Below are 49,921 nucleotides of genomic sequence, written 5' to 3' on the forward strand. Positions count from 1 at the left end.
AAGTACCGAGGCATCCATTAAACAAGGGTGTCTCTATTTTGCTTCCTTAGTTAAGCGTTCCAAAGAATTAGGTTGTGATCAGGACAGTATTATTCAGGCTTATAACTATGGTGGCGGATATCTGGATCATGTCGCGAAAAACGGGAAGAGGCATAGTTTTGCTTTAGCCGAATCTTTTTCAAAGGAAAAATCAGGCGGTCAAAAAGTTGATTACCCTAATCCCATCGCGATTAAGAAAAATGGTGGGTGGCGGTATAACTATGGCAATATGTTTTATTGCTTATTAGTGAAGCAATACCTAGCTACAACACAATTTGATGATAAAACCGTCCAAGGGATTTTTGATGAGGCGTTTAAGTATGAAGGAACGGCCTATGTATTTGGTGGTTCAAGCCCCGAAACTGGGTTTGATTGTAGTGGCTTAACCCAATGGTGTTATGCCAAAGTTGGTCTGAAACTTCCTCGGGTGGCTCAGGATCAGTATGATGCCATGACTCATATTGATTTAAAGGATGCCAAACCAGGTGATTTGGTTTTCTTTCATTCAACCTATGATGCCGGTACTTATGTGACTCATGTCGGTATTTATGCAGGGGAGAATCGTATGTATCATGCAGGAAATCCAGTGGGATGGACGAATCTAACAGAAAACTATTGGCAGCAGCATCTTATCGGTGCTGGACGATACAAATAAGAGAAAAGAGGAAAAAGAATGAAGATAAAAATTGAACGGAATCAGAAGGAAAAGACCCCAAAAAAGAAGAAAGAACGAGTCGTATCCGTGGGCAAACATCGAAAAATGGTGCTTGTCCTTTGGTTTTTATTGTCTGGTAGTCTTGTTTTTGGCATCTACAAAAATTTCACGGCCATTGATCAACATACAACTCATGAAAAAGTGGTGGTAAAAGAGAAGGTAGTGAATACTTCTGGCGTTGAAAGTTTTACGAAAGATTTTGCGAAAGAATATTTTTCATGGAAGAATAATAAAGAAGTAATTGAAAAGAGAATGACAACCCTTGAACAGTACCTTACAGAAGAAGGTCTCACTTTGAGCCAAGATATGGTTCGAGCAGATATTCCTACTAGTTCCGAAGTTCAATCGGTAAAAATTCTAGATGTTGAGAAGAGCTCGGAGGAATTTATCGTCTCATTTTTAGTGGACCAAAAGATAGTCGAGGGGAAAAAGGCGCAATCAATTTCTTCTGCATACCGAGTGATGATTGTTGAAGATGAAAATAGGAATCATATTGTGACGAGTTTGCCAACTATGATTGCAAAACCAGATAAGGCAAAATACGAGGCGAAGCAAGTAGAAAGTGATTCGGAAATTGATGCCAAAACAACGGAAGAAATCACTGATTTTTTAGAGACATTTTTCAAGCTTTATCCAACTGCTTCCGAAAAAGAACTTGAGTACTATGTTGAAAATGATGTGATGCGGCCAATCAATACGAATTTGAAATTTGTGGAATTAGTGAATTCAATTTATCAGAAAAAAGGGAAAGATTTTCAAGTGAGTGTTGGAGTAAAGTATTTAAGTAGCACAGAAAAAATAACAACTATCTATCAATATCAAATGAAGTTAACCAAGGACGGAAATTGGAAAATTATTACTTCATAATGAACATTTTTTTAATAGACGCATCCTTATTGATAGTGCCGGAACTTCAATAATACATGAAATTTTGCGATGACGTTTTTTTATTTTATGAAGCGGCTAAGTTCATTTTAAAATTCGCCAATAATCAATCTTGATTACTTGATTTAAACAAATCCCAATGTTAAACTATTAATAGTTAAGTTGTTAACAGTTAAGTTATAAATATAAAGGGAAGTTTGTTAGAACAAATAATATGACCGGAGATGACGGGATGAAAAAAAGTCTTGAAAATGAATTAGTTCAATCAATTTTTCGATTCAAAAAACTTGCTTCAAAAGGTTTTGGAATGGATTTGATAAACAATAATAACCAACTTAATATTACAGAGCTTATGTTAATAAATGAAATATCAGATAACACTCTTAACTCAGAGGAAAATGTGGGAATATCAGATGTTAAAGAATTTCTTTCAGTTTCCAAACCAGCTGTTTCACAAATGCTTAGTTCATTAGAAAAAAGAGGATTTTTGGTAAGAGATGTCGATAAGAATAATCGACGTAATGTGATTGTAACTTTGACAGACACTGGACGAGAAGTGTTAAGTGTTGAGTTAGAAAACTTCAATATTAAGTTGAAAAAAATTATTAGCCATCTAGGTGAAGATGATGTGAAGCAAATGATTGAGATTGTAAATCGTATGATTTTGATTACTAATGAATTGAATAGTGAAGAAAATTAGTATAGTCACTGTATCTTAGTAACAAGGGTATGAGAAAGGAGAACCTTATGGATCATAAAATTATGCAGTTACAAAGATTGCTCAATGAGAGTAATCACACTGTTGTTGTGACAGGCGCTGGAGTCTCCATGTCATCGGGAATTATGGATATGGAACACATGAATGTTTTTCAAACAATGCAAACAAGTTTAGAAGTACTCGTCAAAGCTCGACCAGAACATAGTTATAAACTTTTAGAAAAATCTTTTTTAAAGGGAATGTTCGAGATTGGGCCAACTATAACTCATAAGAAACTTACCGAATTGGAAACAAAGGGAAAGGTGCAGGGGATTATCACGACTAATATTGATTGTCTTCATAAAATTTCCGGCTCTAATAATGTTGCAGAAATTCAAGGCAGTTATGGTATCAACCGATGTATGAAATGTGGTAAACAGTATGATGATGTGAAGATTTGGAATACTGGTAAAGCGCCACGGTGTCAGTCATGTAATGGTGTTATTCTTTCACACCCAGTCTATTCCCATGTAGGTATTTATGAAAGTGACTATCAAAAAGCGAATGATTGGATGTCCAGAACTGAGTTAGTACTGATAGTTGGTTCAAAGGGAATGTATGGTACTTATTTTAACCGAAGAAAACAAGGAACAAGGTTGGTGCAAATCAACCCGCAAAGCACTCAGTTTGATGATGTAGTAGACCTAAATATCGTAAAAGAATCAGATGAGGTTTTTGAACTGCTATCCTGACTTGCTTTTTCAAACTAAGGAGGAACAGAAGATGAAGATAATGCTAATTGGTGCTACTGGAAGAAGTGGCCAGGAAGTGATGAAGCAAGCACTTGAAGTAGGATATGAAATTGTAGCTTATGTACGTAGGCCAGAAGCTATCGAGAAGAAAAAGAATGTTACTGTTGTTGGTGGTCAATTGGACAATCTAGAATTAATGATACAAACGGCGAAAGATTGTGATGCAATTATTGTAACACTAGGTCCTAAAATCTCTGACAGGAATTCCAATTTAATGGAATTGGCAATTCCTAACGTAATTGCTGTCGCAAAAGCAGCGCAAGTATCTCGGGTAATTGTGTTATCTGCACTCGGTGTAGGAGAAACATATAAGAATACGCAATTTCCTTATCGTTTAGGAGCTAAAACATTTTTAAGAGGTAACTTTAAAGATCATCAAAGCGGAGAAATTCAGCTAGCAACAAGCGGATTAAATTGGACCACGATTCATCCTGGACCGTTATTTGATGGTGAAAAGACTAGTAATCCAATTATTGAGGATGCTGCGTCAGGTTTCAAAATGCCTGGAGCACCACGTACCTTTCGTGGAGATGTTGCTTATGCGATTCTTAAGATTCTAAGTGACTCTGAAACTTATGGAAAACAAATTTTGGTTACCTCTACTCACCCCAAAAATGGAAAATAAGAGTTTGGATCAAAAGTTTTTTGAATAATTAAGTAGAAAATAAAAGGCGAATGACTAACTATCAATTTTGATAGTTAGTCATTCGCCTTTTTTAATAAAGAAGTCCTTTTGTTCGTTGAAAACAGTTCGGCACGTCATTCATACGGGTGTTTTACTAGTATCTATATGTTTTTAATCCAGTAGTTGCACCTAATTGTACTTTCATGAAAAATTGAGAAATTTGAAGTGATGAAACGGTTGGATGTAAAATCCAAAAACGAATTATTCCAAGAAATGATGAAATTGAATAATTTGCAAATAATTCTCTTTCAAATTGGTTTACTTCTAATAGTAAAAAAGGATGGGATTTTTTCTCACGGTCAATCATAAATTCAAAAAAGCGGTAACTAAAACCAAAATCATTTCTATTTCCCATTAATATAGAGAGCAAGGGCAAATTTTCTTTAATAACATCTAAAAAATCAATTAGTTCCACAGGAATATTTTTCTCGTTATTTAGCTCAGCTAGCCTTGAAATCATTTTTTCGTGTGGTTTCTTTAATTTTGAAAAAAAATCATCCTCTATTTCTTCAATTACCTCCCATTTATTGTCGAAATGGCGATAAAAAGTTACTCGATTTATATTTGCTTTATCGGCAATAGAACCGACAGTTATTTTATCAAAAGAAATTGATGAAGTTAATTTCAAAATAGAATCTTTAATTTTTTGCTTAGTAAGTTCATTCTTTTTTTGATATTCTCCCAAAATGCAACACCTCGTTTGTTTTTGTAGTTTTATTATAACAAAATTCGCATTATACTCAACTTATTAAAGATTTAGGAGATGGATTCAATTGAAAATATTTAAAAATAAATTTTTATACTTACCAATGTTAGTTGTATTGCTCTTATCAGCTGTTTTTGCTTCGTTTGCAATACCTTCAACACATGTAAAAATTAAAGATTTACCAATAGCAATGGTGAATGAAGATACAGGTGAAATGGGAAAAACTTTTTTTGATAATATTACAAATACTAAGACTCAGAAAAACAGTTCGATGAGTATTAAATGGAGTGCAGTTTCATCAGAAAAAGAAGCTGTTAACAAAATGAATGATGAGAAATATTACGCAACTGTCGTAATTCCTAAAGATTTTAGTGAAGATATAGGGAGTTTAGCTACTCAGAATCCTCAGAAAACTAAAGTTAAGATAATTATCAACGAAGGAATGAACAAAAACGTAGCTGGGCAACTAGAAAATGCCCTAAGCACTATGTTTCAAACCGTCGGAGATGAATTAGGCGAGCAAGTTCTACAGCAAGTTGGATCGAAATCACCTGCTATTCCAATTGAGATGGCAAGTTCTCTTAATAATCCTATCGAAGTATCGACAGAGAAAATAAATAAAACGGGTGATTTAGCTAATGGTGGTGTTCACTTTTTCCAATCTGTTTGGTTAGGGAGCATTATGGCAGCAATGATTTTAAGCTTTGCCTTTGCTAAGTCTAAATTCAAAAATAAAAATGAAAAATTTATATCTAAATTAATTATTATTATTATGGGTGGAATAACTTCATTTGTAGTTGGATATGGAACAGTATATTTACAATCTGCTATATTACAAGCTGATATTCCAAATATCAACTCATTAGGACTGTTCCTAAGTTTTGCAGGCTTTGCCTTTCTTATGCTAATTGCTGGTGTCGAGAGTTGGATAGGAATTGCTTCAGTTCCAATATTTATGATATTCTTATTCTTTGCCGCTCCAGTACTGACAGCAATTCCGGAGTCACTGAATAGTTTCTATGGCGGTTTAGCAGACTGGCTACCAATGAGTTACATGTATCGAGGTGTAAAATCGATTATGTACTTTAAAGGAACACCAGCAAATGCCGATGTTATTGGTTTGACAATTACAAGTGTAATAGGAATGGTCCTGATTCTTTTATCAGTCTTCAAGAAAGACAAAAAGGAAATTGCTAATGGGTAAAAATATTTTTTAGTTATTAGATTTAGCAATCAAACGAGTTTCCAAATTGTTGATTAAGCTAGGGAACAGAAAATATCACTTCAGTATACGTTAGAAATTCTGCACATTTAAAAATGTATTGAAGACGTACGATATTCAGGAGAGACAATTACATTAGTACTAAAAGAATAAGGAGATACTTCATGAAGCTTGGAGGTCTTTTGAAAATGGGAATCAAAACTTATTCAACAATTATAAATACATCTAGGCTTCTATTTATAACTAATATTCTAACTGAATTACCTCACTTTAACCTCAACGAAAATCAAAGTTGAGGTTAAAGTGAGGTTCAGTTTATTTTCACTTTGTAAACTGAAGGCAATTACAGGAAAGGAGTGTCATCTTATGCTGCAAATTGAAAAAATAAGTAAAAAGTATCAAACAGGAGATCTTGTTCAGCAGGCGTTAGATCAAGTTAGTTTGAATTTTCGAAAAAGTGAGTTTGTTGCGATTCTGGGACCAAGTGGCTCTGGTAAAACAACTTTATTGAATATTATTGGTGGTCTTGATCAATATGATAGCGGTGATTTGATTATTAATAATATTTCTACAAAGAAATACAAAGATAGGGATTGGGATTCATATCGAAATCATACGATTGGCTTTGTCTTTCAAAGTTACAACCTAATTGGTCATCAAACGATTCTGGCTAACGTTGAGTTGGCTTTGACCATTTCAGGTGTCTCTCGTAGTGAACGGAAACAACGAGCAATCGATGCATTGAAACAGGTAGGGCTGGGAGATCACATTCATAAAAAACCCAACCAATTGTCTGGAGGGCAAATGCAGAGAGTAGCAATTGCCCGAGCATTGATTAATGATCCAAATATTTTACTTGCTGATGAACCCACAGGGGCACTTGATACTGAAACTAGTGAACAAGTAATGGATTTACTTGCCGAGGTAGCCAAAGATCGTTTGGTAATTATGGTGACACATAATCCTGAGCTTGCAGAAGATTACGCTACACGAATCGTTCAGTTAAAAGATGGTGTAATTTTATCCGACTCCAATCCTTATGAGGTGAAGCAAGAAACGCAAACAGCTCCCGAGCATAAAAATCTCGGCAAAGCTTCGATTTCTTTTTTAACTTCATTACAACTGAGTTTTAACAATTTGCGCACCAAGAAAGGTAGAACGCTTTTAACCGCTTTTGCCGGATCAATCGGAATCATCGGTATCGCTTTGATTTTGTCATTATCAACAGGGGTAAATAATTACATTGCGAATATTCAAAAAGATACCATGGCGACCTATCCAATTACTATTGATGCTGAAACTGTCGACTTAACCAGCCAAATGGCTGCAGGTGGTATGCGTGGAGGAGGAAGTAGTGATGACAGCGATGATAATAATCATAAGCTAGACGGTGTTTATTCAAATGGAAAGCAATTAGAAGCCAGCAGTTCAGTCGACATTACGGAAAACAATTTAACCGCATTTAAAAAGTACCTAGACAGTGATGACAACAAAATTTCTCAGTATGTAGGTGAAAACGGGATTGCGTACACTTATGACGTGGCTTTTGATATTTATACTTACGATCCCGATGAGACCCTAGTGAATACGGACGGTTCTACATTGACTGAAGAGCAAGAATCATCCACCCCAGTGATGAGTGGACCCGGAGGTGCAGGCGGTGCAGCCGGAATGAGTAGTGGTGGCATGTCAACCATGATGACTGGTGGAAATACTACTAGTGCTAGTACGTCAGAAACACTGTCAGAACTTTTGCCAGGGACTAGTGGTGATTTGGTAAGTGATGTGGAAAAAGGAAGCTATGATGTAGTATCGGGAAATTGGCCGGAAAACTATGATGAAGTCATGATCGTTCTTGATGAGAATAATGAAATTTCGCTGCAGACGCTTTATTACTTAGGTTTACTACCTGCAGATGAATACTCCCAATTGATGGAAGACGTTGAGAATGAGGAGAATTTTACTGCCGAGACTTATGATTGGTCCTATGAAGATGTTCAAGCCCAAACTTTCAAATTGGTATCTGCTTCTGATTATTATGAAAAAAATGACAACGGCACTTTTTCAAGTATAGAAGAAGACGCTTATTCTCTTGAAAATTTGGTTTCAAAAGCACAAACATTGAAAGTAGCAGGAATTATTCGACCAAAAGAGGATGCTGATAACGCAACTCTTACGGGAACGATTGCCTATAGCTCGGCACTTACAGATTATTTAATCGATTATGCAGCAGACAGCGAAGTGGTCAAAGCTCAGTTGGCTAACCCCGATGTGAATGTCATGAATGAGATGACATTTGAGCCAGCAGATGATAATCAAAAAGCAGAGGACGCAAAGAAATATTACAGTGATTTAGGGGTGACTGATAAAGCAACTCTTTGGAAAGGAATGGCTGAAACTGTTTATGCAGATCAACCACAAATGCTCCAAGGACTCAAAAATATGGATGAAGCCCAACTGGCCGAACAAGCAGATCAATATATCGATCAGGCTTCAAACGAAACACTCTTGTCCATTTATGATAACTATGTTTCTTCTGGAACTTATGAAGATAATATGGCTGCTTTTGGTTACGTTAATAAGAACGCGCCATCTTCAATTAGTATTTACTCCGATAGTTTCGAAGATAAAGATGCGATTGCAAGTGCAATCGAGGACTACAACGACTCAGTAGAAGATGCAAATAAAATTACTTATACAGACTTTGTAGAAGTTATGATGTCGTCTGTGACAACGATTATTAACGTGATTTCCTATGTACTAGTAGCTTTTGTAGCAGTTTCGTTGATTGTTTCATCCATTATGATTGGGATTATTACCTATATCTCAGTGCTTGAGCGAACCAAGGAAATCGGTATTTTACGTGCGATTGGTGCTTCTAAGGGAAATATCTCTAAAATCTTTAATGCTGAAACCTTTATTGTTGGCTTATGTGCAGGATTACTGGGAGTTGGTATCTCTTATTTAGCGTTAATACCAGGGAATGCTTTGATTCATCGGTTGATTGGCTCAGGGGATGTTAGTGCTTCACTTCCGATTTCTTACGCAGTCATTTTAATAGTCATTAGTATTTTGTTGACTTTGATTGGTGGTTTTGTTCCAGCCAAGAAAGCTGCGAAGAAAGACCCAGTCGAAGCGTTGCGTACAGAATAATATAGTAAGTAGACATTTTCAACTTTCAGAGGGGGAAATAACAGATGATTAAAATAATGGGTTACCTCACAAAAAAAGATTGGGGCTATATTTTTCTTAGCATTTTCTTGATTGTGATGCAGGTCTGGTTAGATTTGAAGCTTCCTGACAATATGTCTGACATTACAATGCTCGTTCAGACAGAAGGGAGCGAAATGCAAGATGTCCTAATGGCGGGTGGTTATATGTTAGCCTGCACCTTGGGAAGTTTAGTATTGACTTTCACAGTAGGATATTTTGTAGCCCGGATTGCTATAGGAGTAACAAAGCGATTGCGAGAAATAATCCATGATAAGCTTATGGATCTATCTATGGAAAACAGTGGAAAGCTTTCGTTATCCGGTTTAATTACTCGTTCCACCAATGGATGCTACCCAATTTCAAAATTTTGTAGCAATGGGGTTACAGCTATCTGTAAAAGCGCTAATTTTGGCTGTTTGGGTAGTTGTGAAAATTGCTAAAAAAATAAACAAAGTAATTTCATTTATCAATGAGAGGTTTAAAGATATGAGTGAAAAAACTGCTAAAACAAAATACTTTATTGAGAATGCTGTGATTGAACTAATGGAAGACAAAACATTTGAAAAACTAACAATTAATGACATTTGTAAAACTGCTGAAATTAGTCGAAATACCTTTTATAACTACTATCATGATAAGTATTCTTTCGTGGACGAACTGGTTGACTATGTAGAGAAGATTTGTGAAGATTTCTGTTTTCTAGAGGAAGGTCACAAATCTTGGCACTTTTTATTGAACGAACTACTAAAAAAATATCGATTATTGCATTCTTTTCTTCAAAATGAGCGGGAGCCAGAGTTTTCGAAAATTTTTAAAGCGCTAATTGTAGAAAGTATTTATTTTTTACTGTATCACAAGAGTCCATCCACAAACTTATATTTAACAATTGGTTTGTCGGAAGGAGTATACGGGATCATTGCTTATTGGTTGGGTATGGAGAATCACGAGATGGTAAATAAGTTAGCATTAGTGGAAGAATCTATTGAAACACTATTAGATGGTACACCAATTAATGATTGAATTCATAATGAGCAAATATTGATGAACAAGTTACATTTTAAGTGTCATATCTATGTAGAACGTTTGTGAGGCGTACAGACAATTTTTGTCTGTATGCCTTTTTTATTTTGAAAAAATTTTAGTTTTTTCGAAAAATGCTCACTCCCAGATTGTAGTAATAATGGAAAGGGATAGAAGTAAAACGAGTTGAATGAATTTTTTGAGGAGGAGAATTTTATGGGCGTCTCAGAGGAAACCCACATTCGACACGCGTTTGACAGTTTTTGTAAGAAAGTAGTCCGCAACGAGGCATTAAATATTCAAAAAAAATACGCTAGATTTCGCCAACGCCAGATCTCAATGGAAATATTAGAACAAAAAGGGTTAGGTACAGAGTTCTATTATTTGGAACCAAACTTGAATAGTAGTGGTAGTTTTACTGTCCTAGGTATGAAAATCTTTATTTCTAATGAGGAGTTGGAAAATGCGATTGCAGCATTACCTAGTCTAAGACAAGAAATTATTCTGATGTCCTTCTTCATCGGTCTCAATGATCGGGAAATTGGCGATATTATTGGGAAAAGTCTCGGCAGTGTTTGGTACCAACGACAAGTGGCATTGGAAGAGTTAGGGAAGTATTTGGGTGGCATTTATGAAGCAAAATAAACGATATATACCATTCATACCACTAGCGACGATTAAAGCAGCAACTTCAGGTGATTCAATTGCCATGTCCATCGTTCTGTCAAAATATCAAAATTATATTTCACGATTAGCCATGAAACCTGTCTATGAAGAAGAAAAAGGAATGGTTATGTACGTAGATGAATATATGCGTAGACAACTGGAAACGAAATTGATTGAGAAGATACTTGAATTTGACACAACTCGTTAAAGTATTTTTTCCCTTTCCTTTTCATTCTATGGAAGTTTTTTATTGGTTAACAATAAAGGATTTCCATAGGCTGAAAAATAGCCTAACGCTCTTTGACAAGTGAATAGTAAATCTATCAGTACAAGTAGATTACGATTTTTTAGTTACGCCATGACCGGGTTATCATTTGAGCGACAAATTTAATATGAAAATCATGACTACAATAATGAGACTTCCGTAACCAAATTGGCCCGCCATTACTGGGGGGAGGTGAAATTCCTATGTGCTTTGGCAAAGCAGCTGGTAGATAAAAAGGAGCCATCAAAATTACTTTTTTAGCTAATGTAACGAGGAGCATAAGACAATTCGAGAGGAAGGCGGTATAATGAAGACAGCTACTCGAAAAGATATAATTGATTTAGGCTTTTCTCAATACTACGCTGACAAAATCTTCAAGGAGTGTAAGAGACTTCTAGTGAAAAAAGGTTATACGTTTTATAGAAATTCAAAGATAAAGCGGATACCTATCTCTATTTTAGAAGAGGTCTTGCATATTTCTTGGGAGGAATAGTGCAATGAGAAGAGTTGCAAATGTGTACAAGGATGAAAAACGAGGTACTTGGTATTTTTCGTTGTCTCTAGGGTATGATCGTTTTGGTAAGAGAATTCAGCCCACCAGAAGAGGTTTTAAAACTCAGACAGAGGCCAAGCAAGCCATGGAGGAATTGAAAAAGAATTATACTGATTCTCAAAATATCTATCTGCAAGGAATTACGTTTCGAGATTTTTATAAGAAGTACTTCTTTCCTTGGTATAAGCTGGGTACAGTCGAAAAAACCTATGTAAAAACAGATAAGACGTTAAAACGTGCGTTAGCTTATTTTGGAAAAATGCAGATGGAAAAGATCAGACCGATTCATATTCAAGAGTTTCAACAGTATCTCGTTGAGAAGTGTTCAGTTAGAAACAGAGATGGTTCAACACGTCCTTTATCAAACAATTACATTAAACAGATTTTTAACAAGTTACGGATTATTTTTAAGCGTGCTGTAATCTTGGAAGTGATTGAAGAAAATCCAGTAGATACGATTGGAAAGATTCGAACTGTGCGTTCAGTGGTAGAGTTTTGGACAGTTGATGAGTTTAAAAAAGTATACAATTGTTCTTATCTCTGCGATTTTCAGGAGACGTTCTACAAAAGGATGATGCGTTTTTTGTTTGTTACGGGTCTCAGGAGTGAAGAGCTTTTTGCCCTACAATGGCCGGATATTGATTTTAAAAAAAGGACTTGCAGTGTGAATAAATCGCTTTATATTCGGACAAGGACGGATTATGAGTTTTCCGATACGAAAAACACTTCGAGTATCCGAACTATCACACTAGATCAACAAACCATTGAAGACCTAAAAGAATGGCAAGAGGTTCAAAAGTCAATTGGAGATGATTTAGGTTTTGTTTTTACCTTTGATGGTTTACCACCATCACCAAAAACATTTTTAGGTCGTGTTAAAAAATTGGCAGAAATAGCCGGGGTCAAGCCGATTCACTTACATGGATTGCGTCACTCACATGTTGCCTTTTTGATTGAACACAATAAGAATATCTATGCTGTTTCTAAGCGTTTAGGACATTCATCGATTAAGACAACTTTAGATAAATACGGACATCTTTATCCTGAAACAAATCAATCTTTGGCAGATGAATTTACAAAATTTGAAGTGTAATTTTTTTTACAATTTACTGCTGTCAAATTACTGTCACGAGCTATTTTTAACCGTTTTTTGAATTTTCGATGTTGATATACCAGGCTTTAGAGGCTAGTTGTCGGAATCGAAGATGGACCTTTTAATGCCAGGTTTGGATTGAGATGGGATTTAACCTTTCGTAATGTAAGCGCAACGGCGGTGAAACATGGTTTGATGGAGTTTCAGTGTAAACGTATGTTCTGGGGCTTTACTTTATATTTTAATCCAATTGAAAAAGAATTGTTTGTTCTCATGAAGGAGCCTAATCCGGATCGTGTTTCTAAAAAGTATAAACACTATCTGAATTGCTTGCTTTTGCCAAATCCTTCTTATAATGAACCTCTTTTTCCGGATGAAGAATACGATGCACTAAGAAAAGAGGAAGCATTTAGTATGTTAGGCGACTTTTCTATGGAAGTGGAACGCGTTTATGTACTTTCAAAAAATGTTGTAAAAGGTGCTACAATCAATACCTATCTCAAGTTTTATTCAAGAGAAGGAGATTTACTAGATGAAGAAGTTATTCCAAATCGAATTTCTTCTACAACGCTAGGTAAAATCAGTTCCAAGATGCCTATACTTAATGGAATTAAACTCAAAGATAAAAAAAGCACTATAGAAAATATTAAAGAAAAACTGGAATAATTAATAATTGAGTAGAAAGGAGAAGTGAAAGCATATGCGAGCGTTTAATGGTGAACGTTTAAAAGAAGCTCGTTATTATAATTCACTTTCCATTAGTGATTTAGCGGATAAATTAGGAGTCAGCAAACAAATGGTGTCAAAGTACGAGAATGGAAAATCGACGCCTGGAGCTGAAATACTCTTTGAAGTTATCCAAACTCTAAAATTCCCTAGCGAATTTTATTTTCAAATGGATGAGTTTGACGAGGGAACAAGTGGTACTTTCTATCGATCTCGTCTTACGTCAACCCAGAAACAAAAAGCACCTTCGGAATCGATAAAGAAAGCTTTAGTCATTTACAGGGATTACCTAGAGGAGCATGTAGAATTTCCGATTCTAGTAAAACCACATTTCGAAAACATTGAACAACTAATAGAGGAAAAAAATTTTGATGAAATAGCAGGAAAGTTAAGAGAATTTTGGAATATAGGAGATGATCCGATTCCAAATATTATGTATTTACTGGAAGAACATGGCTTTGTAATTGGTTTGCTTCCCACAGATATGGAGAAAGTGGATGCGTTTAGTAGTCATGAACAAATTAATGGAAATGATTACTATGTTATTCTTTCAAAAAAAGTAAAAACTTCGTTTTTTAGGCAACAGTTTTCGTTAGCGCATGAATTAGGTCACTGGATCATGCACTCAGATCTGATTGATCCTCAACATTTGGATACGGTAGAATATCGAGAAAAGGAATCAGATGCCAACGATTTTGCTTCAAGTTTTCTTCTCCCGAAACGCTCTTTTTTGAAAGATTTAGCTCAAGGACCGATTAACCTTAGTTTGTTGGCTAGTTTAAAAGGAAAATGGCATGTAGCAATTGGTGCTTTGTTAATGAGAGCATATAAGTTGGATGCAATAACAGAAGAACAGTATGTAAAGATGCAAAAACAGATTAGTTACTATGGGTGGCGAAAAGTTGAACCATTAGATGACATTACCGAAAAGGCGATTCCCCTTTCTTTAAGACAAGCGACGGAACTCCTAGTCGATAATAATGTAGTAACAGCTGCTCAAATACCTGAACAAATACAGAAAAAATACAACCGCGCTTATCCAATATCGATGCTGGAAGAAGTAGCTAGCTTAGCTCCTGGCTATTTAAGTTATAAAGATGGAGAAGTTGTCAGGTTAAAATAATTTATTTAAGAAGGGAGGGAAAATGATGGCGAAACATACAGGAGGTAAAGTAGGAAAAGCTGGAAAAACTCTTGCTTCCAAAAGAAGCAGTAAATCGGCAAAATCCAAAGCTGGAAAAGATTTAAAAAAACACCAAGATGATAAGCATTAATTTATTTAAGTAATCCATTTAGCAACAGAATAAGTTTACTAAAAATCGTAACACGAGGAATATCTAATCGTGCTATGATTTTTTTATTTGTACTTCTCTCTCCATAGAGAAATTTAGAGGAGAAAATTCTAAGGAGAAATACGCATATCATGATTTTACTCGGCTGAATACCCGACCTTATTCCTTTTCTGGGTAAGAGAGAGTATCCAGCATTAATAAACTCTTAGCCACTTTATCGTCTCTAAGATAAAGTGGTATCATTTCGAGAGATCAATTTAATTTTGAGAAAGAGACAGGGTAAATAAAATGGACAGAATCTTTTATTTGAATTTCTGTGATAAACTACCTGTATATTTAAGGTGTACTCATATTAGACATATGATTTGTTCTACTTTTTATGTTGATTATAAATGTCATCAAATAGTGTTAAGATTATATAGATAAAAAATTAAAATGAGGTGGATAATGTGGTAGATTTCAAAAAGCTAAAATCTCAAACTAAGAGTTCTAAGTCTAATGATCCAATAGAGATATTCAGGAGACTGCCTAAACCAGAGGGTATCAATGATTTGTACACTAGTCAAACTGATATTCTTCAACAATGGTATACTCGTCGAAATGAAAAAGATATAGTCCTTAAATTGCATACTGGAGGAGGGAAAACCTTGGTAGGATTACTTATGGCACAATCTACTCAGTATGAAACTGGAGATCCTGTTCTTTATTTAGCACCAACTAAACAATTAGTACAGCAAACTCTTGAAAAGGCTGACAGTTTAGGAATAAAAGCTGTTCCATATGAAACTGGCAAACCTCTTAATAATGATTTTGTTAATGGAAAAGCTATTATGGTTGGTACATACAATGCATTGTTTAACGGAAAAAGTAAATTCGGGATCCGAGGTGGAACAATTCCACAGAAAGTAGGATCAATTATCCTAGATGATGCACATACAGCTTTTTCAGTAGTTCGAGATTCTTTTACTCTTGAAGTAAGATCAGATGATAATAATCAACGATATTTATCGCTAGTTGATCTATTTCGTAAATCTTTTAAAGAACTAGATAAGCTTGGGACATTAGAAGATATAATAAGTGGAGCTGATTATTCAATTCTAGAGATTCCATACTGGGCATGGCACGAACAGCTAGATGCTGTTAGGGAACAATTAAAGTCTGATAGCGAAAAATATGCTCTTGTGTGGCCTTTACTGAGAGATAAGCTTCATCTTTGTCATGCACTAATTAGTAAAAATGGAATTACCATTACACCAATACTTCCTTTGGTAAGTACATTCCCCACATTTGATGAGGCACCGAGAAGAATTTATATGTCAGCGACTATTGCTGACGATAGTGAAATTATTCGTACTTTTGATGCTGACCCAAAATCTGTCAATAGTGCTCTTAAGTCTCGTTCATTAGCAGGAATTAGTGAAAGGATGATCCTTATTCCTGAGTTAATGCCTTTTGAATATAAGCATGAGTATAGTGAAACAATTGTTAACTGGGTAGCTGAAAAAAAAAACGTTGGAAGTGTTGTGCTTGTGTCATCAGACAAGTTAGCAGATGACTGGAAAGATAAAGCAACTGTTGCAAAAGGATCAAAAGAAGTTGAGAAATTAGTTACTCAACTACAAGAAGAAAGTATTAGGGGACCAATTGTTTTTTCTAATCGATACGATGGAATTGATCTTCCTGGTGATTCTTGTCGATTATTACTTATGAACGGTTTACCATCAGGTACTTCAAATTATGAGTTGTTCAGAGCCAGTTCTTTATATGGAGGAACCACAATTACCCGCATATTAGCTCAAAGAATTGAACAAGGTATTGGAAGAGGTGCACGTGGATCAGGTGATCATTGTGTCATTTTACTTGTTGGAAAAGATATTTCATCATGGGTTGCAAAAGAGACTAACTTTAAATTTCTTACTAGTGCTACTCGAGCTCAATTAGATATGGGAATAGAGATTAGTAAAGAAATAAAAAGTCCGAGTGAATTAGTTGAAACAATTAATAGAAGTATTAAGAGAGATAAGGACTGGATTGAATACCATGCTGAAACTTTAGATGAAATGGTTGATGAAGAAAGTATTAATGATCATCAGTTAGTTATCGCTAAAGCTGAAAGAAAAGCATTAAACTTATGGAGTGATGGATATCATGCAAATGCGATTGCTAAGCTTGAAAAAGAAACATCTAGACCTGAAAATATTTTAGATACTCAAGTAATTGGTTGGTTTCAACAATTATCAGCTCGTATAGCAGATAATTGGGGAAATACTAAAAGAGCTGAAGATTTACAAAAGCAAGCTTATTTTAATAATCGAAACTTAATCAGACCAAAAATTAATCCACCGTATCGGCCACTGACTCTTTTAAGTTCTCAGGCAAGAGCCATTACTGAAAATATTGGAGAATATAGACTTCGTCAAGGGTATCTACAAAAGTTTGAAGAAGTTATCTCAAATCTACACCAAGATGCAAGTGCTAATCAGTTTGAACAATCTCTAAGTGATTTAGCCACCTTTATAGGACTGACTTCTGAGCGTCATGACAAAAATGGAAAAGGTCCAGATATTTTGTGGTTATTACCAGAGAAGACAGGGTTTGTTATTGAAGCAAAAAGTAGGAAAAAAGAAAAAAATCCATTAACAAAAATCGAGCATGGACAATTATTAATCGCTTCTGAATGGTTTAAAAAAGAATACCCAGATTATGATTGTGTAAGGGTCAGTGTTCATCCACATAGCCTTGCTAGCGATACAGCTATAGCAGATTTTTCATATGTACTCACATATGAAAAACTCCACTCTCTGATTTCAGACATACGTGCTTTCCTAACTGTTCTTTGTCATTCACAACTTGATGAAAGCAATTTGGAGATAGAATGCGCACATATGCTAGAAAGCTCGAATCTTCATTCAAGAAGAATTAAAGACAGTTATTTAGTTCTTTTCAATAAAAATTAATATCTATAGAAAACAGTTTAGAGATAATGAAAGTTATCTTTAAACTGTTTTTTTTTTGAATTTATATAAAAAAATAAATTAATGATACGTGCTAATTTAAAAAACATATAATGTAAACCATAGCCAAAACTCAAGAGTATTGACTATGATTTTTATTTCCAGTAAAATCAAGACATACACCGTTGTCATAACTAATGGTCAAAAGTTTGTTAGGAAAGAGGGTGAAAAACGTGAAATATGGTTATGCAAGAGTGAGTACCCGTCACCAGGATTTAGAAGGACAAATGCGTCAATTAGAAGAGGAGCACTGTGACAAAATTTATTTTGAAAAAATTACTGGAACAAAAAAAGATCGTCCGGAATTTCAGAAGCTGATCCAAACTATTCAGGTTGGAGATACGTTGGTCGTAACAAAACTCGATCGATTCGCTCGAAGTACTCAGGATGCTCTAAATACAATTAAATTACTTTTTGAAAAAGGGGTTAAAATTAATGTATTAAATTTAGGTGTGATTGAGAATACATCTACTGGTAGACTCATTTTTACTATTTTTAGTGCTTTCGCAGATTTTGAACGTGACTTAATCGTAGAACGAACTCAAGAGGGAAAAGAAATAGCTAAGCAACGATCAGGGTATCGGGAAGGTCGTCCTAAAAAATTTTCACAACAACAAATCACATTAGCTATGAGTCTACTAGAAACTAACTCCTATACACAGGTAGAAAAGATGACTGGGATTAGTAAGAGTACGTTAACAAGATATAAACGTAAGAGAGACTAGCTGATTAATAAGAAATAAGCTGGTAATTTTTGTGTGATTATCAAAATTTTGATAAAACATCGACGCTAGAATCCGTAGAAATTATCATAAAAAAACAATCGGTTAAAAAGAATAAAAAAACTACTCTTATTTCTACATATGAGAGCTATAATAGTAGAAGCGAGTAGATTATTTAATTAAATATATATATAGAATAAACAGAAAAAAAAGGCATGTAATTTATCGAATTAATAAAGAGTTGAAAATGAAACTAGACTAGATTAAAGAGGAGACACTTACATAATGACAGAGAGAATAGAAAAAAGCTCAACAACTTTGTATCAAGCTCTATGGAATTCAGCGGATATCTTGCGTTCAAAAATGGATGCAAACGAATATAAAAGTTATTTATTAGGATTGGTCTTTTATAAATACCTTTCAGATAACATGCTTCGCTATGTGTCAGTATTACTAGAAGAAGAAACAGAAGATTTACAAGTAGCTCAACGTTTATATGTAAAAGCCTGTGAAGATAGTGACATAAAAGAAGATCTATTAGAAGAATTGCAAGATGAATTTTCTTATACTATTGAACCTCAATTAACGTTTACAGCACAAGTTAACGCTATTCATGATGGTTCTTTTCAATTAGAAGATTTAGTACAAGGATTTCGCGATATCGAGCAATCTAGCGAAATTTTTGAAAACCTTTTTGAAGACATTGATTTGTATTCTAAAAAATTAGGCGTATCGCCACAAAAACAAAACAAAACGATTGCGGATGTTATGAAAGAATTATCTGTTCTTAATATGGCTGGTCATGCAGGGGATGTGTTAGGGGATGCTTATGAGTACTTAATCGGTCAATTTGCTTCTGAATCCGGTAAAAAAGCGGGAGAATTTTATACGCCTCAACCTGTTGCAAAATTGATGACTCAAATCGTTCTACAAGGAAAAGAAAATCAAAAAGGATTTTCTGTTTATGATCCGACAATGGGATCAGGTTCTTTATTATTAAATGCCAAAAAATATTCGAATGAATCTGGAACGATTTCTTACTTTGGACAAGAACTCAATACCTCAACTTACAACTTAGCACGAATGAACATGATTCTTCATGGTGTATCAACAGCAAATCAAGATCTTCGTAATGCGGATACGTTGGATCAAGACTGGCCAACAGAGGAGCCGACCAACTTCGATGCTGTTCTTATGAATCCACCTTATTCCGCCAATTGGTCAGCGGATAAAGGCTTTTTAGAAGACGTTCGTTTTTCAACCTATGGAGTATTAGCACCAAAATCAAAAGCAGACTTTGCTTTCTTATTGCATGGGTATTATCACCTGAAAGATTCTGGTGTTATGGCGATTGTCTTGCCACATGGGGTACTCTTTAGAGGTGGTGGAGAAGGAAAAATCCGTAAAGTATTATTAGAGAACGGTGCAATCGATACGGTTATTGGTTTACCCGCTAATATTTTCTTTAATACGTCTATTCCAACGACTGTTATTATCTTGAAGAAAGACCGTCCAACTAAAGATGTTTTATTTATTGACGCTTCTCAAGGATTTGAAAAAGCAAAGAATCAAAATACCTTAACGGATGAACATATTGATACTATCTTAGAAGCTTATGCTAAAAGAGAAAATAAAGAGAAGTATGCTTATGTAGCAGGATTTGAAGAGATTGTAGAAAATGACTACAACTTAAATATCCCTCGTTACGTAGATACCTTTGAAGAAGAGGAAGACATTCCGTTAGAAACGATTTCTACAACGATTCAACAAACAAAAAAAGACTTAGCTCATGCGGAAAGTGAGTTATTTGGTATGTTAAACGAGTTGCATGGAACAACAGAAGATGCAGATAAGGAATTGCAGGAGTTTATTTCGAAGTTGATGAATGATGGTGATAATGTTGAATAAAGAAAAGCAGACTCCTAAAATCAGGTTTGATAAATTTAATTTGGATTGGGAAAGAGTAAAGTTAGGGGATGGAACGTCTAGAATTGGTGATGGACTTCATGGTACTCCTCAATATTCTGAGAAAGGAAATATAGCATTTATAAATGGAAACAATTTAGTAAATGGAAAAATTGTTATCACTAAAAAAACAAAATTTGTACAAGAGGAACAACAATCAAAGAAAGATAAATTATTAAATAGTAACACAATATTAATGTCTATAAATGGTACTATAGGCAACCTAGCTTATTATGCTGGTGAAAAAATCATGTTAGGAAAGAGTACTTCTTTTTTAGAAGTTACTAGATTTAATAAAAACTTTATGTATCAATTACTTCAAACAAATAAAATAAAAAGTCATTTCTTAAATAATCTTACTGGATCAACTATTAAAAATTTAGGATTGAAGACTATAAGAGAAACGCCTTGTTCAGTTCCAACACTGGAAGAACAAATTAAAATCGGTTATCTATTTAAACAGTTAGATGATATCGTAACACTTCAGCAACAACTTCTTAACGACCATAAGCAACTGAAAAAAGCTATGCTGCAAAAGATGTTTCCGCAAAAAGGAGAAAGTGTTCCAAGAGTTAGGTTTGCTGGGTTTGTTAGTAAATGGAATGAAGACAAAATAGAAAATCTTCTTATTGAAAGAAATGAACGTTCAGGAGAAGGAGAATTAATTTCGGTAACGACTAATTTTGGAGTAGTAAAAGCAGCAGATCTAAAAAGAACAGATAACTCAAGTAAAGATAAATCGAATTACAAAAAAGTTGAAAAAGGTGATATTGCATATAATTCGATGCGCATGTGGCAAGGTGCAAGTGGATTATCTAAATATACAGGTATAGTAAGTCCTGCGTATACGATTATAATTCCTAAAGAAAATGTGTCTCCATTATTTATTTCTTATTTATTTAAGTTACCTAGTATAATTCAAACTTTTCAAGCAAATTCTCAAGGTCTAACGTCTGATACTTGGAATTTAAAATACCCTATGTTAAAAAAAATAAAAATCAAGGTACCAGAACTTAAAGAACAACAAAAAATTAGTATATTCTTCAAACAACTAGATAAGACTATTGATTTTCACGAAAAAAAATTAGAAACCTATCGAGAACTGAAGAAAGCAATGCTACAAAAAATGTTTGTTTAAGACTAAGGAAATGAGGCGAGTGGATGGCTATCACGTTTACTTCTGAATCAGAGTTGGAACAAAATCTCATTAACCAATTGATTAGTGGAGATTCGCAATGGACCTATCGAAAAGACTTAAACACAGAAGAAAAATTATGGGTGAACCTTAGAGAAAAACTAGAACGAAACAATAAAGATGTATTAAATGGAGTAAACCTGACGGAACAAGAATTCCGTCAGGTTCAAAACCAATTAACCTTTGCGAACTTCTATGACGCAGCTAAATGGTTGGCTGGTGAAAATGGCGTTGCGAAAGTCCAAGTCCAACGCGAAGATGCGTCTCTTGGAACAGTTCGTTTGAAAGTATTAAACCGAGCAGATATAGCGGGTGGCATGTCTTCTTATGAAGTGATTAACCAATTTCAGAGTTTTAAACAAAGCGCAGACGATCGTGATCGACGTTTTGACGTCACGTTGTTGATCAATGGCTTGCCGCTGATTCATATTGAACTAAAAAATAGAGCCCATTCTTACATGGATGCTTTTAGACAGATTAAAAAGTACTTAATACAAGGCAAGTTTAACGGGATATTTTCAGCGCTTCAAATGTTTATTGTATCGAATGGCAGCGATACACGCTACATAGCTGCTGCACAAGATACAAAATTAAATGAGCAATTTTTATCGACTTGGGTGGATTCAAAAAATGACCCTATTACGAGTTATTTAGACTTTGCTGAACACGTTTTATCGATTCCACAAGCCCATAAGATGGTAACTCAATACACGGTTATCGATAGCGATAAAAAAGCGCTGATTTTATTAAGACCGTATCAAATACATGCTATTGAAGCGATTAAACAAGCCTCAAAACGACAAGAATCAGGGTATGTCTGGCATACAACGGGTTCAGGTAAGACGTTGACGTCGTATAAAGCAGCTCGTAACTTGTTGCAAATTCCCTCATTAGATAAAACCATTTTTATCGTTGACCGTGTCGATTTAGACCAACAAACCACTTCATCTTTTACTTCTTATGCAGAAAATGATGTGGTCCAGATCGACGAGACGGATAACGTCAGTGATTTGATTAAAAAATTACTCTCAGCTGATCGCTCGGTCATTGTGACGACGATTCAAAAATTAAACCATGTTATGAAACGATTTGAAGGAAAAGAATCGACTCCACGATATAAAAAATTAAAACACTTGCATATCGCTTTTGTAGTTGATGAATGCCACCGTGCAGTCTCCCCACAAAAGAAGAAAGAAATCGAACAATTTTTCTATCAGTCTCTTTGGTATGGGTTTACTGGTACGCCTATTTTTGCTGAAAACGCCAAACAAGCTTTAGGAAACTTAGCGCGCACAACAAAAGAACAATATGGCAGCAGCCTACATGAATACACCGTTAAAGAAGCGATTCACGACAAAGCTGTCTTAGGCTTTCAAATTGAATACAAAAGTACTTTTTCAGATGATGAGTTAGACGATTTGATAGTAAAGCTAGATCTAAGTATAGACTTAGCGAGTTTATCTGAACAAGAAAAGGAACGCATGATTCCAAAATCCGTTTATGAAGATGAAAAGCACATGTTAGAAGTCATTCATTCGATTGTAAACAAATCTCGACGAAAATTAGGCTTTCAAAATGGTCCAGGTAAAACGTACAATGCTGTGTTAACGACATCTTCTATTGCACAAGCCCAACGTTACTATGAGTTGTTTAAAAAAGTGGTTGCTGAAGAAACACCAGTAACGATTCATGATAAAACCAAAAGTGTTTTACCTAACTTTCCAAGAGTGGCGATTACTTATTCGATTTCTGAAAACGAGGAAACGTCTGTTACTAATCAAGATAAGATGACGGAAGCCATTAAAGATTACAATGAGATGTTTGATACCTACTTTTCTATCGAGACCATGCGGGCGTACAATAAAAACGTCAATGATCGTTTAGCACGAAAGCAAGAAAAATACTTATTTAGAAAAGAACAATTGGATTTAGTCATTGTAGTGGATCGTTTGTTAACAGGATTTGATGCGCCTTGTTTATCAACGCTTTTTATTGATCGTGCACCGATGCAACCACATGACTTGATTCAAGCTTTTTCAAGAACCAATCGGTTATTTGATCGTTCTAAACATTTTGGACAAGTTGTTACGTTTCAAACCCCTGCTTTATATACGCAGAAAGTAAAGGATGCTCTTGTGCTGTATTCAAATGGAGGAGAGAACGAGTTATTAGCACCCGTCTTCGAAGAAGCCCATCAGGCCTTTAAAGATGCTTTAGTAGGCTTAAGAAAAATCGCTCCTTCACCAGAATTTGTGGATAAATTAAGTTTAGGACAAAAGAAAAAGTATGCGAAAGCCTTTCAAGAAGTAGACAAAGCTTTTGCGGCTATTCAAGTGTATACGGAATATGAGGAAGCAGAGCTAGAAAAAGAGTATCGAGTCACAGTAGAAGAGATAGAACACTACCATGGAAAGTATGAAAACGTCCTAATAGAAATAAAACCAGATGATCCTGAAAAAATAGACGACCCAATAGATATGGATATGGAATATGAGCTAGAATCTGTTAAAACAGAAGATATCAATTATGAGTATATTTTGCTCTTGATTCAGGCATTGGTTCCAACATATATAGAATCTGAAATCAGTTCCGAACTAGAGTCTGATTCAGAAGAAATTGATAGCTACATCAACGATTTGAAACGGACTAATCCAAAACTTGCAGAGTTAATGGAACAATTATGGAAAGATATTCAAGAAGAACCAGAACAGTACCGTGGCAAGCAAGTCTCTAGTCTATTGGAAGAAATGATTCAAGAAGCGATCGCTTACCAAGTAAATCGTCTTTCAAAAGAATGGGCGATGAAAGAGAGCGTCTTAACTTTTTACGTCAATCATTATAACCCTAAAAAAGAAAGACAAAACGGGGAATCTGAATTAAAACGAACAAGTGATTATGAGGCATATAAAGCTACGACAGAAAATCCTGTAAAACGGTTAACGTATTGGAGAGAAATAAAGAACGCTGTTGCAGATATGATTAGCGAAACGATTTTACCTTTACGCAAACCTTAGTTTAACAACGTAAGACTAGAAATAAATGAATAAAATAAACGTTCGTTAATTAACGAGCGTTTAAAAATGAAAAATATACAACGTTTAGGAGCAATGAAATGATTGTCAAAAAACACATACTTTCCTTTTTGATTGCTACTTCTCTTTTGCTAGGGGCTTGTAGTCCTTTAGTAGAAGAGAATGGAACAGAAGAAAGTTATTTAGGCACAGAAACAACAGCAAAGAGTAGTCAAACGAGTGAGAGTACAGAAGTAAAAAAAGAGAGCAGTTCTGAAGCAGCTTCTTCCAGTCAAACTGAAGGTACAAAAGAACAATCCGTTAAGGAAAGCCAGACTGAAGAAGTAGCATCAGAGGAACCGATAGATGGCTACAAAACGATTAGTGTTGACGGTGGCGACTTATCAGGGCATAGAGAACCAAATGTACGTGTTAATATTGGTTTTGATGATCGAGAGTATTGGGGATTTACCAATGAATATGGACAACTTGTGCGTGTAATAGCAGACGAAATCATCCTTCAAGAGGACACTACTGAACCTGTTACATCCGATGGCCGGTATTATTCTGATGAAGCGAAAGTTCCTGGAGTGGAAAGTTCTACCCTAGACGAAGGACACGTTATTGCGGATTCTTTGGGTGGGGTGTCTAACGCCTACAATATCACTCCACAAGATAGTGTATTGAATAGACATGGGGATCAGGCCTATATGGAACGAAATATTCGTCAAGCAGGCGGAGCGACAAACTTTGAGGCCATTATCACTTATTCTGACACTGAAACACAGATTCCAAGCAAGTATAGGTATACGTATACTATACTTGGGAATGAAATTGTTGACGAATTTCAGAACGGAAATCCTGATGAATACAACAAAGAGCAAGGGTTAACAACAAGTGAGTCAACTGAAAGTGAACCCTCATCAGAAAGTTCTATTGTAGAACCAGAAAAACCTAGTGGAGACATTTCTTCAGTCGATACAAATAATAATGGAATGGTAACAATTAAAGAAGCAAAAGATGCTGGCTTCTCTATGCCTATTACAAAAGACCACTGGCTTTATATTTACATGCGTGATAACGATGGTGATGGAATGGTAGGAGAATAATAAAATTTGAGAATTATTTTACAGGCAGGTCATGTATCTAATCTTTATAAGATACGTGACCTGCCTGTTTTTTATATTATTTTTTTTCTTTTTCTGAAATTAAGGTTTTTATTTCTTCTATTGGTATAATTTGCGGCGGAACAGAAGTGCCACGAACGGCAATTCCAACTGCTTCATCTTTTGAATTTACCACAGGACCGCCACTGTTTCCTTCAAAAATATTTTGAGATATCTCATACCTGATATTTTTTTTATAGTGAACTTTCCTATCTATATTTCCATCAGTTATTTTTATTTCATCGTTATAAGAATATTCAGGAAATCCTAATAAGCGAACAAAATCATCTTTTTTTATAGACTCATTTGAAGCTATTATACCTACATTATTTATATCAATATTCTCGGGTTCTAGAATAACAATATCTTTTTCAATATCATAATATATTATTTTAGCAAAATAAGACACTTGATAGCTATTCCACTTAAAATACCTAATATTGTATTCCTTACCAATAATATTCATACCAAGTTCAATAAGATCTATAACATATTCTAATACATGATAATTAGTTATTAAACCAACACCTTGTAGATAAAATGCAGTACCTTGGCCATAGGCTGTATCTAACATATTAGATTTTTTGTCAAAATAGAATATATCATTATCACCGCTATCAACAATGAAAACGTTATCATCATAGAAATTATTAGATAACACTATTTTAATGGGCTTTATCTTAGTTCTTGAAATGTCAACAACTAATTTATTAAATCTAAGCGCTAACTTAATGAAGACAGAATCAGTGGATCCTTTTACGTGTCCTACATGTGTAATCATACCTTTTAGTACTTTAAACATATCTATTTTATCAGAGTATTTTTTATTTCTAAATGGATATTGTTCTTTAAATTTTTGAATAGGTATATCTAAGTTATCAATATTTTGCTCCAAAGAATGAAGCATAGCTCTAATTCTACGTATGTATGTTCTTCGTACATTTAATTTTTTATTTACTGTTATACCAGTAACTTCTTGATGTTCTGTATATCTTTGAAATCTTACTTTATCATTATTAATAATAAAACCATTATCGGTTATAATTTTTGTTAAATGAGTTGATAAAACAGGTAATTCACTCTTGTATTCCATGATTTGGCTTGTGAATGGTAGGTTAGATGAAAGAGTTATATCATCTGCATACCTAGAATACCTAGCTGTGGGCATTTTTCTTACGTAACTTGTCAAATCTTTATCCATAGTTTTTGCTATAATGTTAGAAACAATTGGAGATGTAGGAGCTCCTTGAGGTAAATAACCATCTGGATGACAACAAATATTTGCTAGAGTATAAGCAACTTTTAGATTTAATTTAAAATAACGAATAAACATATTACTCACACGTCCATAAGAGATATTTTTAAAAAAATTCTCTAGATCAAGGTTTATAATATATTTTCTATCAATATGAATCTGTGCATTAGTAAGAATATCTTTTTCTGGAACAAATCCATGTGCATTAATATGAGAAGAAAAATTTTCATAAATTATATTTTTTAGTTTTATCTGTATTACCATCAAAGAGTCTGATGGTTTATGTATTTTTCTTTTAGAACCATTTTTCTTCAAAATTTCAAATTCAGTATAATTTTTTCGTTTGTTGTAAACGATAATGTCTTTCAATTCTTCTTTAGTAACATTTAACATGGTTGCAACGTCTTCAAAATTTTTCAAACTTTTCAAATTCATATAATTTCCTCCAAATAAAAGAGTAAGGTACTCTTCCTATCCTACAATATACGATAAGCTGCCGATTAGCTAACATTACATGACAACTATTATGCTAATAGCTGCAGCTGGTCTTAGAAGTAGATAAAGTGTTGATTAGACAGCAGTTCCACCGTCCTAAATTCAGTATCCTTACTCGATACTTATTATAGACTTAAATTAGCAACTTTTAAAGGTCTATAATATTAGTCGTACTATTTGTAAAGGTATTTGTGAGTAATTATGGGAATAAGTTTTGGTAATTTTATAAAATCTGGTTTTATAAGGATTTCTATCTATTTCAATTTCTTTAAAAAAGATTACCAAAAACACTTGTATTTGGGAATCAGATTAATCACTTAATTAATCTCCTTTAAACATAACTACACACTAAAAAAATTGAAACGTCCTTAAAATGCTTCTGAGAGGCACTAAAAATCAAAAAAATTGAAGAATAAAAGCCTAAACAGCTTATTCTTCAATTTCTTTGATTTTTTCTTGATCCATATTTTTAAATGCTATCATTCGTTTAGTTTCTTTATCTAAGATTGATTTAGCAAAAGTTAAAAAGGAATCTACGTCTTGAGTTGCTAATAGTTCAACATACTGTGCTTTTGTCTCTTTTTCAATAATTAATGGAGGAAACCCTTCTTGTAGTAAAGAATAGTTCATCATCATTCGACCAGTTCGGCCATTCCCATCTGAGACTGGATGAATCCGTTCAAACTGAATATGAGTATCCAAAATAGCCGTTAATTTAGCTTCACTATTTTTAGATATGCTTAAACGATAATTTAAATTATCAATTAATTGAGAGACTAACAAGGGCGTTTCTTCTGGTGAAGTTGTTTGAAATTCAGCACCTAAAATCATATTTTCATTCTTTTTAAATTGACCTTTATCGTATTGTAAGCGATCTGTTAAATCAGCATGTATCTCTTTAATAATTGTGATAGAAAGGGACTCTTCATTTATTAAATGATTTATCATATGATCAAAAGCTTGCTTGTGATTCTCAATCTCATAAAATTCTCTAACTGTAGCGCCGGAACTAATTGGTAAAGTACCATTTACAATGATAGAAACGGTAGCAGGTAGAGAAATTGTATTTCCCTCAATCCCTGCCGAATGATGAGCTAATCGTACTAAAATGTCTTCAAAGTAGTCGCTAGTTATGGATTTGAAAAATTTATTCATTTGGAGGCCTCCTACATTTAATATCTACACAAAAGTATACTTACGCAAGCTATTCAACAGTGTCTGTGTGAGTATTTTTAAAATTCTAAGCTTAAAAGTCTTTTGTTATCTACGGATCTTTAAAGTTAACTATACAAAAGTATACTAGTATACTTTTGTATAGTTAACTTATTTTCTGCAAACTTATTTTTTTGAATGCTCGTAAAGATGTTCGTACATTTGATTGTAACCCTCTCTTTGACGGTTAGTTAAGCGTGCGTTTACATAACTTTCAATTAGCATTTGCATCATATCGTTTACAGTTGATTTATCCATTTCTTCTAACTCTTCAATAAAAGGTTTTAATGTATTTAGTCTTAGTAATACATCAGGAGATAATTTAGCTGTTTTTGTAGCTTTAAAAAAGTTTTCGGGTACCTTCTTCTCTTGTACTTTAAATTGTTTTTGAATTTGTGTTTTTTTGATTTCAATTGGAAGGTCATTTGGTGAATGGATAGGTGATCTTCCAAAGTCATTAGTTCCTTTTATGGATACATTTTTTTCTTGGAGACTACTTTTTTGTCTTTTGATAATTGGTTCAAATGACTTACTCATAAAATACTCCCTTCTCCCATTCTAAGCAGTTAAATATTTTCTAAATACGCTTCATGGTCGTTCAATTCATTTAAAACATCTATGAAAATTTGGTGAGCTTTTCCATCCCACATTTCTACTTTTCCATTTGCATTAGTGTTCATGTGAACACCTTCTACATCATATACTTTTAAACGTTCTTGGTAATTTACAATAGTATCAATAACATTGCTGCCATACATTTCTCTTGCTTGATCTAAAACTCTAGTATCCACTCGTCCACCTTGTCTTAACATCATAGGAATAATTCCAACAACTTGTAAGTGGGCATTATAGTTTTCTGATAAAAATTGCATGTAAGCAATATATGTTTGGGCTCCATCTAATGAGAGTTCTTGGGTTTGAAGAACAATAATACAATAATCGGCAGCTATCATAGCATTGTCTGAGTAATCAGATATCGTGGGTGGAACATCTATATAAATACGATCATAACTATTTTTGAAGGGCTCAATTAATTCTTTTAAATAAGAAATTTGAGCTATTTCATTATCTGGGTATTTATCAAAAAGAATCTTTGATAAATTTCTAAATGATGTATTTGCTGGTATCATATCTAAATTATCCATGACATGAACGATTTCATCGGTAAGGTTTCCATTTCGAAAACCATCAGTAATTGATTTTGATATGTTATCAAGATTTCCAGTTTTAGCAAGCACTCTAGTAGCATTGCCTTGAGGGTCCATATCAATAACTAAGATACGTTCCTTTAAATATGTAGCTGCTTCATATGCCAGCATAGTTACGGTTTTTGTTTTGCCAACCCCGCCCTTAAAGTTTCCAACAACATAAACTTTTCCGTTCATTTGTTTACCTCCTAATTTATACATAAGTATACTTATGTATAAATTTTACCATTTACAAACATAATATGCAACGGTATACTACTGCAAAAGTTACTTATGTGTAGATGTAACAAAAATGAAATATAAGCACAAGTATACCAGTATACTTGTGCTTAAGTTAAAAAGTATACTGGTATACTGGTATACTACGCACAAGTATACCAGTATACCAACGGATAAGTATACTAGTGTACTTGTGCATTATCCTTATAATTAAGTAAGATCACTGACAAAGTAACATTTTCCTATAAATTGTTTTCGATTAAATCCTATGAAAACTATACGATAGTATACCAGTATACCTTTGTATAGTTTTTTTAACATGTAAAAACCTTCAAACAAACTACGCGTTAGTATACTGGTATACTAACGTTTGTTTTATGCAGTATACTAGTATACTGTTGTATAGTTTGTTAATAGAAAAAAGCATTTACATCACATTTCAAGTACGTTAGGCTCGATATAACACTAAAATTAAATAAAAAAAAAGCCCCACGAATTGGCGTTCGTAGGACAACAAATTATTCTGATTTATGTATTGTCATTATACCAAGCACCTGGACAAATGGCAATTGGCTTTTTACCAACACAGGAGCCAAGCTGTGTGCGTGACAGCATTTAAGTAGACAGGTTAAGCATACGCCGCTGCAATAAGGAATGCTAGGAACAATCAAATAGGGTCGCTATATCCTCTATTGTTCTGAATGGTGACCACGACCGATTTGAACTGGTGGGGGCGGTAATCCAGGTCTGATTTAGACTGGTAGCTTAAAACAATACTCTTAGGGTGGATTTTAAGAGTGTTTTAAGCGTGTTGAGACAATAACACCGACGATATAGCATGTGAAGCAGGCTCCGACTCGATCCGAGGCTAGAACATACATAAAAGACACATTCGTACTCTAGTTCAGCTTAAATATATTTTTAGGCTTTGCTAGGGTACAACTATGCTCATCTCACCACTTTCTCTCACCTCGGCTAGCAAATGAGAACCATTAGTTCAACCACTTTTAGTGATTATCTAACTTAAATAACAAGAACGATCTCTTATCAATGTAACTAATTAAGGAAAAGTAACTTTGTTATACTGTAGATAAATTTTAAAACATGTTATAGAGAAAAAACAAATTAAGTTTGAGGGATTGTAATATGAAGACTTAATAATTTTTGAATTACATGAGTCAAATTATGCTAGACAGAATAGCTTGACTCATGTAATTCAAAAATACTTTCAATGGTGTTTGATAGTTCAACAAGTTAATGACATTGTAAATCATTGTTCTAGTTCATCTGAGGTACACTCCTATATGTCTTCTTTACTCGGAAACATATAGGAGTGTACCAAAATGGTTCTTTTATTTACCTAGCTTAATTTTACAATTGGAGTAATATCTTTAAGTTATAATAAAATAGAATGTTATTTTTAATAATAACTGCCATATAACACATTGAAATATTTACAATATCAAGTACCGATCTATAAAAAAGTTGGAGGAGAGTATAATGGATGAAGATTTCTTTCAAAAAAGTGAATTATATCAAGATTTGTATTATATTACTAAAGGAAGAGAAAAGTGCGCTCCAAACCATAATTTTGGCCCAAATATAAGAGAATACTACTTGATGCATATTATTTTAAATGGTAAAGGATACTTTGAAACAGAAACATCTAAATTTAATCTTTCTAGAGGCCAATTTTTTATTATCTTTCCTGATGAACAAACATTTTATCAAGCTGATGAAGAAGATCCATGGGAATATATTTGGTTTGGTTTTGATGGAAGGGTTGCAGAAGCTATATTAGCCTCTATGGGGGTGAATAGACAAATACCAATTGGATCAATAAATAAATTTGATGAGTCAAATTTATTTATTGAAGATATGGTAGGAATGGAACCGTTTGAGCATGAGAATCGTATACAATTACAAGGGATGCTCTATTGGTTAATTTCGCTTTTAGATTCTAAAACACGAAATAATACGATGAAGCCAATTGAAAAAATTAATAGAAAAATTGTATATACTTATGATGCTATTAATTTTATCAAACAAAATTATCAAAATGTAGACTTTTTGATTGGCGACATTTCTGATTATCTTTCACTGAATGATTCTTATTTAACGTCTATTTTTCGTAAAACTACTGGAAGAACCCTGCATGAATATTTAATTGATTATCGTATTCAAAAAAGTAGAGAATATCTTGAGACAACTGATTTTAATGTTAGGGAAGTTGCGGAAAAGATAGGATATAAGAATTCACTAAGCTTTACCCGTGTATTTAAAAGGAAAATCGGCATGACACCTACGGAATATAAAAAAATGACTAAAAAGAGGTAAAGTAAGTACTATTTATATATGAGGAACTGAGGCGATACTGTCTCAGTTTTTTAATTTTTATATTGAAAAGCAAGTTATTAGCTAATAACTAGTCAATTTAACTTTATTCAAGAATCTATAATACTGTATGCTTTAAGAAGACTAGATATATTTTTTTAACCATAATTATTTGTTAAGATAACAACAACAAAGATAATAAAGCGTTTTCAAATAAAATCAACAAAATAGTACAGTATGTCGACTTATACTATTTTGTTGATTATTTCATTAAATAAAAAGGAGATAAGAATATGTTTACAAAAAAAGGCATGAAAAGAAAAATTGCTTTAACATTAGGTTTATCATTATTTTTAGCAGCTTGTGGAAATGAAGATAGCACAGCAAATGGAAAAGATGTTACTTTAACTTACAGTATTTGGGATGCAATACAAGAACCGGGTATGCAAGCAATAGCTGATGCTTTTGAAGAAGAAAATCCAGAGATTAAAGTAAATGTTGAAGTAACACCTTGGGAGCAATATTGGACTAAACTGGAGTCTTCAGCTCAAGGGGGGAGCATGCCTGATGTATTTTGGATGCATTCAAATGAAATTGCTAATTATTCAGAAGGTAATGTACTTATGGATTTGTCAGAAACATTTGAGAATTCTGAAAATGTAAGTATAGAACAATTTCCAGAAGAATTAGTTGAACTTTACTCAGCTGAAGACAAATTATTAGGTGTGCCTAAAGATTACGATACGATAGGACTTTGGTATAATAAAGCTTTATTTGATGAAGCGGGAATAGAATATCCAGATGGAAATTGGACTTGGGACGATTTATTAGTAGCTGCTCAAGAATTGACAGATGAAGAAGCAGGAGTTTATGGGATTTTGGCTCCTTTAAATCGTCAAGAAGGTTATCATAACTTTATTTATCAAAATGACGGATATGTGATATCAGAAGATAAAACAGAGTCAGGATTTAGAAATGAAGAAACAGTTGAAGCAGTTCAATGGTATGCAGATTTAAGTGTAAAACATAATGTTTCTCCGACCCAAAACCAATTTGCAGACAATAGCAATTTAACATTTTTCCAATCAGGTAGAGGAGCAATGGCTTTCTTTGGTTCATGGATGACTGCAGAAATGGCTAATAATGAATATACAGCAGAAAATGTAGATGTAGCACCACTACCTCAAGGAGAAAAACAAGCAACTATTTTCAATGGGCTAGCTAATTCAGTTGCAGAAAATACTGAATATCCTCAAGAAGCACAAAAATTTGTTGAATTTCTTTCTTCTGAAAAAGCAATGAAAATTCAAGGAGAAAATGGAAGTGCTATACCTGCTTTAGAAGGGATAGACACAACTTTTAATGAGGCTTATCCAGAATTTAATACACAGATTTTTATTGATCAAATGGAATATGGTGTCATTAAACCCTACACTAACCAAACAACTAGATGGGAAAATATCGAAAATGAACAGTTGATTCCAGTTTTTGCTGGCGAAAAAAGTACTGATGAAGTTGCAGAAGATATTGCTGATCAAGTTGAAGATATATTAGCTGACGAATAAAATTTTTAAAGAGTGCCACTTATGCATTCATAGGTGGACACTTTTTTGAAGGAGGCAATACTCTATGAATGAGCATGTACTAGAAGAAAAACAAACTACAATGAAAAAACAAACTTCTAAAAAAAATAAAAACACATACCTGTGGGGATGGTTACTTATTGCTCCAACAGCAATAGGGTTAATTGTGCTCAATATTATACCAGTATTCCAGACATTATTAATGAGCTTTCAAAACGTTAGTACATTTGGAACGTCTGCTTTTGTTGGTTTAGATAACTATATAAGAATGTTTTCAGATGCTGAGTTTTGGCAATCCTTAAGAAATACATTAATTTATACAGTAATACAGGTTCCATTCACAGTCATTCTTTCCACGATAGCAGCTGTCCTAGTAAATACTAAATTAAAGGGTGTAGGAATTTATCGTGTTATTTACTTCTTACCTATGATTGCTGCTCCTGCAGCGGTAGCAATGGTCTGGAGATGGTTGTACAATTCTGAATTCGGGTTGATTAATATTGCACTCGGTTACTTTGGTTTAGAAAATGTACAATGGCTTTCGGATCCTAATGTAGTCTTGTGGTCAATTATCATTGTAGGTATCTGGTCAAATATCGGCTATAATATGATTCTTTTATTGGCAGGGTTGCAGGAAATCCCCCAAGAATATTATGAAGCAGCGACCGTTGATGGGGCAGGGAAGATTCGTCAATTCTTTCAAATCACAGTGCCATTACTAACTCCTCAATTATTCTTTGTGTTAGTGACAAGTGTGATTAGTGCTTTGCAGATATTCGATGTTATATTTATCATGTTTGACGTAACTAATCCATCTTTAAATAAAGCTCAATCACTAGTGTATATGTTCTTTAATGAATCATTTGTTTTAAATGATAAAGGATATGGATCTGCTGTAGTTATGGTGTTAGTTGTTATTATCATGATTATCACAGCAATCCAATTAATTGCTCAGAAAAAATGGGTTACTTACGATTAAGGAGGTAAAATAATGCATAACGAACCAACTAAAAAATCTAAACTATTTATTCATATCGTATTAATCATTGGATCTATTATTATGATTTTGCCTTTTGTCTGGATGTTTTTAACTTCAGGAAAAACGATACCAGAAACGACCTCAATTCCGCCTACTATTTTACCGGAGAGTTTTCAATGGGTGAACTATAAAAACGTCTGGAATGTGTTGCCATTTGTAGCTTTCTTTTTAAATACGGGGATTATGATTGTTGTGAGAGTAGTAACTTCTACTTTATTTAGTGCTATGGCTGCATTTGCTGTAGCTAAACTTGAATTCCCAGGGAAAAACTTGTTTTTTTGGATGGTCTTAACACAAATGATGATTCCATCTCAAATTTTTCTAACACCTCAATACCTTCTCGTACAAAATATCGGGATGTTGAATACAGTAACAGCATTAATCATCCCTGGTATAATTTCTGCTTTCGGAACGTTTTTATTACGACAATTTTTCATGAAATTGCCGGATGAATTAATGGAAGCAGCTACGATTGACGGAGCAAACATTTGGCAAGTCTTTGCTAAAATATATCTTCCATTAGCAAAATCTGGATTAGTATCTTTAGCGATTTTTACTACACTGTTTGCTTATAAAGATTTAATGTGGCCTTTGATTGTCAATATTTCTCAAGAAAAAATGACTCTTTCAGCAGGATTAGCTAGTCTGCAAGGACAGTTTACGTCAAATTATCCTCAATTAATGGCAGGCTCTGTTATTTCGATTATTCCAATGGTAATTTTATATATCATTTTTCAAAAGCAATTTATACAAGGAATTGCTAGTACTGGTGGGAAGTAAAGAAAGGAAACTTAGAATATGACAAGTATAAAAAATGAAGTAATGTTGATTACTTATCCAGATAGTCTAGGTAGTAATTTAAGAGATTTGAATGAAGTACTGAATAAACATTTAAAAGAAGTCATAGGCGGGGTTCATATTTTACCTTTTTATCCATCTTCTGGGGATCGTGGATTTGCGCCATTAGATTATACTAAAGTTGATGAATCATTTGGGACTTGGGATGATTTAAAACAGATTAGTACTTCCTTTTATACAATGTATGAATTTATGATCAATCATATTTCACGTCAATCTCATTACTTTCAAGACTTTATTGAAAATAATGAAAAATCGATGTATGCAGACTTTTTCATACGTTATTCAGAATATTGGCCAGAAGGAAAACCAACAGAAGAAGATATTGATTTAATTTATAAAAGGAAGCCAAAAGCTCCTTTTGTAAATATTGAATTTAAAGATGGAAGTACAGACCAAATCTGGTGCACATTTTCAGAAGAACAAATTGATCTTGATGTCCGTAAAAAAGCTACTCTTCAATTTATTAAAGAAATGCTTAGTTTTCTAGCAGAACAAGGAGTTTCAGTCGTAAGATTAGATGCTTTTGCATACGCAATAAAAAAATTAGATACAAATTGTTTCTTTGTTGAACCAGATATTTGGGAACTTTTAGATTATTGTAAAGATATACTGAATCAATATGATGTGAAATTACTTCCAGAAATTCATGAACATTATAGCATTCAACAAAAAATCGCTGAAAAAGGCTACCCAGTATATGATTTTGCACTACCGATGCTTGTGTTGCATGCATTATTCAGTGGAAAGGCCGATCGTTTAGCGCATTGGTTACGTATATGTCCTCGTCAGCAGTTCACTACATTAGATACTCATGACGGAATTGGAGTAGTCGATGTCAAAGATTTATTAACAGATGAAGAAATTGATTTTACGGTAAATTCACTTTATGAAAAAGGAGCCAATATAAAAAGAACATATAGCTCTGAAGCATATAACAACTTAGATATTTATCAAATCAACTGTACTTATTATTCAGCTCTTGGTAATGATGATCAAGCTTATTTGCTTGCACGAGCAATCCAATGTTTTGCTCCTGGTATTCCTCAAGTCTACTATGTCGGAATGCTAGCCGGTAAAAATGATATTGAGCTACTAGAAAACACAAAAGAAGGCCGGAATATCAATCGCCATTATTATTCCTTAGAGGAAATTGAAGAAGAAATTGAACGTCCAATTGTAAAAAGTCTATTCAAGTTATTTGAATTTAGAAATAAATCAAATGCATTCGATGGAGAAATAGATATTCGTACTTCTGATTCTCAATATTTAGAAATAGAATGGAGCAATAAAGATGAAAAAGCAACTTTAAGTATAAATCTTAGCTCAAAAGAATTTCATATTGTATCGGAAGAGAAAAAACAAAAAACAACTATATTTTAATAATGTATGTTGGAAATGAGGAGATATTATGCAAGTTCATTATAATAAAAGCAACCAAACGTTTCATTTATGCAATGAGTTCATCAGCTACGTAATAGCAATAGAAGAAGAGAAATACTTGGCTCATCATTACTGGGGGAAAAGAGTGAAAGATATAAAGTCTACTACTGATTATCCTCGTATAGATCGTTCATTTGCGCCAAATCCAGATGCCATTACACACAGAGAATTTTCACTAGCTGTTTTACCACAAGAATACCCAGGATCAGATATTGGAGATTTTCGAGAGCCAGCTTTTACTTATTCAGATGAAGCGGGATGGCGTGCAAATAATTTAGAGTATAATGGTTACGCTATTAAAGAAGGGAAACCTTCGCTACCAGGATTGCCACATACATATGCATCCGAAGCTAGCCAATCTAAAACCTTAGAACTGTATTTGCATGATAGTTTGACTGGAATGGTAGTAACATTGACGTATACTATTTTTGAGAAATATCCCGTAATTACACGTTCTGTACAATATCATAATAATGGAGAGAGTAAAGTTACTTTAAACCGTGCCCTTAGTATGTCAGTTGATTTCTCAGATTCTGACTATGAACTAATTCAATTACCAGGTGCTTGGGGAAGAGAACGGGAGTTAATTCGTTCTCCATTAGTACGCGGTATTCACACACTAGATAGTAAACATGGAACGACTGGTCATACCTATCAACCGTTTATGTCCTTGGTGAGACAGCAGACCACTGAAATGTCAGGAGAAGCATACGGCTTTCACTTAGTGTATTCTGGAGAATTTATCAGTAACATAGAAGTAGATTCTTATTCACAGACCCGATTGCAGATGGGAATTAGTCCAACACATTTTAATTGGGAATTAAATCCAGGAGAAAAATTCCAAACACCAGAAGCAGTCATGGTATATAGTGAAGAGGGATTAAATGGAATGTCTCAAACTTTCCATAAGTTATACCAAAATCATTTGATTAGGGGAAATCATCAATATAGTGAACGTCCTGTTCTAATCAACAACTGGGAAGGAACTTATTTTGATTTTACTGAAGAGAAAATAATAGACCTTGCTGATCAGGCATCTCAATTAGGTGTAGAATTATTTGTATTAGATGATGGCTGGTTTGGTAAACGAGATGATGACTATTCTTCTTTAGGAGATTGGTTTGTGTACGATAAAAAATTGCCTAAGGGACTTAAATCGTTGAGCGAAGCTATTCAAGCAAAGGGCATGAAGTTTGGTCTTTGGTTTGAGCCAGAAATGATTTCAGAAGATAGTGAAATATACCGCCAGCATCCTGATTGGTGTATTCATACCCCAGGACGTCCTAAGTCTAGAGGAAGAAGTCAGTTGGTACTTGATTTCAGTCGAAAAGAAGTACGAGAAAACATCTTAAATCAAATGAAACTTATTTTAGATGAAGTTCCTATTGATTACATTAAATGGGATTATAACCGTAACATGACAGAACTAGGTTCAGGTGGGTTAAATGCTATTCCTGGAGAAGTAGCACACCGATATATCTTAGGGTTATATGAAATATTGGAAGAATTAGTCAACGCTTATCCTAATATTCTCTTTGAAAGTTGTTCAGGAGGTGGTGGTAGATATGATCCCGGAATGCTTTACTACATGCCTCAAACATGGACAAGTGATAACACTGATGCAGTAGCACGATTAGAAATTCAATATGGAACAAGTATGGTATTTCCAATTAGTTCTATGGGTTCGCATGTATCAGCTGTGCCTAACCACCAAGTTAACCGAGAAACCAGTTTGAAAATGCGTGGGGATGTTGCGATGTCTGGAAATTTAGGATACGAATTGGATATCACACAGCTAACAATTGAAGAAAAACAAGAAGTAAAAGATCAAATTGATTTTTATAAGCAACATAGACAAGTTATACAATATGGAGACTTTTATCGTATTTTGAGCCCATTTGATGGAGCTAATCACACATCTTGGATATTTGTAGAGCCTAACAAAAAACAAGCTATTTTTTATTACTTCCAAATTATGGATAAAGCAAACAAAGCAGTTAAACGTCTTAAACTAGTTGGGCTCGATGTATCAAAAAAATATCAATTAGATGATGGCCGAATTTTAGGTGGGGATGAATTGATGTATCGTGGTATCTATTTGGACCCAGATTTATATGGAGATTATCAAAGTCAGCGAATAGTTTTGAAAGCAATCGAATAGCAATAAAAATAGCGAGCACTAAGTAAAAATGTGTTCGCTATTTTGTGTGGAAAATAAAAAAGTATACAGGTAATTTTCTGGGCTCTTATCAGTAAAAAAGATAAGACTTAATTATGATGCAACTAATTCTAAAGTAAATAGGAATGGAAAAATTATTATTTATTTCAGAGGAATAGGGATATAAAATCTATTTTTATTCGCTTTAAAAGATTCACTAATAATTTGTTGAGTTAATGCTAGATATGGAGTTGAAAAATTTATTCATTTGAAGAACTCCTACATTTAAAATCTACACAAAAGTATACTTACGCAAACTATATAAAATCATTTTTTTGAATGCTCGTAAAGATGTTCATACAATTGATTGTACCTTTCTCTTTGACGATTGGTTAAGCGTGCGTTTACATAATTTTCAATTAACAAAAGTACCCATAACCCTAATTAATTTTATAATTTGATTTTCTGAATCATAAAAGCTAGTTGTAGGCATATTTTTAGCCCTATAACTAGCTTTTATTTATGCTTAAAGAAGAATAGTCAAGAAAGGTGGGATGATTATGTCGAATCGTTTAGCGTTAGCTTTAAGAATTTTAGAAGGTAATAAAGTTCTTTTTTACCTTCCTGAAGAGAAAAAAGAAGTAGAAGTTCTGGTAGAAGGGTATATTTTTGCAGATCTCAAAGAAAATATAAACAATGAAGAAGGCTATTATTTACTTTTAGAAACAGAAGCTGATGGAGTTGTTGAGCATGGAGAACTCATCTAATACATTTCATAAATGGTTATTGGAAACGCTACACGAGAATGAGTTAGTGTTAGATTTAAAGGACATAACGCTAAAAAATGAGCTTCAGCATAGTTTACAAGTTTTGAATGATTTCTTAGTCGATGATTGGTTTAGTAGCGAAGAGGGTACTTCTATTTCCGATCAAGTTGAAATTAATTTAGACAAACAGAGAGAAAATCATCTTCAGAAAGATTTTCCGTTATTTATGACAGGAAACCTTGAATTAACGGTTTCTAAAAGTACAAAGAATAAAGCGTATCAAATTACAACGTTTAATTATACAGGAGCATTATCAGATCACCAGGAGAATTCACTAAAAGGCTGTTTGAAGTATTTGAAAGAAATAAATGCCTATCCTTTAGATAAACACCTGTCAAGCTACTTTAGCCAAGAGGGGAGTATAGCAATGGCCAACCAGTATAAAAAAATTTCAGAAGCTGAAAAGAAGAAAGAAATTGATCAACTAACCGAAAAAATGACTACACAAGTTCAAACATATACAGAAACTCCTGAACAGATGACGGAATTACTTAATTTTATGAGCCAGTTCAGAGATTACTCTATCCGGAATCAATTCATGATTCGCTCGCAGCATAAAGGAGCAAATGGAGTAGCATCCTATCAACGATTTAAAGAATTAGGCTTTCCAGTTCAAAAAGGAGAAAAAGGGATTAAAATTTGGGTTCCAATGACTGTTACCCAGTTTAAAACTAAAGATGGTGAATGGAAAAACCAAACGAAAGCAACGATAGAAGAAAAGGAATGGATAAAGAAAAATCAGTCTACAGATAACGTCAAAACATTTACGCGTTTTAAGTTAGGGACGGTTTTTGACGTGACACAAACACACGCGAAACCAGAAGATTATCCAGCTATTTTCCCAAATAAAAAGAATCAGTTTGATTTTGGAGGGAAAGACTTAGATTTATTGAATCAATCACTACTGGAGTATTCAAATAGCACTAATATTCCAATAATTAAAGAGCCGTTTCGTGATTCGGCTGCTAAGGGGTATTATATGCCGTCTACACATTCCATTACCCTTAATACTAAAAATACAGAAACCGAGAATATACACACGTTAATTCATGAATTAGCACATGCTGAGATGCATAATGATAAAAAATTGAAAAATAAAGAGTTAACTATGCAGGCAGCACCTGTTCTTGAATACCAAGCAGAAATGACAGCGTATGTAGTAGGGAAGTATTACGGACTAGATACAGAAAAGCATTCCTTACGTTACATATCCAATTGGACGGATAATTTAGAAAAAGTTGAGGATAAAATAAACTCTTTATCAGAAGTGAAAAAAGCTTCTGGAAAATTGATTGATCACCTAGATTTGATTATTGAACAAACAACCGAAAGTAAACAAGTACTGAGCCCCGACAAGGACGAAGTGATTGCTACAAAGTTAGGATTTTTGACAGATCAAAACAATCAAAATCAATACAAGCAATTAAAAGATACAAGTCTTAAAATAAACACCATTCAACTATTAAAAAATAACCCTAACGATAAGTTAACTCTTTATTCGATTGAACTTGTCTCTAAGGAACAGACATTTGATTATGTTATGGCTACGGGTAAAAATAAAAAAGAGATTGCAACCACTTGGGTAGGAGAAAAGACAGCTGATGAATGGTTAAAAGAAGACGTTAAATATCGCGTGTTAGATAAGGATCTGAATCAAGAATTGAATACGGAAAAAATAAAGGATTTAATTAAACTAACCGAAAATGAAAAAGTACCGATGAATATTTTTTCAACTCAATTTAACTCAAATACTAAGAAAGTATCTTCTCCATCATTATGAAAATAATTATTAATTTTAAAATTAAATGAGTAAGGTTAAAAGGATGGAAAAACTGTTACCAATCAGTTATTCCATCCTTTATTTTTTTTATTGCTATCAAAGGATTGAAAAAAATTGAATGTATCCTTTTGTAACTATATGTAAAATTTTAGATGGGTTTTGCGTATTCATTGTGTAGTAGTAAGTTAATTGTCCGACTTACTACTACACAATGAATGTATTTAAACGTATACTAATTAATGAGAATTTAACCATTCATGCCCTTTTTCTTGAGCTTCTTCTTCAGTAAATTCATCCATATTTTGAAACATAGCATCCCATAATTTATCAGCTTGATCTTTATCTAATTTAAGATCTTTGCAAGCCAATAACATATAACCTAAAGCTTGTTTATTAGTCATTATTATTATCCTTTCATGGATTTTTTTAAAATAAATTACATCTACAGTATAACTTTTAACATTAATTCTCTCAATTTTTTAAAGAGTAGTTAACTATTTAAATTTAATACTCTTATTCGCATTAACATAACTTGAAAACATCTTTAATAATTCTTCTGTTTCTGCAACTGATAACTGTTCACATTCAAAATAATTTTCTAGTAAAGCGCCTTTTTGAATGAGTCTTCTCGTTCGTTCTTTTCGTTCTTTTTGAGAATCTAATTGAATAGATCGTTCGACTCGATTTATTTCTTGTTGCAGTTGTTTAAAGTGATTACTCATAGGTTTAACCTACTGTAGGTGATTCAACTGAATTACTAGAGTTTAAAGATTGATCTTCATTCATTAAATCATAGCTATCTTTTAAATTATTTACAAATTCTTTTATTTCATTTTTTGTTAAAGATTCGTAGTTTAAATCAAATTGGCTAATCAATTCTTTTCCTAAAGTATTTTCAATTTTTTCTTTTTCCTCTAATAACTCTTTTTTTAATTTTTCAATTTGTTCTAATTTTTTTGAAATGTTTGTCATGGTGTGTTTCCTCCCTTAATCTTTAAATAACTATACAAACTAGTATGACAGAAAGATAAATAATTGTAAAAGAAAAAGCAAGGTGGTAAAATAGTCCCTGTAAATGGCGCACTTATACTCCATTATTTACTACGTAAATTATGGAGTTGTGCTAACAGAAATAAAACTTGAATTTTTTCACTTATCGCTCCCATAAAAAAATTTCGTGTGATAAAATTCGCTCTCGCTCATGTTAAGTAAATAAAATCAGGAAGGAGATGAGATCATGGCTATTTATCATTTATCAGCAAAAATTATTTCTAGAAGTAAAGGCCAATCGGCCATTTCAAGTGCAGCTTATCGTTCAGGTGAGAAGTTGTATAGCGAGCGGTATAACGAAACAAAATTTTACCGTAGAGATGTACAGCCTGTTACGTTTATATTGAAGCCTACTCACGCTCCTGACTGGTGTTTAAATCGTGAACGATTGTGGAATGAAGTTGAGAATTACGAAAAATCAAAAAATGCGCAACTTTCTAGAGAATTTAATGTCGCGTTGCCAGTTGAGTTATCAATTGTCGAACAAGAAAAATTAACATTAGACTATTGCCAAAAAAACTTTGTTGATCTTGGAATGGTGGCGGATATTTCTATTCATAGAGATGATGAAATGAATCCTCATTTCCATGTGATGTTAACGACTCGTCCATTCGATGAAAATGGCAATTGGAACGTAAAGTCGCGTAAAATTTATATTAATGATGAAGAAGGGAATCCAATCTATACAAAAAGTGGTTATCGTCAAAATAGAAAAGCAAATGTAACAGATTGGGATTCGAAAGAACGGATGCAAAAATGGAGAGAAAATTGGGCGACTATGGCTAACCACTTTCTAAAAGAAAATGGAATTAATCAAACGATTTCCGAAAAATCTTACGCTGATTTAGGTGAAGAAAAGCAGCCTACCATTCATGAAGGATTTGTTGCTAGAGAGATGGAAGCCAAAGGAAAAAATAGCGACCGTATTCAAATCAATAAAGAGATTAAAGAGTCTAATGGAAAAGCAGCTATTGTTTATACGTTAAAAAAAGACGCTGAAGAAGTAAAAGATACTGAGACGATTGTTCGTTCTCTTAGCCCAATAGAAAAGAAAGAAATTACTCGTTTATCAAAAGAACTAAAGACGTATATCTCATTTGATCAGATTGAAGATAAGAAACGAATGCTGAACAATTGGTCGAATTCTGCTAGAGTAAATAATCTCTTTAAAGAAGACACGAAGACATTGAATTTGATTGAATCTCAAATGGAATTAGTAGAAAAAGCAGATCGTCTTATTTTAAAAGAATCTGAACGGTTACTTAAAAACTATTATCCAAATATAGATCAAAAGAACTTATCTGATTATCAGGTGAAAAATTTAGCAGATCGAACAGTAAAAGAGGACCGTGTGATCCAACCAGAAGAAGTAGAAAAGATACTGGAATACTCTAACCAACAAGAACTGTATCATGAGGTATCAAAGGTTGTTAAACGTCCGTATGATTCCTATTCCTTCTATGAAGAAAAAAACAACCTATTGAATCAAATGGTAGTATCCATTGTAGAAAAATACCAAGTGGATTTCAAAGATGTAAAAACAGTAGAAAATCTTCCAGATACTGTTTACACGACATTAAAAAATAGTATCAAAGAGCAAGAAAGAAATAAGATTGCTATGAAAGTGATTCAAAACTATTATGATGACAAAATTACGCGTTATTTCCCTTCTTTAGAACTGGATGATAAAGATATTCCAACTAAAGAACTCTTTTCTAAAGCCATTGATTATTATGGAGATCAATTAACATCTGAAAATTTAATTCGTTTAAAAGAAAGACCGCTTATTAAATTTACAATAGAAGAACAGCAAAGCGCAGTCGCTTACTTTAAAGACTATGGGAATGCAAGAAACCTAAACAATGATGAATCTATAGCTGTTTCTTCTTTAACTATGAGTGAGGAATTAAAGACTATCCTAATAGAGAGACCAGATTTGCACGATTTATTGCTCAATGAGTGTATTGAAACAGGAGTGCTTACTGTAGAGCAAGCTGATGCATTAAAAGAGCAAAAAATGAGTGAACCGTCTTTTACACAGCAAAAGTCTATGCCCTCTAGCCAGTTGTTGAATTACTTATTTAGACCTCAACATTTAGATCAAATTCTGGATTCATTAGATTACGAAGAAAGAGAAAAATTAAGAGCACAAGAAAAAGAAATGACTAAAAAGAAATACAAACATTCCTCTAAAGGACCTAAGCGTTAATCTAAGGGTTAAACAAATAGGATGCAGCGTTTTTGACGATTATACTACCATTTTAATTTTTTGTAGTATAATCGTCAAAAAAACTCCAAGAATATTTATGGATAAGAACCCCTTGTTTCAATGGTATAATGATGCAAATACTATCGTTTGGAAAATAGGTTTATTGCTGATCCAGGAGATTTATCAAGAACTAGAGAGGCGCGGTCATTATCTAGGGACTTCCAAGACTTCTACAGTACTATTGCATTTAGTACTGTATGCGAATCAATTTAAAAATATAACCAAAGAAGAACTAGAAAAGATTGAAGCTAGAAATCTTCAACTACAAATCGAAATGAATGACTTTATTCTCTTAAAGTATGATAATAGAAGGATGTATCTTTTAACAGTAAGAAAATACTTATCTGCTTTTTTAAGTTATGTTGTAAATCACACTAACTGGAAAAGTGAAAAAGAACCTGTTTTTAAAGAGGTCTCAACCCTTGTCTGTCACAAGTAACAGCGAATCAGTTAACGTCATTTAAAGAACAAACGGGAATCCCGAATACCGCTCTTTTAAACTATGCGTTAACTTTAGACTATAGTAAGCCTTCTGATATATTGATTAATAAAGAAAGTGATCGTGTTCAACAAGGGATACAACTGACTAAATCAAGTTCTAAAAGGTTTAAAGAACTATCGGAAGAAAAACTGGTTATCCTAGTAGTATCGTGCTTGAACAGTAACTAATAAATTTAAGCCTACCTAACTAAAAACGGCTTAGTTAAATAGGCTTAAATATTGGTTTTTATAATGTTTTTATTTCCCTAATCATCGACTTCAAATGAATTTAATAGTGCTATTATCCCATCGCTTATTACCCAGACAGCAATTAAAGAAAAAATACACTTTAAAATATAAATCGATAGAAAAAAGCTTTCTGAATATGCTTCTTCACCCATAGAATAAATCATTAAACTTGGTAAAGTTAATATCACAATACTTTTTATAAGTCTCACTATAAATACTACTATTCTTATCATAAACATGCTCCTAATTTACCAATTGTAGTAAGATTCAACATATCTGTATTTGTAGTGGTTTGAAGATTTACTAACGCCAAAATTGATACTAGCTTGTTTACCTACTCCGATACTAACCCCAGTATTAACTGTTGTCGTTCCATTATTATAAAAGTCACCATTAACAATATAAAAAATTTTGTCACTACGCTCTAAATTAACATATACTGTACCACTAAATTGTTTTGTAACGCCATTATAGCCTCTTATCATGTTTACATTCATAATTTTGAGAATCCCGTGAAATGAACCGCTTTCAGAAGTTTGACAATAGAATCGCATAGTGGGCTTATATGATGAGGTTACTGTGAATTGTTGTGATAAGGTACGATATGTTGCTGCTTGAGCACTCATGCGAGATTGAGTAACACTATTGTCAACTACTAATTCCTGTGCCTCAGTTATAGAAATTTCTAAATCACTAGCTATTTCTTCTGTAATTTCTTCAAATGTTAAAATTTCGCTTACTTGTGATGTTGGATCATTTATGTCAATAGATTGCTCAGTACCCAATTCATCTGATACAATTTCCTCTGCATTTGCTACATTGCCTAAAGTTGAAAAAGAAGCTAGCGAAAGCATTACTAAAGCTAAAATTGATTTTTTCATAATATTTATCTCTTTTTTATAAAACAGTTTAGTGAAACGTTTCACAATAACGTGCATAAAATTATTAATATTGTTTATAAATTACGCCTCCTCAATATATAATATTTTAGCCTGTGCACTTTGTTTCTTGACAAAATATAATATATATTATATTTTTAATATAGTACTTTAGTATTATATAATATGTATTATACTTTCCAGATTAAGATTACTGGATTTTAAACATGTGACGTATTTCCAGTAGTTATAAACTCGCCAAGAAGATTTACTACTTGTTCTAAGTACATATTATCACCTCGCTTATTTGTATTATATAATTAAATTAAAACGTTTTCAATGTTTTTTGGGAGGTTTATATGAAAGTTAATGGAACACTAATTCGTGAATTAAGGAAAAGTAAAAAATATACACAAAATGATTTATGTAAAGGAATATGTGAACAGGCAACTATTAGTAATATTGAAAGAAATGGAACTTGTTCCAATATACATATTTTAGCAAAGGTATGTAATCGATTAAATATTAAGGTTGATGAAATAATTATCGAGAATTATGAGTCATATGTTAAAAATGTTTTGCACAGAGTAAACAACTTATGCTCAGTTTCAAAGCACGCAGAAGCAAATATAATTCTAACTGAAGAAATTGAAATAGATAAAGTGAGTAATTTAAACTTACTTCGAGAGATCCATTATTATTTAGGTAATACTCTACTAATCGCAGAAATTAATTTAGATGATTCACTGTATCATTTTCAGCGTGCGATTGAACTTGACCATCATCCTGATATGCTTACTTCTCTTTTAAAGAATAGTATCGGTATTTATTATGAGTTGGTAAAGGACAATAAAAAAGCTTTATTTTATTATAAAGAATCTATTCAAATTGCTCGTTCTATTGAAGGTGATCCCCTTCTTCTTAATAGAGTTTTCTTTAATGCAGCAAAGTTTTATAGCCTAGAAAAAATATATCAGGAAGCAGTTTTCTTATGTGACGAGGCACTTGAAATAAATAAAACGAATCAATCTACAGAAATATTGGAATATATTATTTATGAAAAAGCATATAATTCTTACTTTTTAGACGATTCCTCTTATCTTGAACAATATAATGACGCTTTATCTGTAGCTCGAATAAATAAAAATAAACACGTTATAAAAATAATATACGCGGATTTAAAAGAGATGATTCATTTTTCTACATCTATTAATTTATTAAATTACTTATGCTATTCTTCTCAAAATTATCAAAATCAGGACCATAATGATTAGCCTATATCAGATCAGGAATATAAACTAAATTTAACCCTGAGACTATTGATATGGAAGACGGAATTAAAACGGAGAGAAGTAATCGAAGGAAAAAACTATTATTAGCCTGGATTTCCCAATTTATTATTTATACAACAATTAATGGGAACATTGAAATCGTTACTATTTTTCTAGTGATTCAACAGGAAAGAAATAATTATAAAAAAATCCTAACTTAGTAAAGGAACCTCCACTGTTTAATTTACAATTTTTTTTTCTTAAACAAAGAAGTTTAAGAGATTATCTAATTAATGAGCAGTAGATTAGAAAAGGGAGCGTCAATAATTTTGTGTAAATAAATCGTCCTTCTGCAAAATAATTAGTTACTCAGTAAACATTGAAACTAATGTATCGGTTACTTGTTGGAAACCTTTATGGCTTCTGTTTAGAAATTTTTGATTGTATGTATCAAAAATGCTGACTAGAAAGCGTTCTAGTGATTCTTCATTTTGAAACTGCTCTTTTCTGCGGCTGTACTTTTTAATTTGCTTATTGAAAGACTCGATTAGATTGGTTGAGTAAATGGTTCTACGAATACTGGGTGGAAACTCATAAAAAGTCAATAAATCTTGGTTTTCTATGAGTGACTGCGTCACTTTAGGATAGTTTTTCTTCCATTTCTCAATCATACAGGATAAGAATGTATTCGCTTCTTCCTTTGAGTTAGCTTGATAAACAGCCTTAAAGTCATCACAGATTTCTTTTCGGTCTTTGACACGTACTTTATGAGCAATATTACGAGATACATGGATACAACAATGCTGATATTTTGCTTTAGGATAAATTTGTTGGATGGTATCTTTCATGCCTTTTAAGCCATCCGTAATAAAAAGCAAGACTTCTTGAACTCCTCTGGAGTTAATATCCTGTAGCAGCTCATTCCAAACGTATGTTGATTCAGTCGGAGCAATCGCATAACTCAGTACTTCTTTAGTGCCGTCTTCTCGTATACCAATGGCAATATAAATCGCTTCTTTGGATACGGTTTGGCGTTTTAATGGAATATAAGTAGCGTCCATAAAAATAGCGATATACTTATCATTTAAGGCTCTGGATTTAAAGGCGTTTACTTCTTCAGTCAGAACTTTAGTCATGTTGGACATGGTTTGTGGAGTATAGTGATGCCCATACATTTTTTCGATTAAATCAGCAATTTCAGACATCGTAACACCTTTTTCGAATAAATGGATAATAGTGGTTTCCAATGTATCGTTTGTTCTTTTGTAGGCTGGTAAAGTTTGTTGTTTAAACTCACCATTACGATCTCTAGGTATTTCCAATGTTAATTCACCATATTCGGTTTTGATTGATCGAAAGTAAGAACCGTTTCTCGAATTACCTGAATTAAAACCAGTGCGATCATATTTTTCGTAATCTAAAAAAGCCGTTAATTCAGTCCGTAGGAGTGTGTTTATCGCTTTTTCTAAGTGCGAACGGAATAATTCATTTAAATCGCCTTTAGTGACTAGAGTTTGCACAATTTCTGTAGTAAAATCATTCATAGGGAAGTCCTCTTTTCTGTGAATTGGTTGTCGTTAACTTTATTCTACAGAAGGGACTTCCTTTTTTGTATGGATTTTTTCATTTACACAAAATATTTTACACTCTC

Annotated in this window: 44 protein-coding genes; 33 read left to right on the forward strand and 11 right to left on the reverse strand. The window is 33.4% G+C overall.

Annotation, left to right across the window (positions count from 1 at the left end; genetic code table 11):
- The 5 genes from NST49_RS12100 to NST49_RS12120 form a co-directional block, all read left to right on the forward strand.
- Positions 1 to 694, forward strand: a 694-nt coding sequence (locus NST49_RS12100) for a C40 family peptidase (protein ID WP_341048970.1), incomplete at its 5' end; no start/stop codon positions are given.
- A gap of 18 nt (positions 695 to 712) precedes the next feature.
- Entirely contained in the window at positions 713 to 1,621 is a 909-nt protein-coding gene (locus NST49_RS12105) for a conjugal transfer protein (RefSeq protein ID WP_096922334.1), read from the forward strand.
- A 250-nt stretch (positions 1,622 to 1,871) separates the two neighbouring features.
- A complete protein-coding gene (locus NST49_RS12110; protein WP_341048974.1) occupies positions 1,872 to 2,339 on the forward strand; it encodes a MarR family winged helix-turn-helix transcriptional regulator in 468 nt (155 codons plus the stop codon).
- A gap of 47 nt (positions 2,340 to 2,386) precedes the next feature.
- Positions 2,387 to 3,088: an SIR2 family NAD-dependent protein deacylase gene (locus NST49_RS12115; protein WP_220474848.1), complete on the forward strand. Its 702-nt coding sequence runs from the start codon at positions 2,387 to 2,389 to the stop codon at positions 3,086 to 3,088.
- Positions 3,089 to 3,119: 31 nt separating this feature from the next.
- Positions 3,120 to 3,773, forward strand: coding sequence for an NAD(P)-dependent oxidoreductase (locus NST49_RS12120; protein ID WP_096922338.1), 654 nt, complete (start codon positions 3,120 to 3,122; stop codon positions 3,771 to 3,773).
- A 154-nt stretch (positions 3,774 to 3,927) separates the two neighbouring features.
- On the opposite strand, the gene NST49_RS12125 is transcribed toward NST49_RS12120, so the two are convergent.
- The gene (locus tag NST49_RS12125; RefSeq protein WP_096922339.1) at positions 3,928 to 4,518 is read right to left on the reverse strand and encodes a TetR/AcrR family transcriptional regulator; all 591 of its coding nucleotides are present in this window, start codon (positions 4,516 to 4,518) and stop codon (positions 3,928 to 3,930) included.
- A gap of 88 nt (positions 4,519 to 4,606) precedes the next feature.
- Between NST49_RS12125 and NST49_RS12130 the strand changes: the two genes are divergently transcribed.
- The 17 genes from NST49_RS12130 to NST49_RS12210 all read left to right on the forward strand — a co-directional run bounded on the left by NST49_RS12130 (position 4,607) and on the right by NST49_RS12210 (position 25,605).
- Positions 4,607 to 5,743: a YhgE/Pip domain-containing protein gene (locus tag NST49_RS12130; protein WP_218838791.1), complete on the forward strand. Its 1,137-nt coding sequence runs from the start codon at positions 4,607 to 4,609 to the stop codon at positions 5,741 to 5,743.
- Between the two features lie 384 nt (positions 5,744 to 6,127).
- Positions 6,128 to 8,914, forward strand: a complete 2,787-nt coding sequence (locus NST49_RS12135) for an ABC transporter ATP-binding protein/permease (RefSeq protein WP_142976914.1) — start codon at positions 6,128 to 6,130, stop codon at positions 8,912 to 8,914.
- Positions 8,915 to 8,958: 44 nt separating this feature from the next.
- Complete coding sequence (locus tag NST49_RS12140) at positions 8,959 to 9,414, forward strand: ABC transporter transmembrane domain-containing protein (RefSeq protein WP_119722932.1); 456 nt, start codon at positions 8,959 to 8,961, stop codon at positions 9,412 to 9,414.
- Positions 9,415 to 9,460: 46 nt separating this feature from the next.
- Positions 9,461 to 9,994, forward strand: coding sequence for a TetR/AcrR family transcriptional regulator (locus tag NST49_RS12145; RefSeq protein ID WP_179447898.1), 534 nt, complete (start codon positions 9,461 to 9,463; stop codon positions 9,992 to 9,994).
- A 216-nt stretch (positions 9,995 to 10,210) separates the two neighbouring features.
- Positions 10,211 to 10,639, forward strand: coding sequence for an RNA polymerase sigma factor (locus NST49_RS12150; RefSeq protein WP_096922344.1), 429 nt, complete (start codon positions 10,211 to 10,213; stop codon positions 10,637 to 10,639).
- Positions 10,626 to 10,868 (forward strand): helix-turn-helix domain-containing protein, encoded by a 243-nt coding sequence (locus NST49_RS12155; protein ID WP_070783118.1) that lies wholly within the window; start codon positions 10,626 to 10,628, stop codon positions 10,866 to 10,868. Before NST49_RS12150 ends, NST49_RS12155 begins: the two co-directional genes overlap by 14 nt.
- Before the next feature lie 364 nt (positions 10,869 to 11,232).
- Entirely contained in the window at positions 11,233 to 11,418 is a 186-nt protein-coding gene (locus NST49_RS12160; RefSeq protein WP_081119446.1) for a DUF3173 family protein, read from the forward strand.
- 4 nt (positions 11,419 to 11,422) lie between these two features.
- Entirely contained in the window at positions 11,423 to 12,571 is a 1,149-nt protein-coding gene (locus NST49_RS12165) for a site-specific integrase (RefSeq protein WP_096922346.1), read from the forward strand.
- A 105-nt stretch (positions 12,572 to 12,676) separates the two neighbouring features.
- Positions 12,677 to 13,237 (forward strand): DUF5986 family protein, encoded by a 561-nt coding sequence (locus NST49_RS12170; protein ID WP_341049049.1) that lies wholly within the window; start codon positions 12,677 to 12,679, stop codon positions 13,235 to 13,237.
- A gap of 34 nt (positions 13,238 to 13,271) precedes the next feature.
- On the forward strand, positions 13,272 to 14,420 hold the full coding sequence (locus NST49_RS12175) for an ImmA/IrrE family metallo-endopeptidase (protein WP_341048995.1): 1,149 nt from the start codon (positions 13,272 to 13,274) through the stop codon (positions 14,418 to 14,420).
- A gap of 25 nt (positions 14,421 to 14,445) precedes the next feature.
- Positions 14,446 to 14,571 (forward strand): hypothetical protein, encoded by a 126-nt coding sequence (locus tag NST49_RS12180; RefSeq protein ID WP_341048997.1) that lies wholly within the window; start codon positions 14,446 to 14,448, stop codon positions 14,569 to 14,571.
- A 467-nt stretch (positions 14,572 to 15,038) separates the two neighbouring features.
- The gene (locus NST49_RS12185) at positions 15,039 to 17,546 is read left to right on the forward strand and encodes a DEAD/DEAH box helicase (RefSeq protein WP_341048999.1); all 2,508 of its coding nucleotides are present in this window, start codon (positions 15,039 to 15,041) and stop codon (positions 17,544 to 17,546) included.
- Positions 17,547 to 17,776: 230 nt separating this feature from the next.
- Complete coding sequence (locus tag NST49_RS12190) at positions 17,777 to 18,328, forward strand: recombinase family protein (protein WP_341049001.1); 552 nt, start codon at positions 17,777 to 17,779, stop codon at positions 18,326 to 18,328.
- 282 nt (positions 18,329 to 18,610) lie between these two features.
- Positions 18,611 to 20,233, forward strand: a complete 1,623-nt coding sequence (locus NST49_RS12195) for a type I restriction-modification system subunit M (protein ID WP_341049003.1) — start codon at positions 18,611 to 18,613, stop codon at positions 20,231 to 20,233.
- Positions 20,223 to 21,428: a restriction endonuclease subunit S gene (locus NST49_RS12200; RefSeq protein ID WP_341049006.1), complete on the forward strand. Its 1,206-nt coding sequence runs from the start codon at positions 20,223 to 20,225 to the stop codon at positions 21,426 to 21,428. Before NST49_RS12195 ends, NST49_RS12200 begins: the two co-directional genes overlap by 11 nt.
- Before the next feature lie 29 nt (positions 21,429 to 21,457).
- Positions 21,458 to 24,499, forward strand: a complete 3,042-nt coding sequence (locus NST49_RS12205; protein ID WP_445662734.1) for a type I restriction endonuclease subunit R — start codon at positions 21,458 to 21,460, stop codon at positions 24,497 to 24,499.
- 98 nt (positions 24,500 to 24,597) lie between these two features.
- Positions 24,598 to 25,605 carry a DNA/RNA non-specific endonuclease gene (locus tag NST49_RS12210; RefSeq protein WP_341049010.1) on the forward strand — a complete coding sequence of 336 codons (1,008 nt, stop codon included), beginning with the start codon at positions 24,598 to 24,600 and terminating at the stop codon, positions 25,603 to 25,605.
- 76 nt (positions 25,606 to 25,681) lie between these two features.
- Here the strand turns inward: NST49_RS12210 and NST49_RS12215 are convergent, their stop codons facing one another.
- From NST49_RS12215 to NST49_RS12230, 4 genes are all read right to left on the reverse strand, one after another.
- Complete coding sequence (locus NST49_RS12215; RefSeq protein WP_341049012.1) at positions 25,682 to 27,352, reverse strand: reverse transcriptase domain-containing protein; 1,671 nt, start codon at positions 27,350 to 27,352, stop codon at positions 25,682 to 25,684.
- Positions 27,353 to 27,841: 489 nt separating this feature from the next.
- On the reverse strand, positions 27,842 to 28,567 hold the full coding sequence (locus NST49_RS12220; RefSeq protein ID WP_341049014.1) for a Fic family protein: 726 nt from the start codon (positions 28,565 to 28,567) through the stop codon (positions 27,842 to 27,844).
- A gap of 183 nt (positions 28,568 to 28,750) precedes the next feature.
- Positions 28,751 to 29,161 carry a hypothetical protein gene (locus NST49_RS12225; protein WP_034536146.1) on the reverse strand — a complete coding sequence of 137 codons (411 nt, stop codon included), beginning with the start codon at positions 29,159 to 29,161 and terminating at the stop codon, positions 28,751 to 28,753.
- Positions 29,162 to 29,190: 29 nt separating this feature from the next.
- The gene (locus NST49_RS12230) at positions 29,191 to 30,009 is read right to left on the reverse strand and encodes a ParA family protein (RefSeq protein WP_007723335.1); all 819 of its coding nucleotides are present in this window, start codon (positions 30,007 to 30,009) and stop codon (positions 29,191 to 29,193) included.
- Between the two features lie 1,542 nt (positions 30,010 to 31,551).
- Between NST49_RS12230 and NST49_RS12235 the strand changes: the two genes are divergently transcribed.
- The 8 genes from NST49_RS12235 (at position 31,552) to NST49_RS12270 (ending at position 42,073) form a co-directional block, all read left to right on the forward strand.
- Positions 31,552 to 32,388: an AraC family transcriptional regulator gene (locus NST49_RS12235; RefSeq protein WP_341049020.1), complete on the forward strand. Its 837-nt coding sequence runs from the start codon at positions 31,552 to 31,554 to the stop codon at positions 32,386 to 32,388.
- A gap of 290 nt (positions 32,389 to 32,678) precedes the next feature.
- Positions 32,679 to 33,950, forward strand: a complete 1,272-nt coding sequence (locus tag NST49_RS12240; protein ID WP_341049022.1) for an ABC transporter substrate-binding protein — start codon at positions 32,679 to 32,681, stop codon at positions 33,948 to 33,950.
- A gap of 64 nt (positions 33,951 to 34,014) precedes the next feature.
- Positions 34,015 to 34,947, forward strand: a complete 933-nt coding sequence (locus NST49_RS12245; protein WP_445662733.1) for a carbohydrate ABC transporter permease — start codon at positions 34,015 to 34,017, stop codon at positions 34,945 to 34,947.
- Between the two features lie 12 nt (positions 34,948 to 34,959).
- On the forward strand, positions 34,960 to 35,787 hold the full coding sequence (locus NST49_RS12250) for a carbohydrate ABC transporter permease (protein WP_341049024.1): 828 nt from the start codon (positions 34,960 to 34,962) through the stop codon (positions 35,785 to 35,787).
- A gap of 18 nt (positions 35,788 to 35,805) precedes the next feature.
- On the forward strand, positions 35,806 to 37,248 hold the full coding sequence (gene gtfA / locus NST49_RS12255) for a sucrose phosphorylase (protein ID WP_341049027.1): 1,443 nt from the start codon (positions 35,806 to 35,808) through the stop codon (positions 37,246 to 37,248).
- A gap of 28 nt (positions 37,249 to 37,276) precedes the next feature.
- A complete protein-coding gene (locus NST49_RS12260) occupies positions 37,277 to 39,469 on the forward strand; it encodes an alpha-galactosidase (RefSeq protein WP_341049029.1) in 2,193 nt (730 codons plus the stop codon).
- Between the two features lie 557 nt (positions 39,470 to 40,026).
- Positions 40,027 to 40,233, forward strand: a complete 207-nt coding sequence (locus tag NST49_RS12265) for a hypothetical protein (protein ID WP_034536311.1) — start codon at positions 40,027 to 40,029, stop codon at positions 40,231 to 40,233.
- On the forward strand, positions 40,217 to 42,073 hold the full coding sequence (locus tag NST49_RS12270) for an ArdC-like ssDNA-binding domain-containing protein (RefSeq protein ID WP_341049034.1): 1,857 nt from the start codon (positions 40,217 to 40,219) through the stop codon (positions 42,071 to 42,073). Before NST49_RS12265 ends, NST49_RS12270 begins: the two co-directional genes overlap by 17 nt.
- Before the next feature lie 236 nt (positions 42,074 to 42,309).
- Here the strand turns inward: NST49_RS12270 and NST49_RS12275 are convergent, their stop codons facing one another.
- The 3 genes from NST49_RS12275 to NST49_RS12285 all read right to left on the reverse strand — a co-directional run bounded on the left by NST49_RS12275 (position 42,310) and on the right by NST49_RS12285 (position 43,045).
- Positions 42,310 to 42,474: a hypothetical protein gene (locus NST49_RS12275; protein ID WP_341048961.1), complete on the reverse strand. Its 165-nt coding sequence runs from the start codon at positions 42,472 to 42,474 to the stop codon at positions 42,310 to 42,312.
- Between the two features lie 93 nt (positions 42,475 to 42,567).
- Positions 42,568 to 42,795: a hypothetical protein gene (locus tag NST49_RS12280; RefSeq protein WP_341048963.1), complete on the reverse strand. Its 228-nt coding sequence runs from the start codon at positions 42,793 to 42,795 to the stop codon at positions 42,568 to 42,570.
- Positions 42,796 to 42,799: 4 nt separating this feature from the next.
- On the reverse strand, positions 42,800 to 43,045 hold the full coding sequence (locus tag NST49_RS12285; protein WP_341049036.1) for a hypothetical protein: 246 nt from the start codon (positions 43,043 to 43,045) through the stop codon (positions 42,800 to 42,802).
- 265 nt (positions 43,046 to 43,310) lie between these two features.
- On the opposite strand from NST49_RS12285, the gene mobQ reads away from it, so the two are divergent.
- Positions 43,311 to 45,332: a MobQ family relaxase gene (mobQ, locus tag NST49_RS12290; protein WP_341049038.1), complete on the forward strand. Its 2,022-nt coding sequence runs from the start codon at positions 43,311 to 43,313 to the stop codon at positions 45,330 to 45,332.
- Between the two features lie 112 nt (positions 45,333 to 45,444).
- Positions 45,445 to 45,831 carry a hypothetical protein gene (locus NST49_RS12295; protein WP_341049041.1) on the forward strand — a complete coding sequence of 129 codons (387 nt, stop codon included), beginning with the start codon at positions 45,445 to 45,447 and terminating at the stop codon, positions 45,829 to 45,831.
- A gap of 307 nt (positions 45,832 to 46,138) precedes the next feature.
- On the opposite strand, the gene NST49_RS12300 is transcribed toward NST49_RS12295, so the two are convergent.
- Both NST49_RS12300 and NST49_RS12305 read right to left on the reverse strand, forming a co-directional pair.
- Positions 46,139 to 46,354, reverse strand: a complete 216-nt coding sequence (locus NST49_RS12300; protein WP_341049042.1) for a hypothetical protein — start codon at positions 46,352 to 46,354, stop codon at positions 46,139 to 46,141.
- 15 nt (positions 46,355 to 46,369) lie between these two features.
- A complete protein-coding gene (locus tag NST49_RS12305; protein ID WP_341049044.1) occupies positions 46,370 to 47,002 on the reverse strand; it encodes a hypothetical protein in 633 nt (210 codons plus the stop codon).
- Positions 47,003 to 47,358: 356 nt separating this feature from the next.
- Here NST49_RS12305 and NST49_RS12310 point away from each other — a divergent pair, with 356 nt between their 5' ends.
- A complete protein-coding gene (locus NST49_RS12310; protein ID WP_341049047.1) occupies positions 47,359 to 48,273 on the forward strand; it encodes a helix-turn-helix transcriptional regulator in 915 nt (304 codons plus the stop codon).
- 362 nt (positions 48,274 to 48,635) lie between these two features.
- Here the strand turns inward: NST49_RS12310 and NST49_RS12315 are convergent, their stop codons facing one another.
- Positions 48,636 to 49,814, reverse strand: a complete 1,179-nt coding sequence (locus NST49_RS12315; protein ID WP_341048951.1) for an IS256-like element ISEf1 family transposase — start codon at positions 49,812 to 49,814, stop codon at positions 48,636 to 48,638.
- Between the last annotated feature and the right edge of the window lie 107 nt (positions 49,815 to 49,921).

Origin of the sequence: Carnobacterium sp. FSL W8-0810, assembly GCF_038007125.1 — a bacterium.
Classification (GTDB): Bacteria; Bacillota; Bacilli; order Lactobacillales; family Carnobacteriaceae; genus Carnobacterium_B; species Carnobacterium_B inhibens.

What these genes read in the sequence shown, in the direction of transcription:
- NST49_RS12105 (WP_096922334.1), top strand. Translation starts at nt 713, where the DNA reads ATGAAGATAAAAATTGAACGGAATCAGAAGGAAAAGACCCCAAAAAAG.
- NST49_RS12110 (WP_341048974.1), top strand. Translation starts at nt 1,872, where the DNA reads ATGAAAAAAAGTCTTGAAAATGAATTAGTTCAATCAATTTTTCGATTC.
- NST49_RS12115 (WP_220474848.1), top strand. Translation starts at nt 2,387, where the DNA reads ATGGATCATAAAATTATGCAGTTACAAAGATTGCTCAATGAGAGTAAT.
- NST49_RS12120 (WP_096922338.1), top strand. Translation starts at nt 3,120, where the DNA reads ATGAAGATAATGCTAATTGGTGCTACTGGAAGAAGTGGCCAGGAAGTG.
- NST49_RS12135 (WP_142976914.1), top strand. Translation starts at nt 6,128, where the DNA reads ATGCTGCAAATTGAAAAAATAAGTAAAAAGTATCAAACAGGAGATCTT.
- NST49_RS12140 (WP_119722932.1), top strand. Translation starts at nt 8,959, where the DNA reads ATGATTAAAATAATGGGTTACCTCACAAAAAAAGATTGGGGCTATATT.
- NST49_RS12145 (WP_179447898.1), top strand. Translation starts at nt 9,461, where the DNA reads ATGAGTGAAAAAACTGCTAAAACAAAATACTTTATTGAGAATGCTGTG.
- NST49_RS12150 (WP_096922344.1), top strand. Translation starts at nt 10,211, where the DNA reads ATGGGCGTCTCAGAGGAAACCCACATTCGACACGCGTTTGACAGTTTT.
- NST49_RS12155 (WP_070783118.1), top strand. Translation starts at nt 10,626, where the DNA reads ATGAAGCAAAATAAACGATATATACCATTCATACCACTAGCGACGATT.
- NST49_RS12160 (WP_081119446.1), top strand. Translation starts at nt 11,233, where the DNA reads ATGAAGACAGCTACTCGAAAAGATATAATTGATTTAGGCTTTTCTCAA.
- NST49_RS12165 (WP_096922346.1), top strand. Translation starts at nt 11,423, where the DNA reads ATGAGAAGAGTTGCAAATGTGTACAAGGATGAAAAACGAGGTACTTGG.
- NST49_RS12175 (WP_341048995.1), top strand. Translation starts at nt 13,272, where the DNA reads ATGCGAGCGTTTAATGGTGAACGTTTAAAAGAAGCTCGTTATTATAAT.
- NST49_RS12180 (WP_341048997.1), top strand. Translation starts at nt 14,446, where the DNA reads ATGGCGAAACATACAGGAGGTAAAGTAGGAAAAGCTGGAAAAACTCTT.
- NST49_RS12195 (WP_341049003.1), top strand. Translation starts at nt 18,611, where the DNA reads ATGACAGAGAGAATAGAAAAAAGCTCAACAACTTTGTATCAAGCTCTA.
- NST49_RS12200 (WP_341049006.1), top strand. Translation starts at nt 20,223, where the DNA reads ATGTTGAATAAAGAAAAGCAGACTCCTAAAATCAGGTTTGATAAATTT.
- NST49_RS12210 (WP_341049010.1), top strand. Translation starts at nt 24,598, where the DNA reads ATGATTGTCAAAAAACACATACTTTCCTTTTTGATTGCTACTTCTCTT.
- NST49_RS12215 (WP_341049012.1), bottom strand. Translation starts at nt 27,352, where the DNA reads ATGAATTTGAAAAGTTTGAAAAATTTTGAAGACGTTGCAACCATGTTA.
- NST49_RS12220 (WP_341049014.1), bottom strand. Translation starts at nt 28,567, where the DNA reads ATGAATAAATTTTTCAAATCCATAACTAGCGACTACTTTGAAGACATT.
- NST49_RS12225 (WP_034536146.1), bottom strand. Translation starts at nt 29,161, where the DNA reads ATGAGTAAGTCATTTGAACCAATTATCAAAAGACAAAAAAGTAGTCTC.
- NST49_RS12230 (WP_007723335.1), bottom strand. Translation starts at nt 30,009, where the DNA reads ATGAACGGAAAAGTTTATGTTGTTGGAAACTTTAAGGGCGGGGTTGGC.
- NST49_RS12235 (WP_341049020.1), top strand. Translation starts at nt 31,552, where the DNA reads ATGGATGAAGATTTCTTTCAAAAAAGTGAATTATATCAAGATTTGTAT.
- NST49_RS12240 (WP_341049022.1), top strand. Translation starts at nt 32,679, where the DNA reads ATGTTTACAAAAAAAGGCATGAAAAGAAAAATTGCTTTAACATTAGGT.
- NST49_RS12245 (WP_445662733.1), top strand. Translation starts at nt 34,015, where the DNA reads ATGAATGAGCATGTACTAGAAGAAAAACAAACTACAATGAAAAAACAA.
- NST49_RS12250 (WP_341049024.1), top strand. Translation starts at nt 34,960, where the DNA reads ATGCATAACGAACCAACTAAAAAATCTAAACTATTTATTCATATCGTA.
- gtfA (WP_341049027.1), top strand. Translation starts at nt 35,806, where the DNA reads ATGACAAGTATAAAAAATGAAGTAATGTTGATTACTTATCCAGATAGT.
- NST49_RS12260 (WP_341049029.1), top strand. Translation starts at nt 37,277, where the DNA reads ATGCAAGTTCATTATAATAAAAGCAACCAAACGTTTCATTTATGCAAT.
- NST49_RS12265 (WP_034536311.1), top strand. Translation starts at nt 40,027, where the DNA reads ATGTCGAATCGTTTAGCGTTAGCTTTAAGAATTTTAGAAGGTAATAAA.
- NST49_RS12270 (WP_341049034.1), top strand. Translation starts at nt 40,217, where the DNA reads ATGGAGAACTCATCTAATACATTTCATAAATGGTTATTGGAAACGCTA.
- NST49_RS12275 (WP_341048961.1), bottom strand. Translation starts at nt 42,474, where the DNA reads ATGACTAATAAACAAGCTTTAGGTTATATGTTATTGGCTTGCAAAGAT.
- NST49_RS12280 (WP_341048963.1), bottom strand. Translation starts at nt 42,795, where the DNA reads ATGAGTAATCACTTTAAACAACTGCAACAAGAAATAAATCGAGTCGAA.
- NST49_RS12285 (WP_341049036.1), bottom strand. Translation starts at nt 43,045, where the DNA reads ATGACAAACATTTCAAAAAAATTAGAACAAATTGAAAAATTAAAAAAA.
- mobQ (WP_341049038.1), top strand. Translation starts at nt 43,311, where the DNA reads ATGGCTATTTATCATTTATCAGCAAAAATTATTTCTAGAAGTAAAGGC.
- NST49_RS12300 (WP_341049042.1), bottom strand. Translation starts at nt 46,354, where the DNA reads ATGATAAGAATAGTAGTATTTATAGTGAGACTTATAAAAAGTATTGTG.
- NST49_RS12305 (WP_341049044.1), bottom strand. Translation starts at nt 47,002, where the DNA reads ATGAAAAAATCAATTTTAGCTTTAGTAATGCTTTCGCTAGCTTCTTTT.
- NST49_RS12310 (WP_341049047.1), top strand. Translation starts at nt 47,359, where the DNA reads ATGAAAGTTAATGGAACACTAATTCGTGAATTAAGGAAAAGTAAAAAA.
- NST49_RS12315 (WP_341048951.1), bottom strand. Translation starts at nt 49,814, where the DNA reads ATGAATGATTTTACTACAGAAATTGTGCAAACTCTAGTCACTAAAGGC.